The following is a 57,671-nucleotide window of genomic DNA, read 5'->3' as shown; positions in this document are numbered from 1 at the left end:
AGGCGACTTGATGCAAGTCAAACCGCCACCGGCGCCCGGCGCGATGATGTCAGGCAGGCACCATTGCCCGCTGCTATCCGCCGCTTACCCAAGGGAGATTGCCCATGTCCACTCAAGCCCGTTACTTGTTGCTGGTTTCACCATTGATGGAGCACAGTCCGGCCTTCGACAGGGCCGCGGCCCTGGCCAAGGCCGAAGGCGCCGCGCTGCACATCCTGGCCTTTGATTACCTGGAAGGCCTGGCCACCGCCGGCCTGGTCAATGAACAGGCGCTGGAACAGATGCGCCTGGGCTACGTCGAGCGTCATCATCAATGGCTGGAGGACCAGGCCCGGCCGTTACGCAATCTCGGGCTGACGGTCACCACCGAGGTGGCCTGGGTGGAACGCCCGCTGCAGGAGATATTGGTGCGCCTGCGGGAAGAGCCGATGGCCGTGGTAATCAAGGCGCTGGAGCATGAGTCGCTGCTGTCGCGGCTGATGTTCACGCCACTGGATGTGCACCTGATTCGCGAATGCCCGGTGCCACTGCATTTTGTCAGCGGTGCGCAACATGCCTTGCCGCGCAAGATCGTGGCCGCCGTGGACCCGTTCCATCGCAATGAGCACTATGACGACCTTAACGACCGCATCCTGCATGAAGCGGTCAAGTTGGCCACCGCCTGCGATGCCGAGGTGGAAGTGGTGTACGCCCATGACCTGTCCGACCTGGGCGCCCAGGAGTACGGGTTTGGCAGCGGCGCCGGCTTCTTCTCGTCGGTCGCCGCCAAGCGTTTGTTCGACGAACAGGGGCAGGCCTTCAATGACCTGGCCGCGCGCAACGGGATCCCGCCAGCACAGCGCCATATGATCCTGGGCAACCCGGCGAAAGTGCTGTCCAGCTACGCCGATGCCTACAATGTCGATGTGATTGTCATGGGGCGGGTCGGCCATCACGGGCTGTCGCGCTTACTGGGTAGTACCGCCGAATCGCTGTTGTACAAGATGCCGTGCAGCGTCTGGATGGTGAAGCCCGAAATCGTTGATTGATCACACGCACTTTGCTCGCCCCCGCGGCACTATTCGTCGCGGGGGTACTTCGCGCCAAAACAATTCATTTGGATGCCTCAGCCTGACGCCAGGCATTCGGAACCCTCCAGCCGTCTAAATATATAAGTCCGCACCTAGCTTTTTTCATCACGTGTTGTTTAGTGTTATCTAGACAACCGGCAAGTGTGCAAGAGGCTTTTTTAAAATGAAGTCGACACCAATACTTGTACAAACGCAAAATTTAAGGACAGCTTGCGCCAATTGCAGCGTTCTAGAGTTGTGTTTACCCATCGGTCTGAACGATAGCGAAGTGAGCCGCCTGGATACACTTATTCCCCAACGGGTCAAAGTTAAAAAGGGCGCCTCGCTGTATCGCACCGCAGACCCGCTGCGCTCGCTCTACGCCGTGCGAACCGGCTTTTTCAAGACCTGTATTGTCTCCCTGGACGGTCGCGAACAAGTCACCGGCTTCCAGATGGCCGGGGAAATGCTCGGCCTGGACGCCATCAGCGCCGAGCAGCATGCCTGCCATGCCGTGGCCCTGGAAGACAGCGAAGTGTGTCCGATTCACTTCCACCAACTTGAACGGCTGGCCAGCCAGATTCCATCGCTGCAACATAACTTGAACAAGATCATGAGCCGCGAAATAGTGCGTGATCACAGTATGTTATTACAAATGGGCAATATGAATGCCGATGAGCGACTGGCCGCGTTTGTATTGAATCTATCGGCGCGCATGAGTACGCGCGGTTATTCATCCCGCTCTTTTGTATTACGGATGAGACGCGAAGAAATCGGCTCTTACTTGGGCCTGCGCCTGGAGACGGTATGCCGCAGTATCGCGCAACTGCGCAAACTGGGCCTGGTGCATATCAGCGCTCGCAATGTCGACATTCTCGATATGCCGCAACTCAAGATGTTTATTGCCGGCTGTCATCGGCATGGGCCGGAGTGATGCTGATCTGATCCAGGTCAGCTTTAACGGTCGGTAAAGGCGTACAAACCAATGGAAAAGACGCTGTTTCAATCCCGTCCAACCTTCGGAGGTCATGCCATGCCCACCCTCGCAGAACACAACAGGCAAGCCGATGCCGCCTATAAGGAGGCAGCCCCCCACGAACACTGGATCGACGAACTCAAAGACGGCCGCCACGTGCTGATACGTCCGTTGACCGCCGCCGATCGAGAGCGCGAATACGATTTCATCAAGAACCTGTCCCCCGAGTCGCGGCACGCGCGCTTCCTGGGTGAAATCAACGAGCCCGGCAAGCGCCTCATGGATCAGTTGATGAATGTCGATAATCAGCACCGTATGGCCTTTATCGCCCTGGTGCACGACAACGGCAAGCTGATCGAAATCGGCGTGGCTCGCTACGCCGAAGCCAAGGAGCACGAATGCGAATGCGCGGTAACCGTGGCCGATAACTGGCAACAACAGGGCCTGGGGTACATCCTGATGCAGCACCTGATAAAAGCGGCGCGCGCCAACGGGTTCAAACGCATGTACACAATCGACGGGGCCACCAACTCCCGGCTGCGCGACCTGACCCGTGACTTGGGATTCCATAGCGTGATCGATCCGAATGACAGTACCCAGGTGATCAGCAGCATCGAACTCTGAACCGCATGGCCCGCTGACGGGGCGGTTTGCCGCCCCGTCTGCCAATACGCTCGTTGGAGGGCATTCGTTGTCTAAGGGTCCAGCACGCCGCCGCTGTAGCTGTCGGATAAGCGTGTGCCGGTGAATTTGGCCACCACCGCACCCTGGGCCACCAGGCGTTCACGATGGCGGGTGACCATTCGCCCGGTTTGTGCGGCATGCAGCGTTACCTCCGTATCCGGGTCACCAGGGCGCCCGATGATCCTGGCAAAACGCTCCCCCTCCTCGACCGGATCACCCAGGCTTTTTTCGAACACCAGCACACCGGCGCGAGGGGCGAGGACGGTTTCCATGCAGCCCATGTCCACTGCGTCGCCCTGCCATTCGCTGATCGCCGCCAGCTCGTCGACCACGCCATTGATGCACAGCCAGGCCCACAGCCCATCGGCATCCTGTTGTGCCAGGGCATCGCTGACATCCGCTTGCCCACGCAACTCGACGGTCGCGGCCAACTGCGGCGCGGCGTGGTTGATGAGGGTTTCTTCAAAGGAGCCATCACCGCCGTCCTCCCAGACGATCACCACGTCCACCTGCAACGCGGCCGCCAGTGCCAGGCCTTGCTCGGGCCAGAAGCTGCGGTGGATGTAGAGGTAGGGCAGTGCTTCGTCATCGGTGTGCAGGTCCAGCACCAGGTCGGCATCAGCGGCCAGTTGCACCAGGCTCTTTTGCCATTGCGCCAGGTTGCTCGCCGGGCGCTCCATGGCCAGGGAGTGGTCAAATGCGCGGTTGAAATTCTGCCCACTGGCTTCGTGAAAACGCCCCAATAATTTGCCCTGGCGAAACTGGCCGATGCCGAACGGGTTGGCCTGCGGTACCAGCGTCACGCAGCCCTTCAGGCGGCCTTGCTGCTGACAGCGTTGCAAGCGCGGCAGCAGGTGGTGCAGCACCAGCATCCCGGCGATTTCATCGGCGTGAACGCCGGCTTGCAAGTGGACCCTGGGTCCGCTGCCGTCGCCTTCGAAACGCCAGGCGTTGATAGACAGCAGGTTGCCAGCATCGCCGGGCACCTGCCACGAAAGATCGATTGCCATGCCTTGCCCTCCTCTTATCCAACACAAATAAACGACCGTATTTTTGTGGTCAGTGGGCTTGCCTGTGGCCAGTGGGCTTACCTGTGGCGAGCGGGCTTGCCCCGCGTTGGGCTGCGCAGCAGGCCCAAAACCAGGCACCGCGGTGTATCAGTTAAAAACACATCGCCTGTAATGGGGCTGCTGCGCAGCCCAACGCGGGGCAAGCCCTAATGCCGTTCAGTTAAGCGTACATCGCCTTCTGTAGGAGCGAGCTTGCTCGCGAAAAACGTCAACGATCACGCGTGTTTCCTGAATCAACGCGGCGCCTGTGAGTTCTTCGCGAGCAAGCTCGCTCCTACAAAAAAGCCTTAACTGAACGGCATTAGGGCAAGCCTGCTGGCCAGAACAAGCCTGCTCACCACAACAGCCAGTTTTAGCAGGACCTCTTATCACTTAACCGGTAGAGATTGAACGGCCGTTCAACTAACCTTGACACTCCGGTGTTTGATCAAAGGCCTTTCCATGACTGTCGTCCCTCCCAAACTGCGCCGTGCCGACCCCGATGAACGCCGCGACCTGCTGGTTGCCGCCACCCTCACCTGCCTCGCCCGCGACGGCCATGCCGGGATTTCGGTGCGGCGTATCGCGGCGCAGGCCGGGGTTTCCGTGGGCTTGCTCAATCATCATTTCGGCAGCATCGATGCACTGATCGCCGAGACCTACCACAAGCTGGCCAACGAGCTGACCACGGCCCTGTGGGCGCAAGTCGAAGCGGTCGAAGGCGCCGCCGCACGCCTGGACGCCTTTCTCAGCGCATCGTTTTCGCCACGGGTCATGGACCCCGATCTGCTCGGGGTGTGGGTGGTGTTCTGGAGCCTGATCCGTCATTCACCCCACGTAAACCAGTCCCACGAAAACAGCTACCGCGCCTACCTGGGCTTGATCCAGCGACTGCTGGATGATCTGGCGCGCAGCGAAAACCTGCAGATTCACGACACCCACCTGGCCGCTATTGGTCTATCGGCGATGCTTGACGGACTCTGGCTCGAGGGCTGCCTCAACCCCGGCACCTTCAGCCCCGCCAACGGGCTGCACATCTGCCGCTGCTGGGTACAAGGGTTGCGTCACGGCGCATTCGGCGCCAACCACGCCCTGTGACACCGGGCGCCGTGCGCTGAGCATGGCCAGGGTGCCGCTGACGGCGATCAGTACCGCGCCGATGATCAGCGAGACGTCCATCGACACGCCCCAGATCAGGCTCGACAGCAGGAACGCCCAAACCAGCCCGGTGTACTCGAACGGCGCGAGCAAGGTCGCGGTAGCACGACGGAAACTGGCAAACAGCAGGAACTGGCCGATACCGCCCACACACCCCGCCGCCAACATCCCCAGCCAGGCCGGCGTCGGTGACGGCGTATGGGTCCAGGGCAACGTCACGGCCATACAGATCACGAACACCACATTGGTGATCAGCATCTGCTCCAGCACCGAGGTGGTCAGGTCGACCTGGCGCAGTTGGATATAGGTGAACGCCCAGCATAGGGCCGCCGCCAGGGTCAGGGCGATCGGCAGCGGGTCGACCCTGTGGCTCGGGCGGCAGGCAATGACCACGCCGATAAAGCCGATGATCAACGAAACCCACTGGCCCCGGCTGGCGCGTTCCTTGAGGATCAGCGCCGCGAGCAAGGTCACCATGATCGGCGCGGAGAAATACAGGGTGGTCATTTCCGCCAGGGTCAGGTCCCTGGCGGCGGTGTAGTACAGCAACCAGGCAAGCAGCGACAACAGCCCACGAATGATCAACAGCCTACGGCTGAGCGAGCACCAGGCGCGGCGCAACAGCCCCATGCGCCCGGCGATCACACACGCGGCGACCACCACCAGGCTGCGCCAGAACAGGACAGTGAATACCGAATAATCAGCCACCAGCCATTTGATCGCAGCGTCCTGCAACCCCAGGAACGCGTAGGCCAGGGCGCACAGGGCAATCCCTTGCAGCGAGCGGTCCTGGCTCATCCGGCAGCCCTGCGCAGCGGCGTACCGCGTCGCTCGGCGATGGCGTACAGCGCTTCAATCAAAAAGGTCAGGCACAGGTAGACCCCGGCCACCAGCAGCAACGGCTGGTAGATCTGCAAGGTCTGCGCGCGCACCACGTTGGCCGCGCCCAGCAGGTCGACCACGGCAATGGTCGAGGCCAGCGCGGTGGACTTGAGCAACATCACCGTTTCCCCCGCCAACGTCGGCAACAGCAGGCGCATCGCCCTGGGCAGACGCACGCGCAACAGCGCCTGGCGCGGGGTCATGCCAAACGCCGAGGCCGCTTCCATCTCCCCCTTGGACACGGCCAGCAAGCCGCCGCGAATCACTTCCCCCACATAGGCGCCCACCGAGAGCACCAGGGCGAACACGATGTACCAGTAGCCGTCGCGCAAAAACGGCCAGAGGACACTGCCCCGGATCACCGGAAACTGGGCGAACAGGCTGCCCAGCCCATAGTAGAAGATGTAGATCTGGATCAGCAGCGGCGTACCGCGCAACACACTGGTGTAGGCCAATGCACTGCGCGCCAGCCACTTGCGCCGCGACAACCGTGCCAACGCCACCAGCACCGCCAGGGCAAACCCCAGCACCGCGCTGATCAGCAACAATGACAAACTGGTCTGCAAACCCTTGGCGATCAGCCCCGCGTAATAACTTATCCACTCAGGCATGTGGCCCTCACTCGACACTCGGCATCCAGCGACGAATACGTCGCTCCAGGCGCCCCGACAGGTGGTTGGAAGCCAGCGTCACCAGGTAATACAAGGCGGCGGCCGTGAGGTAGAACAGCAGGTATTGCCGGGTCGAGCCCGCCGCCTGCTTGGCGGTGTACAGCAACTCATTGGTACCGACCACGCTGATCAAGGCGCTGTCCTTGATCAGGTTGATCCAGAGGTTGGACATGCCCGCCAAGGCATACGGGGCCATGATCGGTAACGTCACCCGGCGAAACAGGCCCATGCCGCTCAAGCCAAAGGCCCGTGCCGCTTCGATCTGGCCGTGGGGAATCGCCAGGATCGCGGCGCGGAAAATCTCCGAGGCATAGGCGCCCTGCACCAGCCCCAGCACCAGGATCGCCACCAACGGCCCGCTGATATTGACCTGCGCGCCGCCCAGCCACAGCATCAGCGCATTCAGGCCCATGGACCCCGCGTAATACAACAGCAGGATCAGCAGCAGTTCCGGCACCGCGCGAAACACCGTGGTGTAACCGCGCATCAGCAGGGCAATCGGACGGGGTGCGCTGAGCTTGGCGCAGGCCACCAGCAGGCCGATCAACACGCCCACGGCAAAGGCCCCCGCGGAGATCTGCAGGGTCATCCATAACCCCTTGAGCAACGCCTGGCCCCACCCGTGTTCGCTGAAACTGAGAAGGTCGAACATTATTCAGACTTCTGGGCAACGGATGGGTACGGGCTGTCGCAGGTCTTGCTGACAAACGCCGGGGTATCGCCGCGCTTGCACGGGCTCACCGACAGGCCAAAGTAATGCTGGGACAGGTCGTCATAGTCCTGGCTGACCAACAGCTCGCCGATGGCCTTGTCCAAGCGCGCTTTCAACGCGGTGTCTTCCTTGCGTAGCCCGGCGCCGACACCCCGCCCGATAATCGGGTCGTACGACACGCTGGCGATATGTGCCAGGCCACTGGCTTCCGGGGTCTTGACCATCATCGCGATGGCCGTGTCGTCGGCCATCATGTAGTCGATGCGCCCGGCAATCAGGTCGGCATTCGCCGATTCCTGGGTGTCGTAGTACTTCAGGTCGGCGATATTTTCGTAGTACTTCTTCAGGTAGTTGGCACTGACGGTGGAGATCTGCACACCGATCAACTTGCCCTTGAGGCCCGCCGGGGAGATCTCCACTTCGCTGCCTTTGGGCCCGGCGACGCCCAGCAGGGAATCGTAGTAGGCGCGGCTGAAGGCGATTTGCTTTTCGCGCTCCTCGGTGACTGACATCGAGGAGAAGATCACGTCGATTTTCTTCGCCAACAGCGAAGGAATGATGCCATCCCACGCCACCTCCTGGATCTGGCACTCGGCTTTCATGCCTTGGCAAAGCTTGTGGATCAGGTCCACTTCAAAACCGGACCATTGGCCATTGCCGCCTTTTACGGTGAACGGCGGGTAAGGTTCGGCCGCGACCGCAAACACGATGGGTTTCTCTGCCGCCAGGGTAAAACCTGCGGCCACCATCAACACTGCACTGCTCAACCACCTTGCCATGGGTTTGAAAGTCATGATTTGCCCCGTCTTTTTGGAGTTAGCGCGTTTGGTGTGCGTTGACGAACTGTCGGCAACGTTCACTGCGTGGGTCGATGAACACCGAATCCGGCGAACCGGCTTCTTCGATCAAGCCTTGATGCAGAAAAGCCACTTTGGACGACACATCCCGGGCGAAAGCCATTTCATGGGTGACCAGGATCATGGTGCGGCCTTCTTCGGCCAGGGAGCGGATAACGCGCAGCACTTCGCCCACCAGCTCCGGGTCGAGGGCCGAGGTGGGTTCGTCGAACAACATCACTTTGGGGCGCATGGCCAGTGCGCGGGCAATCGCCACCCGTTGCTGCTGGCCACCGGAGAGAAACGCCGGGTACTCGTTGCGCTTGGCGGCCAGGCCGACGCGGTCGAGCAAGGCTTCGGCGCGTTCGATGGCCTCGGCACGGCTTTCACGCAGTACCTGGGTCGGGGCTTCGATCAGGTTCTCCAACACCGTGCGGTGCGGCCACAGGTTGAAGTTCTGGAAGACCATGCCCAGGGTCGAGCGGATGCGCACCAGTTGCCGGGCGTCGGCCACCAGCGGCGCACCGGGGCGGCCATAGTTGAGCTTGATGCTTTCACCGTCCACGTGAATGCTGCCCTGGTCCGGGACTTCAAGCATATTGATACAGCGCAGCAAGGTGCTCTTGCCCGAGCCGCTGGCGCCGATCAGCGAGATCACCTCGCCTTCGCGAGCGGTAAGGGAAATACCCTTGAGCACTTCGATATTGCCGAAGCGCTTATGCAGGTCAATCACTTCGATCATCTTTTTCGCCTGCGCAGGCTGCACCACTTCGACCCTGGGCGCCGCCGCGACACGCGGTTCGCCGGCCAGCTTGTCGACAAACTGCACGATGCGCCGGCAGGCTTCGGCCAGGCGCTCTTCACTTAAGGTGAAAGACAGGCGCACAAACCCTTGGGCGGGCTCGCCGAATGCTGCGGCGTCGAGCACCGATACACCCGCCTCGCGGAACAGCCGCCAGGCAAAGTCCAGCGAACTGAGGCCCGTGCCGCGCACATCGACCAGTACGAACATCCCGGCCTGCGGCGTCAGGACCTTGATCCCCGTGCATGCGCCGAGGCCCGCCACCACCAGGTCACGGCGCCGGCGATAGATGTCGCGCATGCCCACGGTGACTTCATCAAAGGCCAACACCGCTGCGGTCGCCGCCTCCATCACGAAGCCGGGCAGACCATAGAGCATGCTCAGCACCAGGGTTTGCGCGTGGGCGATCAGCGTGGGTTCGGCGACGATCCAGCCGATACGCCAGCCGGTCATTGCGTGGGACTTGGACAAGCTGCCAATCACCACGCAACGCTCGGCCATGCCCGGCAGCGCGGCCAGGCTGTGGTATTGGCCTTCGAACACCAGGCTTTCGTAGACCTCGTCGACCACCACCCACAGGTCATGGGCTATGGCCAGGTCGGCGATGGCTTGCAGTTCCTGCGGGTTGAGCACCACGCCGGTGGGGTTGTTCGGGTTGGAAAAAAACAACGCCCGGGTGCGTGGGGTAACTGCGGCGGCGAGCTGTTGTGCGTCGAGGCGAAAGCCTGACTCGGGTGAACACGCCACCCGCACCAATGTCGCGCCGCTGGCCTTGAGCGTGGCCTCGTAGGTGACGTACATCGGGTCGAGCACCAGCACTTCGTCCCCCGCCTGCAACAGGCACAGCGAGGTGACGAACAAGGCGTTCTGCGCGCCGGCCACGCTGATCACGTTGTGGGCGTTAACGGGCCGCGCCAGGGTCTTGCTGTAGCGTGCGGCGATTGCGTCACGCAGGGCCGGGCGACCGGGAATTTCCGTGTAGTGAGTGTCGCCTTGGCGCAGCGCGTCGATAGCCGCGTCGGTGATGAAGGACGGCGTGGCGAAATCGGGGTCGCCGACGCTGAGGATGATGATGTCTTCGCCCTGGCTGGCGGCCTGGTAGGCGGCGTGATGGATATCCCAGGCGGCGACGCCTTGCCCTGCAATACGCTCAACGAAGGGGGAAAACCGCATGCCAAAGCCTCTCGTTCAAGAAGAAACAGCGCAAACCCGCGGAGCCGCAAACGGGTGGATACGGTCAACATAGTTGAAACTGAACAGTCGTTCAATGGATGGGATTGGGCCGATGTCGTTTATCGGTCAAATGGGTCGCGAATGACCTGCGGCCAGTGGCGTCCTGACCATGGGCTGGTCGGCACCGGCAGCGAAGTGGCGGTGAACCTGACGGTGGCGGTGATCGCCCTAAGCCTCGTCATTCATGGCCTCGGCGGGTGTGGTATGAACGACGTGCCAGGGCGCAGGATCAGTCTTGAGGCTCTCTGTTCCCCCTATTCTCCGCTTCATCGACATGGCTCAGCGGCACTTCTGCATCATCCATCAGCGACCCTGGGTCCTCATTGCCCGGGTCATTGAGTTCTTCTTCCTCTTCATCTGCTTCTTCGCGTTCTTTGGACATGACCGTCTCCTCTAACCGCCTTGGGTGTCGATATCGGCATCGGTTTCAGGCTTGGGCTCGCGCTCGGGCTTGAAATCTGGACTGTAGTCGTTTTCCTTGGCCTTGGGGTCGACGGCAGGCGAAGTTCCAATGCCTTAAGAAACGGGATTATCGATCTGGATATAAAAGGCGTAGGCGCCGAGCAACACCCAGAACACCATGAACAGCCATGGCGCGCGCATGGAGAACAGCAGCGACTTGCGATAGCCCTTGTGGGAGGACTCCATCTCCGAGAACAGCGGCGATTCATCGTAGGCCATGCCCATCACCGGTTCGCTGCGCAGCAATTCGCTCTGCTTGTAGTGCCAGTGGTCGATGATCTCGTACGCGGCACGGATCCCCGGCCAGGCATTCAGGGAACTGAGGATGCCGAGGAAAGCCAGGAACACCGGCACCACCAGGGTGAACAACTTGCCCCACTCCGGGTTGAGGTTGCCCATGCCGGAGACGAAGGCAATGACCAGGAACGATTGCGCGGTGAGGTAGGCGTCGGTGCGGTTGGCCAGGATGCTGGTTTCGTACTGGATCTCGCGGCGGTAGAAATCCAGGCGGTCCTTGGGCGAGCCGAAGATCTTGGCGTTGTGTTCGCTGTGATCGATCAGGCTCGATTCGGGGGTGTCGGGTGAAATGATTCTGGGCACATCGGTGCTCCATGCCGGGGCTGACCCCCCTTAGAAGAAGGCAGTGAGGGTGAAGTTCAAGTTTGTTCATGCACCAATCCAGGGCGCCGCATGCCCTTGTGGCGAGCGGGCTCTGTTAAGCGATGCGCGCCGCTATAGTATTGTTACGACTATATTGTCTATGGATGTAGAAATTCCTGCGGAGTTCTTAATATAGACTTCCACAGTAAGCAATCCATCAACTAAAGGGCGACTTACGGTAAATTTCATATTCCTCCAGGTGGGTGAATATGGGAATGTAGGGCTCTCATAATAACCGCGACTGCGAAATATCATCACCCGAAAAATCGTATCGTTCGCTCCAACCTCATGTCTATAATCGCAAGATATTTCAATGGTCTTCATGCTTATATGGCTGAATTTGTTATATCGCTTTGAAAGCCTTGGGAATCCGCCTCCTACTTGTATGCTCCGCCAATATATATTTGCGCCCTCTTTTATAAGAGCTCCATCCTCATCAACGTTGACCCACTCATTCCAGTCATAGTTGCTGAAGTCAGTCCTATCTACTGCAGGCACCCTTTTTACCTTATAAGTAGTAGGCGCAAAACTAACCGCTCTCGCAACATGAGCACCGCCATCAAGTGTCACCTTCATTTCTACGGAGATGGGATCATCAGGCGGTATTTTTTGCAACCAATCACGTGACACTGGCTTGTTCGTCAGTCCGTTCAACTCCGATGAGAGAATTGGATAATTGGTCAATACCGGCAACGGTTCCTGTCTGCTGGAGTTGAGTGTTATCCACACGCGTTGTCCGGTGGCAATAAATGGCCACTTGAGCACGGCGGCCAAGGGGTTGCCGACGATAGTGTTCAAGTCCAGCAGGCCGTTATGGGGCACACGGTTGATGATCACCTGTGGCAAAGCCGACAGCGGTATCGGCTTCACCTTCACCGTCAGCTTCGCCGAGTGCTTCGTGTCGTCACCCCGGGTCACGGCATACGTGAAAACCACCGTGGTATCACGGTCCCGAATGTTGGCGCTAATCGCGTCCCGCGTAATATCGAACACCACCTCCTGCAACACCCGATTACCCGGCTTGGCCGGAATATCCGGCGAGCCGCCATCGCCCGTGCCCGCCATATAAGGCTTGATCCAATCATCGTCACGCATGCCCACATAACGCACCACCAACTGGGCGCCCTGCTGCACTCGCAGCGGCTCCAGGTCGGCGGTGTCGGGGCCGGTTATCTGCGCCTCAAGCAATGTCGGCGCCAGCAGTTCACCCAGGTTGCGGCTGATCAGCACCTCCGTGACTTGCGAATAACGCGGCAGCTCGTCGCCACGTGTCAAGGTGTAGAAGACCGCCACGGTTTCATTGAGGTTGTTATTGACATAGAACTCATCGATATGGTGCTCGGTGATGCTGTTATCGACCGCCACCTGCACCGGCACATTGGTGCGGACAAGCGGGCCGTTCCAGTACATGCGCACCCAGTCTCCACGCTTCGTATCGCCGGCCGGTGCAAACACCTTGGCGTAGCCCTCGATATCGTCCGGGTTCAACTGGCTTCCAATGACCTTTTCAATGATCGGCGCAGGCAGTGTGCGTTGAATCTCACCCACGAGGATTTTCAGCCGCAGCGACTCTTGGGGCCGCCCGCCTGGCCGTGTGTGCGCGTAAAACACTTCCACCAGGTGACCGTCGAAACGCTGCAGCTCGGCGGGGTACACCGTGAACAGCATGTCGCCTTCCGGTGTGGGGTCCACATCGTCGACCTCGCGGCCAACACGGTGCTCGATCGTGTTATCGGGGCTGCTGACGAGGAAGATAACCTCCAGATAACCATCGGGCGGCCAGCTCCCTTGCAGAGGAAACCGCACAGTCGCCTCTTTACTCGGCTCAATCTTGCCGCCCTTATCCTCGTCAATCGTGGGTGGCGGCCATCTTACGACCTTGCCGACGATCTCGAGGTAGAGTTTTTCCGAGGGCTGCTCCACCACGCCTTTCTGGAACAGCATATGCACGCTGACGGTCCCCTCGGCAATGGCAACGACCAGCGCGTTGGGGACCTCGAAGGAGTGCACCCCCGCTCTGTTCAACGGTTTGATCGGCGTATGGGGGAACGGGTTGCCCTCACTGTCGACACCGGCCCAGATCAAGCTTACGTAGTCATAGGCGGCGGCTTCCGCGTTAGTCACCCAGGTTTCGATTTCCACGTCCCAACCGCCCAGTTCGGCCAGGTCGACCACCCTGTCAGTGTCGGGGAACGCCAGCCACGGCGCCTCTGGCCGCACCTGGTGCAGATGCACATCGATCAGCGATACCGCCGACCAGCGCGCCCACTCATCCGGCAGAGTGCCGACGGCGTTCTTGACCTGGTAAGCCACGCGCGTCAGGGGGTTGTTGCCGGCGGCGCTGATCGTGGCGTAGTCAACGGTCAGGGTGATATCGCGCCCCACCTCCCCAGGCTGAACCCGATGCAGCACCTGCTGCGACCCCCAGGCCAGAATGATCAGGTCGTAAGCATGCATGTGCAGCCAATGGTGGATAAGAATCTTGATCCCGGCCAGCGCCCTGGTTTCGTTGACACCATCGAGCAACACTTCCGGCGGTACTACGTAGGACAGGCCCTGGTGCCCGGGGAGCGCGTCGTCGGGGTCGCGCCCTGCGGGGCGTGTCAGCATGACCCGGTACTTGCGCTCTTCGGTGAAGGTTTCATTACCGCTGGCGCGCCGCAGCTTGCCCAACACCGGGTTGGCCCAGAACTCGACGATCCGGTGCGCAGGCACCGTCAGCGGGATAAGGTCCAGGTTCTCCTCGCCTTCGCGAATAGGCGTAGACGCCACTGGCACATTCCGGTTCCCCCAGTAGAGCGAGGCGATGCTGCCGGCACTGACACCGTCTTTGGGATTGACGAGATACACCACCAGCGCCGATTCGGTGTGACGCAAGCCGATGCCGCCGTCGGCAGCGTCAATATCCCCGGCGATAGGTGGCTCCGTCAGCGGCACCACGATGGCAGGCAGGAGAGCAGCTTTCGACTTATCTTTTTTGGACATGGTGAGAGTCCTTGCAAGCAGGTGCGGTGGTTTGCCTCCATCAAACGCCCCCTGCGATGGCTTGCCTACTGTCAGAGTTAACAGGTGGCGACGGGCGGTCAATGATCGCTGATCGATTCATCGCAAACCGCCATGACGCTGACAGGACCATTGGTCGCTACCTGTCAACTCTGACAGTAGCGCATGCATTTATTCCGGTATCTGATGACGGCAAACGCACCGTTTGACGTGCAATCACGTGCACTGATGCCTATCAGGAGATCAATCATGCCCGCCAAGAAGACTCAGCCTGCAGCCGCACTCGAAGAAGCGCCAAGTGCGACTGAAAGTTTGCATAGCCGGTTGACGGAGTTTATTGACACGGTGAGGGAGTTGGCGCGGGCGATTCATAGTTCTTATCTGGAGGTCGTGTAAACGGTGGGAGGGGGCGTGCTCCCGATTGCGTCAGTTAAGCAAATCACCGTAAACACATCAGCTACATTCTGGACCAGGATCCGCTCGGTATTGGCGGTGCTACGCCGAGATCAATCTTGGTAGCTTGACACTCTGCTCCGCTTGAGGTCGGCAGCGAGAGAGAGTGGCAGGCGTTTTTACACATTCAGGGCTAAAAGCAGCGAGTACCTATCCGTTTGAGGCAGTGGATAGGTACTCGGTTATTTTGTTAACTCAGTCTGCTCCGGTTATTCCGCAATTATTCCGTCCCGGCTGTTTCGTTGTTAAGCGATACGCGCCGTTATAGTATTGTTACGACTATATTGTCTATGGATGTAGAAATTCCTGCGGAGTTCTTAATATAGACATCCACACTAAACCATCCATTAAATGAAGGACCACTTACGGTAAATTTCACATTCCTCCAAGTGGGTGAATATGGGAATGTAGGGCTCTCATAATCATCGGTACCGGGAAATGTTATCACCCGAAAAACCGTATCGTTCGCGCCAACCTCATGTCTATAATCGCAAGATATTTCAATGGTCTTTATGCTTATAGGGCTGAAATAGCCATATCGCTTTGAAAGCCTTGGGAATCCGTTTGTTACTTGTATGCTCCGCCAATATATATTTGCGCCCTCTTTTATAAGAGCTCCATCCTGACCAACGTTGTACCACTCATTCCAGTCATAGTTGCTGAAGTCAGTCCTATCTACTGTAGGCACCCTTTTTACCTTATAAGTAGTAGGCGCAAAACTAACCGCTCTCGAAACATCAGCGCTGCCATCAAGTGTCACCTTAATTTCTACGGAGATGGGATCATCAGGCGGTATTTTTTGCAACCAATCACGTGACACTGGCTTGTTCGTCAGTCCGTTCAACTCCGATGAGAGAATTGGATAATTGGTCAATACCGGCAACGGTTCATGTCTGCTGGACTTGAGTGTTATCCACACGCGTTGTCCGGTGGCAATAAATGGCCACTTAAGCACGGCGGCCAAGGGGTTGCCGGTGATAGTGTTCAAATCCAGCAGGCCGTTATGGGGCACACGGTTGATGATCACCTGTGGCAAAGCCGACACCGGTATCGGCGTCACCGCCACCGTTAATATCAGTGAGCTTCGCGTTTCCCCAGCACGAGTAACCTCATACTTAAGGGTAAACGTCTTGTTTGCATTACCGATGTTGGCGGCTATCGCTGTCTTGGGGATATCAAAAGTCACCACGCCGCTGGCCAAGCCATTTTTCTCGGCAATCACCGGCGAACCGAGTCCCGGTGTCCCGACCATCGTGACCTTGATCTTGTCGGTGGCATACATCGGTGAGAACGCTACCGATACCGTGCCGCCATTTTGCGCATTCAAGGCCGCAAGGCGCACCGGAGAACCACTACCAGTGGCCTGGGTCAGCGTGGGCAGCGGGAATTGAGCCGGCAGGTCGTTAATGGTGTAGATGATTGGCGCAAAGATAATGGCATCGGCATCAAGTTTGCTGGTGCCCAGCACTGCCTTGAACTGCAAGGTCAGTTTGGTGTTATGGCCCAGCTCACTGAAGTAAGTCGCCGCGACAGCCTGTTCATAATAACCATTGCTGTACCAATCTGCGGTTACAGCATTGGAGGCCAGGGTCCATACCGTACGATTATGTGCTGTGCCATTCCTGTTAAAACCGCTGAGCACCATGGCTACCGGTTGATAGGCGGCGATAAACGGCCACGACCCAACGCGCAGGGTTCCCCCGGAGGTTACTGCACTCAGGCCCAGGACTTTCGTGGTCTGGTTGGCCTGATTGATACGAATCACGGTCTTTGCCAGCTCGGCGGCCGGTATCGGCTTCACCGTCACCGTCAGCTTCGCCGAGTGCTTCGTGTCGTCACCCCGGGTCACGGCATACGTGAAAACCACCGTGGCATCACGGTCCCGAATGTTGGCGCTAATCGCGTCCCGCGTAATATCGAACACCACCTCCTGCAATACCCGATTACCCGGCTTGGCCGGAATATCCGGCGAGCCGCCATCGCCCTCGCCCTCCATATAAGGCTTGATCCAATCATCGTCACGCATGCCCACATAACGCACCACCAACTGGGCACCCTGCTGCACTCGCAGCGGCTCCAGGTCGGCGGTGTCGGGGCCGGTTATCTGCGCCTCAAGCAATGTCGGCGCCAGCAGTTCACCCAGGTTGCGGCTGATCAGCACCTCAGTGACTTGCGAATAACGCGGCAGCTCGTCGCCACGTGTCAAGGTGTAGAAGACCGCCACGGTTTCATTGAGGTTGTTATTGACATAGAACTCATCGATATCGTGCTCGGTGGTGCTGTTATCGACCGCCACCTGCACCGGCACATTGGTGCGGACAAGCGGGCCGTTCCAGTACATGCGCACCCAGTCTCCACGCTTCGTATCGCCGGCCGGTGCAAACACCTTGGCGTAGCCCTCGATATCGTCCGGGTTCAACTGGCTTCCAATGATCTTTTCAATGATCGGCGCAGGCAGTGTGCGTTGAATCTCACCCACGAGAATTTTCAGCCGCAGCGACTCTTGGGGCCGCCCGCCTGGCCGTGTGTGCGCGTAAAACACTTCCACCAGGTGACCGTCGAAACGCTGCAGCTCGGCGGGGTACACCGTGAACAGCATGTCGCCTTCCGGTGTGGGGTCCACATCGTCGACCTCGCGGCCAACACGGTGCTCGATCGTGTTATCGGGGCTGCTGACGAGGAAGATAACCTCCAGATAACCATCGGGCGGCCAGCTCCCTTGCAGAGGAAACCGCACAGTCGCCTCTTTACTCGGCTCAATCTTGCCGCCCTTATCCTCGTCAATCGTGGGCGGCGGCCATCTTACGACCTTGCCGACGATCTCGAGGTAGAGTTTTTCCGAGGGCTGCTCCACCACGCCTTTCTGGAACAGCATATGCACGCTGACGGTCCCATCGGCAATGGCGACGACCAGCGCGTTGGGGACCTCGAAGGAATGCACCCCCGCTCTGTTCAACGGTTTGATCGGCGTATGGGGGAACGGGTTGCCCTCACTGTCGACACCGGCCCAGATCAAGCTTACGTAGTCATAGGCGGCGGCTTCCGCGTTAGTCACCCAGGTTTCGATTTCCACGTCCCAACCGCCCAGTTCGGCCAGGTCGACCACCCTGTCAGTGTCGGGGAACGCCAGCCACGGCGCCTCTGGCCGCACCTGGTGCAGATGCACATCGATCAGCGATACCGCCGACCAGCGCGCCCACTCATCCGGCAGAGTGCCGACGGCGTTCTTGACCTGGTAAGCCACGCGCGTCAGGGGGTTGTTGCCGGCGGCGCTGATCGTGGCGTAGTCAACGGTCAGGGTGATATCGCGCCCCACCTCCCCAGGCTGGACCCGATGCAGCACCTGCTGCGACCCCCAGGCCAGAATGATCAGGTCGTAAGCATGCATGTGCAGCCAATGGTGGATAAGAATCTTGATCCCGGCCAGCGCCCTGGTTTCGTTGACACCATCGAGCAACACTTCCGGCGGTACTACGTAGGACAGGCCCTGGTGCCCGGGGAGCGCGTCGTCGGGGTCGCGCCCTGCGGGGCGTGTCAGCATGACCCGGTACTTGCGCTCTTCGGTGAAGGTTTCATTACCGCTGGCGCGCCGCAGCTTGCCCAACACCGGGTTGGCCCAGAACTCGACGATCCGGTGCGCAGGCACCGTCAGCGGGATAAGGTCCAGGTTCTCCTCGCCTTCGCGAATAGGCGTAGACGCCACTGGCACATTCCGGTTCCCCCAGTAGAGCGAGGCGATGCTGCCGGCACTGACACCGTCTTTGGGATTGACGAGATACACCACCAGCGCCGATTCGGTGTGACGCAAGCCGATGCCGCCGTCGGCAGCGTCAATATCCCCGGCGATAGGTGGCTCCGTCAGCGGCACCACGATGGCAGGCAGGAGAGCAGCTTTCGACTTATCTTTTTTGGACATGGTGAGAGTCCTTGCAAGCAGGTGCGGTGGTTTGCCTCCATCAAACGCCCCCTGCGATGGCTTGCCTACTGTCAGAGTTAACAGGTGGCGACGGGCGGTCAATGATCGCTGATCGATTCATCGCAAACCGCCATGACGCTGACAGGACCATTGGTCGCTACCTGTCAACTCTGACAGTAGCGCATGCATTTATTCCGGTATCTGATGACGGCAAACGCACCGTTTGACGTGCAATCACGTGCACTGATGCCTATCAGGAGATCAATCATGCCCGCCAAGAAGACTCAGCCTGCAGCCGCACTCGAAGAAGCGCCAAGTGCGACTGAAAACAACACCCTGACGCTGGAAAAAAAGGACAACCCGAAGCATCTGGATCGACTCAACGTCCCCGGCATGGTCGATCACGTCGATGGCGAGGACGCAGGTATCGCAGCATGGTTGTTTGAGTCCGGCCTGACCCTCGAGGTGCAACGCAATTGGATCGCGAGTCCCGGGGATGTCATCACCGTGGGCTATCTGATCGGCGAAACGAATGTGGTGATCCTGGGTACAAAGATCCTGGAGCCCGGCGAGGAAACCCGTAACAGTTACTTCTTTGCCGCCCAGCAAAAAGACCTGCCGGACGGTCGATATGCCCTGGTCTACCTCGTTAACTATAAGGGTGGCGCCGACTACGATATGTCCTATCCGCTGCTGACATTGGTCAAGACCGACCTCCCGGCCGGCGATGACAACAATCAAGTCGAACCGGGGCACTCAGAGCTGAAGGTCAGTCTGTCCGAGAAAGTGATCGTGCCAGGGAACGCCACGAAAGGGGTGGTGGTCACTCTTCAGCCCTACCCTAATCACCACCCGAAGGACACCGTCATTCTCCACTGGGGGAACGTCATCATCAGCCAGACAGCGGCTGGCCCCCTCCAGCCGACCGTGATCGATGTGACCTACCAGCACCTTGTCGACGCCGGCGACAGTCCCAATATGGCTGTGTGGCTTGAGGTCATTGACCTGGTGGGCAACATTTCTACACCAGGGTCAGCCACCATTCGCGTGTCGGTTGACCTGGACGCGAATGCACCTGATGGTCCGGTTTTTTCAGACGCTGGCCCAGTTGGCTATATCGATTTGGAACTGGTGGATGAAAAACCGGTGGAGCTGCAAATGCACACCCCGGCCAATGTCGGCCTGAAAGATGAAATATACGATGTCATGATTCGTATCTATCCTCCCAAAGGTGGGGTGAAGGTCATCCACAAGTTCGTCCCTATCACCAGGCCCGGACGAGTGCATTCGACCTTCATCGATTACGTTGACGTGCGCGCCGCCGCCGAGGGCCACATAGAAGTCAGTTTTGTCTTGAGGAAGTCCGTCCCCCCTTTCGAGGTCTACTCCAAGAAAAACACCGCCGAAGTCCGCGGGTACATTGCCCGGCTGGAAGCGCCCTCCGTAGAGGGCTACCCCAACGATCACATCGCGGATGACCCGGCGCATGTGATTGTGTCCATCCCCTATTATGCGTGGCGCCAGGCGACCGACCAGATTGCCGTGATCTTGCGTTATGTGCGGTCATTAAACGATGTGATCCTGCATATCGAAACAAAAGAGGTCGGGCTCTCCTGGCCTGCGGGCGCTCCCGTCAAACGCCTGATTTACCGCGAGCAGTTGCAGCAATTCAAAGGCTACCGTCCTGAGTTTTATTACGTGATATTGGCGACGGGGTTCACCCGCGCACGCGCGGTGAACCTGAACGAATCCCTTCGGCGGGTGTTGACCATCAGTTGAATGACGGTCAATCGGTGCGGTCGGCGGTTCAACTGACGGTACATTCCCCTGGCTCTGGGGCAAGGATCCTGTCCCGGACGCGTCGGTCAGTTATGCGGGCGCGCGTCTCTATCCTCTGAGCGGGGTAGAGACCGCCGTCCTATACGAACGCCCACCAGCGCGGCAATAACTGGCGCACCTGGGGTTGGCCAAACCGATCATCGATCAGCATCACCACGCCCCGGTCGTGTTCGCTGCGGATCACCCTGCCCGCCGCCTGCACGACTTTTTGAATGCCGGGGTACAGGTAGGTGTAGTCGTAACCCGCACCGAAAATCGCGCCCATCCTGAGCTTCATCTGTTCGTTGACCGGGTTCAGTTGCGGCAGCCCCAGGGTGGCAATAAAGGCGCCGATCAAACGGCTGCCGGGCAAGTCGATGCCTTCGCCAAACGCTCCCCCCAGCACCGCAAACCCGATGCCTTGGCTGTGTTGGGTGAACTGGTCGAGAAAGGCCTGGCGTTCAGCTTCGGCCATGCCTCGCGCCTGCAGCCACAGGGCAATCGCCGGGTGCCGTTGCGCCAGTAACTGAGCCACTTGTTGCAGGTAATCAAAGCTCGAAAAAAACGCCAGGTAGTTCCCCGGTTGTTGCGCGAACTGGCTCGCGATCAAATCGACGATGGGTTCCAGCGAGGCTTGGCGATGCACGAACCGAGTCGAGATTTCATCGACAATGCGCACCCGCAACTGCTCGGCCTTGAACGGTGATTCCACATCGACCCACGCCGTGTCTGCCGGCAGGCCCAGCAGGTCGGCGTAGTAGTGGCGTGGGCTGAGCGTGGCGGAAAACAGCACGCTGCTGCGTGCCGCCGTCAAGCGCGGCCGAATGAATTCGGCGGGCACCACATTGCGCAGGCACAAGGTCGAGCGGCTGCGTTTGCCGCCGAGCGAATGCTTGCTGATGTCGAAGATAAAGTGCTCGTTGAACAGCTCTGCCACTTTGGCAAATTGCAGCGCTTCGAAGTAGAAGGCTTGCAGCTCGCCCGCCAGGGATTCGGGGTGGTCATTGAAGTGGTCGCCCATGGCGCTGATGCACAGGCTCAGGGCCTGGAGCAGTTTGTCGGGCCGGGTCGCATAGGCCTGGTACGGTGCGACCTGTTCCTTGTGCAACGCATTCCACTCGCGGTTGAGGCGCTGCAAGGGTTTCTTCAGTGGCTCTGGGGCGCTGTCGCGCAGGGCCTGGAGACTGAACTGGCTGAGGCTTGCGCTGTACATCGAGCGGGCGCGTTCCACCAGGTTGTGGGCTTCATCCACCAGCACCGCCGCGCGCCATTGGTTGAGCTGGGCGAGGCCGAACAGCATGGCGCCGAAGTCGAAATAGTAGTTGTAGTCGGCCACGACCAGGTCGGCCCAGCGCGCCATTTCCTGGCTCAGGTAATACGGACACACATGGTGGGCCAGGGCGACTTCGCGCAGGTTGCGCTGGTCCAGCAGACGCACGCTTGATGCCGCCTCACGGGCGGCGGGCAGGCGATCGTAAAACCCCTTGGCCAGCGGGCACGAATCGCCGTGGCAGGCTTTGTCCAGGTGTTCGCAGGCTTTGTCCCGCGCGACCAGTTCAAGGACGCGCAGGGGCAAATCGCTGCTGGCGTGCAGCAGCTTGGCCGCATCCAGGGCAAGTTTGCGGCCGGGGGTCTTGGCGGTGAGGAAGAACACCTTGTCCAACTGCTGCGGCGCCAGGGCCTTGAGCAGCGGGAAGATCGTGCCCACGGTCTTGCCGATACCGGTGGGCGCCTGGGCCATCAGGCAGCGGCCAGTGCTGACGGCCTTGTACACCGACTCCGCGAGGATTCGCTGGCCGGGGCGGAACTCGGCATGGGGGAACCCCAGGGTTTGTGCGGCGTGGTTGCGCGCTTCGCGGTGCTGCATTTCCTGATGGGCCCACTCCAGGAACCGCGCGCATTGCTGGTTGAAGAACGCTTCCAGGTCCGCCGCCTGGAAGCGTTGATTGAGCAGGGTCTCACCCTCGCCGACGATGTCGAAATACACCAGCGCCAGGTCGATCTGCGTCAACCCGAGCTTCTGGCACATCAACCAGCCGTAGACTTTGGCCTGGGCCCAATGCAGTTGCCGATGGTTGGCAGGCTGGGCGTCGAGGTCGCCGCGATAGGTCTTCACCTCTTCCAGGCGGTTGTTGTCCGGGTCGTAGCCGTCCGCCCTGCCCCGCACCTTGAGCTGCTGGTATTCGCCCTCCAGCGCCACTTCGCTCTGGTAGTGCGCACTGCGCCGCGCGGCAACGGTGCGGTGCCCGGCAATGCCTTCCTGGGCGCTGGGCGAGGGGGTGAAACGCAGGTCCAGGTCGCCGACCTTGGCGGTGAACTCACACAGCGCCCGCACGGCCACGCTGTAGCTCAAGGGGTTGGCTCCGCCCAGCGCACGTAGCAAACCGTGACTGGCATCTGGTATTGGCCACAGAACTCCAGCCAACGCAGCTGGTTGTCTTGCAAGCGGTCGCCGGGGCCTTTGACTTCGATCATGCGGTAGGTTTTTTCGGCGGGCCAGAACTGGATCAGGTCCGGCATCCCCGCACGGTTGGCGCGGATATCCAGCAGCAGCCGCTCGAACCAGTGCCGCAGGTGTTCAGCGGGTAAGCAGGCCAGGGCCTGTTCGAGCAATGCCTCGCTGAGCAGGTTCCAGAACACGAACGGCGACTGGATCCCCCACTTGTCCACGTAGCGCTGGCGAATGGTTGCCTTGTAGCGCTCATCCTGCAATTGCGCGAAGGCAGCCGCAAACAGCGGCGCACGCCGTGAATGGAAATCCTCGCTGTGCAGGTCCGCCGGCCCGCGCTGGAACGGGTGGAAAAACGCCCCCGGCAACGGTGCGAAGATCGCGTCCCAGCACAACAGGCCGAACAGTGAATTGATCAGGCCGTTCTCGACGTAATGCACGGGTGCATCGGGTTCGCTCAGGTGCGCCTGGACGCAGTACTCCACCGACATCAAGGGTTCCGGCGGGGCCAGTGCCAGGTCCAGGCGCGGGACGTCGCGCGGCTTGGCCTTGGGCAAGCGCGGTTGCCCCAGCTTACGTTGCAGGCGCGGCAAGACGCGCAACAGGTGTTGCTGTTCGGCGGCACTTTCCGGCGCCTGTTGGGCGGCGCAGGCCAGCGCCAGCGCTTGAGCATAAGCCTCCTGGCGCTCCAGCACGCGGATCAGTCGCGCGCGTGCGCCGGGGTAGGCACACGCGCGGTAGATCTGCTCGGCCATGGCCAACTCGGCATTGCGTTCGCAATACTGGCCGACTTGGAACAGCAATTTGGCCCGGCGCTTTTGCAGCCAAGGGTTGTCGGTGTGCAGCGTGGCGACCTGCGCCAGTAGCGTGTCCAGCGCCTCGCCGGCTTCAAATGCCTGTTGGCACTGGTGCAGGAACAGAAAACCGAGCACATCGTCGCGCGTGCGCAAACCACGGGACTCGGCGCAGAACTCGACCTTCTCATAGGTGTAGATGCCCAGGTCCGCCAGCACGAATTCCGACCAGTCCTGGTGCAGGTTGCCGAAGAACATCAGGCGCAGGCGGTCACACAGGTCCATCACGGTCAGGCTGTACAACCTGTCGGCGAGCCCGGGGCACCAGTGGGCGAAGCTGCGGCTTTCGGTGAATTGCGCCGCCAGGGGTTCAAGCCAGTCGGCCTTGTTGCCTTTGGGCTGGTCGATCCACGCCTGGAACACCGCGAGCATTTCGCTTTTTTGCAGCAACGCAAACAACTCGTGGAAGGCCAGCGCGCACCGGTCGTCGACCCAACCCAGTTCCAGCAAGGGGCGTACAGCGGCATGGGGGCAGCCGATCTCCTGGTAGGTGAGCTTGCCCGCGCGAAAATGCACACCCTTGCGCATCACCATGCGCACCAACAACGCCTGGGACGCCTGGGGCAACCTGTCAAATTGCTGAATGAAATGCTGTTCATCCGTGTCGAGTAAATCGGCGTAGCGATGCCCCAGCCAATCCAGCACTTGGCGGAAGTTATGCAGGTAATACAGGGGATCGTCGAGGGGATTGGCCATGGCGCGCAGTGATCAAATACTGGTTATGCATACAGAGTGCCGTCGCAAACGCGTTGTTGCAATCGGTAATAGATAAATGGCCCACGCAACTTTTTGCATAAAAGTGATCAGATGGAGAAGTTGATGGCGTACCATTTATTGCCCGCAGCCACAGGCGCGGGACTTTTTCAGGGTTAAGGTAAGGGTTATGAACATGAAGAATTTGAGTCTGCCACTGGTTGCACTCACTTTTCTGGTATTGGCCGGTTGCGCGACGCAAACCGTAGTGACGCTGCAAAATGGCACACAGTATTTGACCAAGGACATTCCAAAAACCAAGACCGCCGACGGGTTTTATGAGTTCACCGATATTGCCGGCAAGCACATCCGCGTCAAGGCCGACGATGTGGCAACGGTGCGCAAGGAAGACTGATTTCCAGCGCCAACACTGATCAAATATGGGAGGTCCTTAGCGCTGTCGCACAGCAAACTGGCCGCCCTGTGGCGAGTGGGCCTGCTGTGCTGAGCAGGCTTGTGTGGTGAGCAGGCCTGTTGTGGCGAGCGGGCTTGCCCCGCGTTGGGGCGCGAAGCGGCCCTAACCCCAGGCACCGCGGTTTTTCAGAAAGAACAAAGAACTTGGCGACTTTGTTGGGGGCTGCTTCGCAGCCCAACGCGGGGCAAGCCCGCTCGCCACAACAGCCCCCTCCCACAGTTTCAAGCGATAACAATCCCCTCCCCCGACAGCCCGACCACCCCCACCAACGTCACCGAATCCGCGCCAAAACTGATCACCGTATCCGCGCCTACCACCTTGGCGTGATCACGATAATCCGCACTGCCCTGCACATCCGTGAACACCAGCTTGTCGGTGGCTTGATAGCCGATAATCCGGTCCTGGCCGAAATGCCCGTTGAACAGAAACGTGTTGTGGCCGCTGCTGTCGCGGATCGTGTCATTGCCCTTGCCGCCTTCGATAAAGTCCGCGCCCTTGCCGCCCTGGATCAGGTCATTGCCGTCGCTGCCAATAATGAATGTGTTGCCCTTGTGCGCCTCGGCATTGCGGTTAAGGTCCTGCACCCAGGTGTTGGCCCGCGCCGGGTCGGACAGGTTGGCGACGATGATCGTCGAATCGCGGCTCATCTGCGCATAGAAACCCGATTCCACGATGCGCGTCATCCCATCGCCATACCCCGTGGGCAAATGCGAGATCCAAGTCGGCAGGTTGGTGATGGAAAACGGCAGCACATTCCATAGCGTCGAGGCGTAGTGGTCGTTGAAGCTGACGATATTGTCGGTGGTCGATTCATGGGGTTGGTCATGCACGCCCAACGACGACCAATTGAAGGAGGAGCCGTCCAGCGCACGGAATACCGGGTCGTTTTCATAACCGATATTGAGCACCTTGTCGCCGGCGCTCTGGGTCGGCGAGGCGTAGGCCACGTAGTTGGCGTCCTGGTAGAAACCCGCCCATTTGCCGCTGCTCAAGTCGGCCATGCTGTTGACCGCCAGGCCGCCCAGGCTGTGGCCGCTGACCACCACGTCGTGGCCGCTGAGGCCGTGGGCGCTGGCATAGTCGGCGACGTTCTTGAGCAGGCCGCCAAAGGCTTCGCCGGCATAGTTCTTCGCGTAATCCTTGGGGCCCAGAGCGGCGAGCAGATCGCTGACCAGATCCCCTATGGAGTCGCTGATCAACGTTTCCCGAGGGCCTGAAGTACCGCGAAAACCGATACCGATTTCCAGCAACTTGCCGGCGTCATCGTACTTGCCCAGTACCTCGACCTGGGCCGTGGTGTAGCCGGCCTTTTCGCCGAAGAACGTGCCTCGGGCGTCGACCTTGCCGGTATAGCCCAGGGCGCTCGCGCTGATGGGCGTCCAACCGGCCTGTTGCACAGCGTCCAGGGCGGCTTTTTCCGTGTCCGGGTTCCAGGGAATGCCGGGAATCACGCCCTGGGAATCCGTACTGCCCAGCAGGGCACCGACCAGCGTGGCCGGCAAGCCGAGCCCCAGGCCGTTGTGCTGGTAGCCCACGGCAAAGCCGTTATCCAGGTTGTGGTAGGTATACAGCGTGATCGCCATGGCATCGGCGAACAACGCTTTGGAGCCTTCGGCCCCGAGGTTTTTATAGTCAAACACGCCCATGGTCTTGCCTCTCTGTTGTTGGAATTGTCGAGAAAGTCAATTACTGCGGTGCCGGCCCGAACGCCTCATCCACCTTGGCCAGGTCGGTGTCGCGCAGGTTGCCGGCGTAGTAATGCAATTTGGTCCAGGCCATCAGGTAGTCATAACGCGCCTGGGCCAAGTCGCGCCGCGTGCTGTAGAGCTGTTGCTCAGCGTTCAACGCATCGAGGTTGACCCGCTCGCCACCGAGGATGCTTTGCCGGGTCGACACCACCAGCGCTTGCGCCGAGGTCAGGGCCTTTTGGTAAGCGCGCAGTTTGCTGACACCGGACAGGCAGGCACTGAACTGCCGACGCAGCTCGATCAGGGTTTCGCGGGTCTTGCCTTCCAGTTCGTACTCGGCCTGCTCCATGGCGCGGCTGGCCTGGCGGGTGGACGCCGAAATACCGCCCCCGGCGTACAACGGCAGGCTGACTTCGACGCCGATGGTGTTGGTGTCGTAGCGCTGGTTGTAGGTGTTGCCGCTGTCGGACTCCTGCTGGCGCGAGCTGGCATACGCCATGACCTTCGGCAAATGCCCGGCGCGGTTGCGCTCCACTTCGTAACGCGCCACTTCCAGGGCCTGGCGCTGGGACGCGAGTGTGGGGTTGTTGCTCACCGCCAGTTCATGCCAGCTGTCGTAGTTGGCCGGCGTCAGCGTGAAGGCGGCGAAGCTTGGGTTCAGGGGCGCCAAATCGGTGATATTGACGCTCTGTACGCCGATCAAGGCGCCCAGCTCTCTCAACGAGGCGTCCTGCTCATCCAGCGCCTGGATTTCTTCAGCGGTGGCCAGTTCATAGCGCGATTCGGCTTCGAGGATATCGGTCCGCGTGCCTTCGCCTTGCTGGAACAGGTGCCGGTTCTGCTGGAACTGCTGCTCGAAGGCTTTTTTCTTGGCGCGGGCGATATCGATCTGGTCCTGGGCAAACAGTGCCTGGGTGTAATAACTCAGCACCCGCACCAGCAGCGCCTGGCTCTTGTCGCGAAAACTCTCATCGGCAAACAACGCTTGGGCCACGCCCTTGCGGTAGTTGGCGTAAGCCTCGTAGTCGAACAACGGCTGTTGCAGGCTGAACGTGGAGCCGTAACTGTTGTAGTTGCGGTCATCGTGATAATTGCCGCCACGCCCATCGGGCAAGGTGGCCTGGGAGTTGTTGCGGCCCTTGTTGTAGGTGTACGACAGCTTGGGCAGCAGGCCGGCGCGACCGATGGTGCGGTTTTCCAGGCCGGCATCGCGCTCCTTGATGGCGCCGAGAAACACCGGATCGTTGCGCAGCGCCTGTTCATACACATCGAACGGGCCCATGGCGGCCTGGGCATTGGCGCAGGCCAGCAGCAAGGTGATGAACACTGGCTTCATGCTCATTCCTCGGTCAACGCGGAGCCGGCGCGATCGAGCAACGGCTTGAACAGGTAATTGAGCAACGAGCGTTCGCCAGTGCGCACGAACATCTCGGCAGGCATGCCCGGCTTGATCACCAGGCCGTGGAGTTTCTCCAGGGCCGCCTCGCTGACGACTGTGCGCAGCACGTAATACGGGGCGCCGGTTTTTTCGTCGAGCATCTGGTCGGCGGAAATCAGGCTCACTTCCCCCGGCACACGTGGGGTGCGGCTCTGGTTGAAGGCGGTGAACAGGATATCGACCGGCAAGTGGGTGCCGACCTTGTCCACCAGGTGCACCGGCAAATGCCCTTCGACTTCCAGGCGCGTGCCCTGGGGCACGATTTCCAGCAGGGTTTCACCGGCACGCACCACGGCGCCCTCGGTGTGCACGCTGAGGTTGACCGCGATGCCGTCGGCCGGTGCGTTGATCTCGCTGTGTTGCAGATCGAAGCCGGCGGAGGTGAGTTGCTGCTCCAGGGTCAGGCTGCGCAACTGTGCGTCGGCCAGTTGGCTGCGGACTTCCTTCTGGTATTCCTCGCTGTGCTGCTGCAGCTTAAGGCGCGATTCAAGGATGCCCTGCTCCACCCGGCCGCTTTCGCCGGTGTTCTGCGCCAGGTCCTGTTGCACCTGGGACAACTGGCGCTGGTACTCCATCAAGCGGTTGCGCGGGATATAACCGTTGTCGGCCAAGGGTTGCAGGTTGCTCAGTTGGTCGCGCAGGGACTGGGCCTGGGCGGTCAGGTCGCTGCGCGCACGGCGCATGCCGTTCAGTTGCGCGCTGGCACCCTCGATATTCGCGCGAATGCCCGCCTGTTCACGGGCAAAGGCTTCGCGCCGGCTGCTGAACAATTGGCGCTGGCCTTCCAGGACCAGCGCCAGTGCCGGGTCGGGGCTGTTGCTCAGCTCAGCGGGAAAGGTGATGGCCGATTGATTGTCGCGTTCGCTCTGCCACCGCGCGACGCTGGCCCAGGCCATGCGGTACTGGGCTTGCAGGGACTGCACGTCGGCCTGGTGCTGGGTCTGGTCGAGACGGAACAGCGGCTGGCCTTGCTTCACCCACTGCCCTTCCTTCACCAGAATCCGACTGACCACGCCGGGGCTGAAGGTTTGCACCGCCTTGCGTTTGCCCGACACCACCACCGTGCCCTGCACCGGGATGCCCTGGTCCAGGGGCGCCAGGCTGGCCCAGAGGAAAAAGCCACCGGCACCGACCACGCTCAGCAGCCAGCCCATGCGCGCGAAGAACCGGGCGTCGCGTTGTTCATGAATCATGCTGACATCCTTACTGCTTGACGCAAAACCTGTAGGCGCGAGCTTGCTCGCGAAAAACTCACCGTTACCGCGTGTATCCAATCAGGGCGCGTCATCGTTAACGCCCTTCGCGAGCAAGCTCGCTCCTACCTTGGGGCGGGTGCTCCCTGTGGCCGGACAACGCCCGCAGTACTTCCTGGCTTGGCCCGAATGCCTGCAAACGCCCTTCGTTAAGCACCAGCAACTTGTCAGCCTGGGCCAGCGCCGAGGACCGATGGGTGACCAGGATCACACTGCTGCCCTGGGCCTTCATCTGCACGATGGCGCTGGCCAGGGCGGCTTCGCCGACGGTGTCGAGGTTGGAGTTGGGTTCATCGAGCACAATCAGGCGCGGCTCGCCATACAGTGCACGGGCCAGGGCCACCCGTTGTTTCTGGCCACCGGACAGGCCGCCGCCGTTGTCGCCCAGGACCGTGTCATACCCGTGGGGCAAGCGCAGGATCAATTCATGCACACCGGCTTGTTGCGCAGCCTTCACCACACGCTCGGGGTCGGCATCGCGAAAGCGCGCGATGTTGTCGGCAATGCTGCCGCTGAATAGCTCAATGTCCTGGGGCAAATAGCCGATATGCGGGCCCAGGTCGCCACGGTCCCAGCGATGGATATCCGCACCATCCAGGCGCACCGTACCGGCCAGGGTCGGCCACACGCCCACCAGCACGCGGGCCAGGGTCGACTTGCCAGAGCCCGAGGCGCCGAGCACCCCCAGCACGTCACCGGCGCCCAGGTTGAAACTGACTTGATGCAAGGTGGCGATGCGTCGCCCTGGCGGCCCAGCACTGACCTGCTCAAAACTCAGCTGGCCCTTGGGCGCGGGCAACGCCATGTGCTCGACTTCAGGCGGGAACTCGCGCAGCAATTCATCCAGGCGCTGATAGGCCAGCTTGGCCGAACTCCATTGCTTCCACACCGCAATCAGTTGGTCGATGGGGCTGAGCACGCGGCCCATCAGGATAGAACCGGCGATCATCATCCCGGCGGTCATATCCCCGCGGATCACCAGCAGCGCACCCAGGCCCAGCACCAGGGATTGCAGGCACAGGCGCAGGGATTTGCTCACTGAGGTGACCACCGAGCCGGTGTCACTGGCCTGGTTCTGCAAGCCGAGGAACTGCGAGTGCACGGCAAACCAGCGCTGGCGCAGGGCGCCGAGCATGCCCATGGCCTGGATGGTCTCGGCGTTGTGTAAATGGCTGGTGGCCAGTTGGGTGGATTGCTGGGAGAAACCACTGGCCTCCCCCAGCGGCTTTTTGGTCAGGTATTCGTTAAGGCACGCTAATGCAATCAGCAACACTGCGCCGGCCGTCGCCAAGACGCCCAACCACACGTTGAACAGGAAGATCACAAACAGGTAGATGGGAAACCACGGCGCATCGAAAAAAGCGAACAGCGCCGGCCCGGTAATGAATTGGCGGATATGGGTCAGGTCGCCCAGGGCCTGCCCGGCATGCCCTTGGCCACGTTGCAGGTTGCGTTCGAACGCGGCTTTATAAACGCGTAAGTTAAAACGTCGCTCCAACTGGCTGCCGATGCGGATCACGATAAAACTGCGGATGACTTCCAGCGTGCCAATAAACGCAAAGAACCCCACGACCATCAGCGTCAACATCACCAGGGTTGTTTCATTCTGGGAAGACAGCACGCGGTCATACACTTGCAGCATATAAATGGACGGCACCAGCATCAGCAGGTTAATCAAGGCGGTAAAACAACCCACGCTGATCAATATGCTCTTGTATTCACCCAGCGCCTTGAATAAGGGCGCAACGCCTTGGGGTTTGGCCATATCTCTTGCTCTTCCCTGAATCAAATTACGCGCATAAGTTGCCCGAGCCCCTGGTCGGGGCCAGCCAACTAATAACATCGAGTGATCGCGTTATAACCAATAACTAAGGGGCGCGTTGCAATACCACTTCCGTTCCGGAGGGTGTGCGGCCTTTGTATTCGCCATCCTTCTGGCGATTCAAATGGGTGATCCCGGTGCCTTCGGCATTCATCAGCCAGATACCGTCGGGCGTCGGCGACCAGCTCAGGGGTTTGTCACCCAGCCATTGCGTCACACAAGCCACATCACCGCCCAGGGCATTGGCCGGTTCCAGCAGGTCGAGGGCACACACCTGGTCCTGCTGGTGCAACTGCCAATGCCCGGCCAATTGGGCGCTCGTGGGTAAAACAAGACTGCTCGCCATTGCGTGGGCTCCTGCCGACATGACCATCGCCTGCAACACGCAGGCGATCAAGTTGAAAAAACGCTGCATCTTCACGCTCCATCCAACAGGCGCGGCGCCGAAACGCCGCGCCCTTGTATCACGCGACGATATCGCTGACCGCTGCCTGGCCGACCGTGGTGACGAGGAAGTCCGCCACGCCGTGCCCGGAGAAGTCCACCGCCAAGGTACCCAGATTGGTGCCCGAGGCATAGGTCAATACCGCATCGCCGGCATGCCCGGTGAACGCGTTGACGAAGGTCAGGCCCGCGCCTTTGGTGATGCCGGACAGGTCGATCTTGTCCGAACCCGAGGTGAAGTCAAAGATCTTGTCCGCCGCCCCAGGCTTGGAATCGGAACTGGCACCGAACACAAACGTGTCGTTGCCGGCGCCGCCCCACAGTTGGTCGGCACCGCCGCCGCCGTAGATGAGGTCGTTGCCGGCCCCGCCCTTGATCACGTTGGCGGCGTTGTTGCCGATGATCAGGTCGTTGCCCGCGCCACCGAAGGCGTTCTCGATGGTCACGCCCTTGGCGATCGAAACGTTACCCACCAGGCCGCCCACATCGGAGAACGAGGCTTCATTGAGGTTGATCTTCTGGTTCTGGGTAAAACCGGAGAAATCCAGGGTGTCGTTGCCACCACCGTCCCATACCGAAAACACCAGTTTGTCGGCGTTGGAGGTGGCGCTGAGGAAGTCACGCCCGGTGTTGGAGTTGAACCCGTAGGTGGTGTCGCCGGCGCGGGTGTTGTAGTTGGCACCGTAGAGCTTCTGGATCGCGGCGATGTCGTCGATCAGCGGGCCGGAGGCATAGGCTTCAACCCCGCCTTTACTGAAGTTCTGGTTGGTGTTGCTTTCGCTCCAGTAGCTCATGAGGCTGTAGCCGCGCGTGTCCTGTCCATAGGTCGCGTCGTTGTAGGTCGGGTTGCCGTTCCCGGCGTTGTAGTCGCCAGGGTGCGCCAGGCCCAGGGTGTGGCCGATCTCGTGGGTCAGGGTCTGCCGGCCGTAGTTGTTCAGGTCCGGGGTCTTGTTCGGCGTGTAGCTGTTGTTGGTCAGGTACCACGACGTGCCGTCATAGCCCGCACCGGTGCCAGGCAGGTAGGCAAAGGCTGCCGCGCCGTCCTGGCCGCTGCTGTAGTTGCCGAACGTCATATGAGCGTCACCGCCGCTGGCCTTCTCGGTGAAGGTCACGTTGGCCACGTCCGACCAGGATTGCATGGCCAGGGCGGCCTGGGCTTTCTGCTGGGCGTTGAACTGGCTGAAGCCCGAGATACCGTGTTTGTTCAGGGTGCTCGAGGAGGCCGAGGTCAGGAAGGTGTAGGTCAGGTCGATCTTGCCGTTGCCGTCAACGTCCCGGTACGCGGCGCCGTCGCGCAGCAATTGGGTGGCTGCCTGGTCAACGGTATAGGAGGGTTTGCCATTGATCGTGAGGTTGCCGCCACGGTCATACAAATGGCTGAAGCTATCGATTTGCGAGTAAGCGGTGCTGGCTTGCGCCGCCGACACAATAGCCTTGTCTTTTACTTTTGACATAAACGTACTTCCTTGTTTGCAAGTGCATCAGTTTTTATCGATAGGAACCCCGCGGGCGAGATCGTCCTATCACTCGCCTCTTTTGAAGGCGTATCGAAACTGACACAATTTGAAAACTTTCGTCTACCTCTATTTACACAGTGGAAAAATCATAGAGGAGCAACTTAGAGAAGTCATAAGCCGTGTTTGTTGGGGGCCGATTGCTTTTGTCCGACAAAATAACCAGGGCTGTTATTTAAATATTAAATACGGGTAAAGCCGCTCAAGTAGAGCGGCAAACCCCATTAAGGGATCCACTGTATTGTCACGGTGTCATTGGCACTATTCATCTAGCCCGTTATTACACTTACATCATTAAGTACATGCCCCCTATTACCGGGACACACTCCAGCCGGCTTTGCCCAATGCCTGTAACAGTGTTTCGCCGTTCAAGCCCGGCACTTGCACACCGTCGTCCGTCGTCATGTCTTCGCCAGCCAGCATGGCGTTGATGATCGCCTCCTCCACTGCCTCCGCCGCCGCGAGGAACAACGGTGAAATATGGTCGTTATTGACCATCTGCAACGCGGTGCTGAACGGCAGGCCCTTGCGCCCGTAATCCGCGGGCGGCAAATCCTGGTTGCCAGTGGCGAAGGCCAGGAACAGGTCGCCGCTGGAGTCCTCGGTACCCCCGCCGGTACGGGCGATGCCAATGGAGGCGCGCTGTGCCAGGCGCTGGCATTGATGCGGCAACAACGGCGCATCGGTGGCCAGGATCACCACAATCGAGCCCATGCCCGGCGTGCCACGCTCGGCAAACGGTGACGGGATGTCCATCAAATGGCGGCCTGCCGGGTAGCCGTCGACCCGCAGTTCCTGGCGCTTGCCGTGGTTAGCCTGCACCAGCACGCCGACGGTCCAGCCGCCCTGCTCCGCTGGCAAGCGGCGCGACGCCGTGCCGATGCCACCCTTGAACTCATGGCAGATCATCCCGGTGCCGCCGCCCACAGCGCCCTCCTGTACCGGGCCCGGTTCGGCGTTGTTCACCGCCTCGCGCACATGCGCAGGCTTGATGTGCTGGCCCCAGATATCGTTGAGCAGGCCGTCATAGGTTTCCATCACCACCGGCATGCACCAATACACCGCCGGGTCCGCCAGGCGTTCGCGCTCCAGGGCGATCAACGTATCGCGCACGATGCCGATGCTGTGGGTGTTGGTGATCGCCAGCGGCGTCGTCAACAGGCCGGCTTCGTTGATCCATTCCAGGCCGGTGGCGTCACCGTTGCCGTTTAGCACGTGGTAACCGGCAAAACACGGCTGTTGCCGCGCCTCCCCGGCGCGCGGCTGGATAACGCTGACACCGGTGCGCACCTGCTTGCCGTCGATGCGGGTCTTGAGCGTACTGTGGCCGACGCGAACGCCGGGAACATCGGTGATGGCATTCAATTCGCCGGGCGTGCCCAGCCCCAACGTAATGCCCAATTGACGTGCACGCATACCCACTCCTTACAATTTCTGAAACGCCGGACTCAGCCGGCCACTGATGCAATACAGGATCACCGACACCGCCAGCAAACCGATGATGATCATGATGTCGCGAACCGAGGAAGCCACCAGCAAGGTCACAAGCAGGTACCCCGCGCCCAGCACCGCGAGCAACGCCGGCAGCGGCCACAAAGGCATGCGATAGGGATGCTCGCGGTCGCGCAGCAGCACCCGGCTCATCAGCGCGCTCAAGGCCACCACCAGGTACACCAGCATGATCAGCAGCACGCTGAACGACGTGAGGTCCGCCAGGTTGGAGCTGAAACTCAACAACGCCGAGGGGATCGCCAGGAACAGCGTAGCCAACCACGGCGAGTCCCAGCGTGGATGGATGCGCGTGAACAACTGGTTGATGCGCGGCGTCCACAGCGCATCGCGACCACTGCTGAAGACCACGCGGCCGATCTGGATGACGATGGCGACAATGGCGTTGAACACCGACAGGAAGATCCCCGCACTGACCAGGCGTGACAGGGTTTCATTGCCGTGGCTGGTGAGCAGGTAGCCGATGGGGTCAGGGCTGCTGATCATCGCGCTCAGGGACGGTGCGCCAATCAACAGCGCGGTGATCGGCACAATCTCGATCACCACCACCAGCCCGAGGGACCACAGCACAGCCTTGTGCACGCCCTTGCCGCCGCATTTCATGTCTTCGGCGAGCAACACCGCCGGGCCATAGCCATTGAACGAGAACAGGCCAATGCCCACCGCACCGATCACCAGGGCCCAGGGCGCCAGATGCAACACACCGTTTTCGACGATCTGCGGCTGGAACAACACACTGACCGGTTGCACCGGGTGGCCGAAGCCGATAAACACGATGACCAGCAAGGCCGCCACTTCCAACAGCAGGCAGGTGCCGGTGATCCAGGCGTTGAGCTTGATATTGAGGATGCCCAGGGCGTAGCTGCCGACCACGATGACCAGGGCGACGGTTTGCGCGTCGAATTTCGTGCCCAGGGCGTTGTTGAGGTAAGTCGCTGCACCGGTGGCCAGCACCGGCGGAATAAACAGCAACATCACCAGCACCGTCAGAAACGTCGCGTAGCCGGCCATGCCACCGAATACGCGCTTGGCGTACACGTACTCACCGCCGGCACTGTTGTGCGCCCGACCCAGTTCGGCGTAACAGAAGGCGAACATCAGCGCGAGCAAACCGGCCATCACAAACGCCAGGAACACACCACTGCCCGCCTGCTGGATGGCAAACGGCGCGATGACAAATACGGAACTGGCCGGGGTCACCGCCGAAACGGTGATGGCAACCACATCGAAGACGCTCAGGGTGGGTTTGAGCACGCCGTCTGGCGCGGGAGAAGTACTCATATCGTTATCCTCTGTCGTTGTTTTTGGTGTGAGGCAGAAACGAAAAATGATGATCGTCCGGGATATGTTCCCCGTTGACTGATGGCGACGTTATCGGCTGAGGGCTTGTCGGCCAATTCCCCTATTGGCGTACTCCCCTTGACGACACCCGGTAAAAAGCCGAACCCTTGGCCGATCTTTTGATGGCGGGAGCCTGACTCATGAGCCTGTTCAGGGAAATCGGCATGCATGCGGGGCTGGGGCGCACGCTGGCACACATCGGCACCGAGCGCTTCTGGAAACAGCTGGTGCTGTTGCTGCACCAATGCCTGCCCTTCGATAACGCCCTGGCGATTTTCTACCCACTGGAGGGCCCGCCCCAGGCGCTGGAGGAATACGACGCACAGCCCAGCAGCAAGCCGGCGTCGATGCTGGTGTACCTCAATGGCCTGTACCTGCTCGATCCGTTCTTCCAGGCCTGTCGCGAAGGCTACGCCAGCGGGGTGTATCGCCTGGAAGAGGTGGCGCCGGATCACTTTCGCCAGAGTGAATACTTCCTCAATTACTTCCACGACAACGTGCTGGAAGACGAGGTGCAATTTATTCTGCAACTGCCCGGTGCGGGAACGTTGTCGCTGTCGTTGGGCATGCAGCGGCGGTTCAGTGGTGACGAAACCGGGCTGATGACCACCCTGGCGGCATGGGTATTGCCATTGATGCAGCAGCATTGGCAGCAAAGCACCCAGCGTGCGCCGGCGATGGACAGCCAGATCAGGGATGCATTGAGCCAGTTCGGCTGCGGCGTGCTCTCGGACCGCGAACTGGAAATCGCCCGCCTGGTGCTGCGTGGGTTCTCCTCCAAGGCCATGGCCGAGCGCCTGAATATCTCGCCGGATACGGTGAAAGTGCACCGTCGGCATTTGTACGCGAAGCTGGACATCTCGTCACAGCCGGAGCTGTTCTCGTTGTTTATCCAGTCGTTGGGGCATGACCTGGAAAACCCGTGAGACCGAGGTTGTACTCAATCCAAATGTGGGGGGGCCTCAGATAGCTGTGGGTCAGTTGCAGATGCATCAACTGACACGCCCTCATCGGGGGCAAGCCCCCTCCCACATTTTTAATCGAGTACACCAGCACAACTCCCGTTGGTTCCAAGACCGCAAAAGCCAACTGAGGCCTACCTGATGGATGCAGATCAAACTGTGGGAGGGGGCTTGCCCCCGATGGCGGTGGGTCAGCCACAAATGCATCAACTGACACCCCCTCATCGGGGGCAAATCGAATCGTCGCACCGCCCCTCCCACATTAGTTCTTCAGCGACCCGTGCGAATGGTGTTCCACACCCGCGTGCGAATCCGGTCGATATTCAGTGGCATGGCCTCCAGCGCGAATAACTTGCCCATCATTTCGTCGCTCGGGTAGGTCTTGGTGTCCGCCTTGATCTCAGGGTCTACCAGGCTATCCGCTGCGCTGTTGCCGTTGGCGTAGTGCACCGAGTTGGTGATGTCCGCCATTACCTGGGGTTCCAACAGGTAATTCATGAAGGCGTAGCCGGCTTTTTCATCGGGCGCATCGGCGGGCATGGCCACCATGTCGAACCAGATCGCCGCGCCTTCCTTGGGAATCTGATAACCGATATTCACGCCATTCTTGGCTTCCTTGGCCCGGCTTTCGGCTTGCAGCACGTCGCCGGAGAAGCCCACTGCGACGCAGATGTCGCCATTGGCCAGGTCGCCGGTGTACTTCGAAGAGTGGAAATACGCCACATAGGGCCGCACTTTCATCAGCAGCGCCTCGGCTTTCTTATAGTCCTCAGGGTTCTTGCTGTGCGGCGCCAGCCCCAGGTAATTGAGGGCGATCGGCAACAGTTCCGGGCCGTTATCCAGGATTGCCACCCCGCACTTGCTGAGTTTCTCCATGTATTCGGGCTTGAAGATCAGGTCCCAGGAGTTCACCGGCGCGTTGTCACCGAGCACGGCCTTGACCTTGTCGATGTTGTAGCCAATGCCAGTGCTGCCCCACAGGTACGGAAAACCGTGGGCGTTGCCGGGGTCGTTGTTTTCCAGGGCCTTGAGCAGTACCGGGTTGAGGTTCTTCCAGTTCGGCAACTGGCTCCTGTCGAGCTTTTTCAACGCGCCACCCTGGATCTGCCGCGCCATGAAGTGGTTGGACGGGAACACCACGTCGTAGCCGGAATTACCCGTCATCAACTTGCCATCGAGGGTCTCGTTGCTGTCATACACGTCGTAGCTGAAACCGATGCCGGTTTGTTTCTGGAAGTTCTTCGTGGTGTCCGGCGCGATGTAGCTCGACCAGTTGTAGATCTTCACCGTTTCGGCGGCCTGGCTGATAGAGGCCACCAACATCAAGGGCAACAGGGCAATGGCTTTCATGGTTCGATTTCCTGGCGGTTTTAGGGCTGTTTTTATGGCAGGCGATCAAGGATCAAAGCGTTACAGGATCAATACGTAGGTTTTGCGCACGGTTTCCTGGATATCCCAGACTCCGGTGCTGTTGGCCGGCAACATCAGTGCATCGCCGGCTTCTATATGCAGGACTTCACCGTCGTCCGGGGTGAAGGTGCAGCGGCCCTGGATAAAGTGACAAAACTCCTGGGATTTGATCTGGCGGCGCCAGCGGCCCGGGGTGCAGGCCCAGATGCCGGTTTCGACGCCATCGCTGCGTTCCACGCTCAAGGTCGACGCCACCGCGATGGGCTCCCCCAGGGGTACGGCGACCGGTGACGAGTCCGGCAGGTGGGTGTTCAGCGCGTCTTTGAATTGAGTAATGCTCATGGGTGTACCTGTGTGAGTGAAACGGCTCAGTGCATGAAACCTTCCATGAAGCCCGCCACGCCGGTCGCCAGCTTGCGGCGCCAGGGCGCGGTATTGGGGTTGGCCAATACCTGGTCTTCATGGACAAAACTACGAATGATCGCGTTGTAGCCCAGCCACCGGCACGGTTCGGGCTCCCAGGCCCTGAGCGCCTCCAGGCCACGGTCGCGGATCACCCAGGGTTGATGGGTCAGCGGGGTGTCGCGGCCCAGGATCAAGTCGGCCAGGGTGCGACCACCCAGGTTGGTGGCGCCGACGCCCTCCCCGCCATAACCGCCGGACAGCGCGATACCGGTCTTGTGATCGCACAGCATGTGCGGCTGAAAACGTCGCGACATGCCGAGGTTGCCGCCCCAGGAATGGGTAATCCGCACATTCTTCAACTGCGGGAACAGTTCACCGAACAGATAGCGACGCAGCTCGACTTCGCTGTCGGTCAAATCGAAGTTGTGGCGCAATTTGCCAGCAAACTGATAACCGCCGCGCGCGCCGAACACCAGGCGGTTGTCGGCCGAACGCTGGCCGTAGGTAACCTGCCGGCTGCTCTCGCCGAAGGCCTGGCCGTGATTCAGGCCGATCTCATCCCAGGTGCTGGCGGGCAACGGTTCGGTCGCGACGATCAGGCTTTGCACCGGCAGCTGATAACGCCCCAGGGGTGGCAACGTCGGCGCATAGCCCTCGATGGCCGGCACCACCCAGCCGGCGCGCACGCTGGCTTGGGCCGTGCGCAGGCTGCCGGACTGCCAATGGGTCACCGGGCTGTTTTCATAGAGGGTCACCCCGAGGCTTTCAACGACGCGCGCAAGGCCACGTACCAGCTTGGCCGGGTTGATCGTCGCGACATGGGGAGCGTAGATGCCGCCATAGGGCTTGGCGATGCGTATCTGCTCGGCCAGCTGTTGCGGGTTCAGCCAACGGTAATCGGCTTCGGTTAGGCCTTGGGCGTAGAGCTTTTCCAGGTAGCGGCGCAGGCTGCCTTCCTGCTCCGGGTAACGCGCCGCGCAATACAGCGCACCGCCCTTGCGGTAGTCACACTCGATGCCTTCGCGGGCCACTACCTGGGCCACTTCATCGGGGATGCCATGCAACAGGTCAAACGCGGCGCGGCGTTGCTGCGGCGCCAGGCCCGCCAGCAGGCGGTCTTCGCCCAACAGGTTGCCCATCAGCCAGCCGCCATTGCGCCCGGACGCACCGAAACCGGCGGTTTGCGCCTCGATGATCGCAATTTTCAGCTCGGGCGCCTGGCGCTTCAGGTAATAGGCGGTCCACAGGCCGGTGTAACCGGCGCCGATGATGGCAACGTTGACGTCCAGGTCATGGACCAGGGGCGGCCGCGCCTGCAGCGGGTCGTCCAGTTGATCCATCCATAAACTGATATTGCGCCATGCCGGCATGCCAGGTTCCCCTACCTCGTTTCGATAGGCTGGATCCTAGAGCGCGGTGTCAGGGGCTGTCTTGCGCGCGTGCACGCAGGGAAATTTGTTTGACGTAGGCCTTCGGCGATTGGCCCGTGTGCTGGCGAAAAGCACTGTAGAACGCCGAGAGCGAATTGAAGCCGGCGGCAAACGCCAGGTCATCCACTTTGATCGGCGGCGCGGCCTGTTCCAGCGCGACGAGCAAATGCTGGAGCCGCGCCTGGTTGACGTAGCGATAGAAGCTTTGCCCCAGCACCTGGTTCAACAGGTAGGAAATCTGATTGCGGCTATAGCCACATTCCTTGGCGACCCGTTGCAGGTCCAGCTCGGGGTCCAGGTAGGGTTGCTGCTGCTGGAAGTATTGCTGCAGGTCATTGGCCATATGCCCCAGTTGCTGAGGTGACAGGCCCAGGCGGCTGACGGTTGGGCGCGTGGCTTGGGGCGTCTGTTCGTGGACCAGCGAAGCGTACTCATTGACCCGCCAGATCAGCCCATCGCGCACGGTGATCGCCTCGCTGGTACGAAACGACACCAGGCCCTGGCCGCCGCGCAAGGTAATTCGGTACTGGATAAACGCGGTATCGCCATCGGCGCGAATACGGTCCATGTGCTCAATGGCTTCATCCGGGCCGCGGGGCATGCTGGCTTGCAGGTACTCACGCAACTGCGCGTAATCGACGACACGGTTCTGGAAGAAATCGTGGTACTGGATGTGCGGGTGATAGTAGGACATCACCCCGTCCAGGTCCCGATGGCGCCAGCATAGGTGGTGACGCAGCACTAACGCCCTCGTGGCTTGGGTGTGCTGGCAATCATCGTCAGGGGCGTTGTCGGGCATGAACGGCTCTGTGGCGGGAAAACCGTGGAGATTGCCGAATTTCGGCACAGCCTTCAATGGGCAGCCGTCACTTCAGACTAATGGCCTTTTGCCCAGATTCAAGTACGACATGACCCACGTCAAACAATGGGAAAAGAACCGCCGAACGGATCGAAAAAACTCACATTGTGGGTGTGAACGGATGCTACTTTTAAGCTCTCACGTGCCATGACCAGTGACGGTCCTGGCCCTTGCCGCGAGCTAAAGGAAGCGCTCAATGAACAAGGTGCGCAACATGAGCAAAGTGACGTTCCCCAACGCTTGCCAGCTGATGCGCTGGCATTTTCATCCAATGGGCTTCGAGGGCAGCATGGACGCGCCCGGCAGCATGGTCGCGCGCCTGTTCGATCGGGCCAGCGGCGAGACGTTGATCGCCATCGCCGGCATCCCCTGTGCCACGGTGATGAATGCCGCCGATGTCGAACGCATCATCGAGGCGGTGGAAGATGAGCTGGCCTCGTTTGTGCCGCCGCAGTCGCTGAGGGCCTGAGGCCGATCCAGCACACGGCAACCCCCTGTGGGAGGGAGCCTGTCCCCCCCACATCTGAGGTGCATTTACCGGCTAATTGCGTTGATCATCGAAAAACGCTTTCTTGCCATCCACCCGCTCCGACGCCTTGGGCACATTCACCGCTTGGCCCTCGGGCTGTTCCACGTACCAGTAGCAGTGGCTCACCGCCCGGGTGATGCCCACATAGGCCAGGCGCAGTACCTCATCCTTTTGTGCCGTGTCATAGGGCTCGCTGTCACCGTCCTTGCCCAGGCCCGCCATGCGATACACCTGGTTCTTGTAGGGCGAGCTGGTCACGTGCTGGCAATCGCCAAGCAGGAAAACCGTATCCGCCTGCAACCCCTTGGCACTGTGATACGTCAGTTGCTTGAGGCGTCGCGCGGCGGGCGGCAAGCTGGAATCCAGATTAACTACAGACTGAATATGCTCTTGAATCAGTAGCTTATCGCTGCTTTTTCGATACAGTATTAATACCGATTCACCCTTCTCATAATGCGCCTGCAACTGGCGTCCGAGTGCGGCATCATCCCGCGCCAGCACGGTGACCGGCACCAACGCCCTCGGCGCCCCGCTGGCCTTGGCCTTCTTGCCCGGAATGGCCGGCGCGGCCCGCACGATATGTTCAGCCGCATCAATGATGTGCTGGTGACTGCGGAAGTTCTCGCCGAGCATCACGCGGGTGGTACTCGGTGACGGGAATTCCTGGTTGAACGCCATGAAGTACTTGGGCGAACTGCCGCGCCAGCCGTAGATCGATTGCCAGTCATCGCCCACGCATAGCAGCGAAGAATGCTGAGCCGCGCGCCCCACGTGCATGGCCGGTCCACGGCTGCGGATTTCTCGCAGGCTGGCACGGATCCAGGACACGATCTGCGGCGATACGTCCTGGAACTCGTCGATCATCAGGTGCGACAACGGCCGCAACAGCGGATCACTCAGCAGCATGAGGTTTTCCGGGGTGTTTTCGCCGAACAGCGAGAACATCCGGTTATAGGTCATGATCGGCGGCGTCTGGTCCAGCAGATGATCTTCCAGGGCTTTCCAGAAGATGCTCAAGGCCTCGAAAAACAAGCGGTCCGGATCGTCCTTGGCGAAACTCATCTGGCCGACAGCGGTGGGCACGTCCAGACCGAGGTTCTCGATAAAGCCCGCCGCCATGACAAAACTGTCCAGCAGCGGTGCCGAGGACAACTCACCTTTGACCTTGTAATCAAAGCCGGGCCCGGCGCTGGCATCACCGGCGAGGCTACTCAGAAGCCGCTCGGATGATTGGTAACTATCTATCCATATCAATGGCTTACGGAAGAAAGCTTGAAACAGTGTGCGCTTCACTGCCCACTCTGCGCGTACCGACAGCTTGGCATTGGGGCGGCTGACCTGAGCGTTTTCCCGCGCGTCGAAGCCCAGCACCACCCAGGCATCCAGCTGGGGGATATAGCCATGGCAATGAAACTGCGCACCATTGATCTCAACGGTCTGACGGTTGGGTTCAATGCCTTTGATCGGCCAGGCGCCCGCGCGAAACCACAGGTCCTCGATCACATCGCACAGCTCTTCATCGCGCTTGGCTGCCAGTTCGGTCACCGCCATACGCTTTTGTACATCCGGGTGATCGCGCTCCAGCTCCTTGAGCTGCAAACCATGGCGCGCCAGCGGTGCGATCAGCTCGCGGAAACGTGGATGCCGCCCCTGCAACTGGTGATAACAGGCGTTCAACTGATGGCGCTGTGCTGGGTTGATGCGCAGGTCGAACGGGTTACTGTCGGCGTCCTCGACGCTGGCCCCGAGGTTCTCGAATGCCTGCAGCCGCTCGAAGCCCGGCAGGCTGCGCACCATGGGTAGGATGCGCGAATGAAAGGTACGCACCACCGCTTGGGCTTCTTTCATTTCAATAGGTTGGCCCCATAAGCTGAGAATCTCCATCAGCTTTTGAATGAAGTCCTTGCGCGACTCACGGGTAAAGGTCACCACGGTCATCGAGCTCAATTCATAGCCCAGGTAATGGGTGAGCAACAGGATACGCAGCACCAACGAGGTGGATTTTCCCGCGCCGGCGCCGGCAATCACCGAGGTGGACGGCGTGTCGCTGAAGATCATCTTCCACTGGGCAGTGCTGGGTTGGGCATGGGCCGACAGCAATCGCGCCACGTCGGCCTTGATGCGCTTCTTCAACTCGGCGGTGAGGGGCAGGCGCCAATCGTCGAACAGGTTGTCATCCACGCCGGGGGCACGGTGTTCGTCCGGGCGGAAATCACGGATCAACAGGACCTGGCGGCCTTCCTCAAGGCCATCGGCCTTACCCTCGCGATACCCATACTCCACACCCGCCTCATGCCCGCTGCGAAAGCCATCGGCCTGCCCATGCAACCAGGAAAACCGGTGCTGCGCGCGCAGGCGCGTCAAACCGTGGCCGAATAAACGGGCCGCCAGGCGTTTCAGCAGCGGCATTTCAGCCAAAGGGCGAAGTTCTGGGGGCAGTTCAGGCTGTTGTTGCGGCACGCGGACTCCTGGGGTGAGCTTGGCTTTGACGAGTGCGCCATGGTCGCCGGAATCGGCGCGCAGTTCCAGCCAATTGCTTTGCGCTCATGCAGTTAGGCGATGAAGTGAAAGTCAAAACGCCACTAATCAATCGGATTTACAGATAGGAATAAGGCAGTTTTTACGCTTTTTATCGATCATGTGCTCAGGGAAGATAGGCTCATCAATAGGAGACCGTCATGCTTGAACTTCGACCTTTCAACACTCTGGGTGGCGCCCATCATGGTTGGCTTGACGCCCATCATCACTTTTCCTTCGCCGAGTACCACGACCCCAAGCGCATGCACTGGGGCAACCTGCGGGTGTGGAACGATGACATCATCGCCCCAGGTACCGGTTTCCCGCAGCACCCGCACCGCGATATGGAAATCATCACCTATGTGCGTGAGGGGGCCATCAGCCATGCAGACAACCTCGGCAACAAGGGCCGTACCGAAGCCGGCGACGTACAGGTCATGAGCGCGGGCACCGGGATCGCTCACAGCGAATACAACCTGGAAGCCACGCCGACCAAGATTTTCCAAATCTGGATTATCCCGAACGAGGCCGGATTGCCGCCGTCATGGGGGGCCAAACCGTTTCCCAAGGGCGATCGCGAGGGGTTTGTCACGTTGGCCAGCGGCAAGGCCGGTGACAGCGAAAGCCTGCGTATTCGGGCTGATGCACGGCTGGTGGCGGCGACCCTGAAGGCTGGGGAAAGTGCCGAATACCGGCTGGACAGCGGGCGTCGCGCCTACCTGGTACCGGCAACGGGAGTGATTGAGATCAATGGCTTGCGGGCGCAAGCTCGAGATGGTGTAGCGGTAGAGGATGAGCAGGTATTGCGCGTGACCGCGATAGAAGACAGCGAAATCGTGCTGGTCGACCTGGCCTGATCTGACGCCCCGCCTGAATCAAACCTGGGGGGCAAGCCCCAATGCCCGTCAGTCAAGAGATAGAACGGGCAAATGGCGAGCCTGATTGTTGTGGCAAGCAGGCTTGTTGTGGCGAGCGGGCTTGTTGTGGCGAGCGGGCTTGTTGTGGCGAGCGGGCTTGCCCCGCGTTGGGGCGCGAAGCGGCCCCAAAACCAGCCAATGAGTTCTGCCTGAAGGAACGCGGCGCCTGGGTCAGGGCTGCTACGCAGCCCAACGCGGGGCAAGCCCTAATGCCGTTCAGTTAAGCGTACATCGCCTTCTGTAGGAGCGAGGGGGACGCCTAGTTCTTGCTCGCGAAAAACGTCAACGATAACGCGTGTTTCCTGAATCAACGCGGCGCCTGTAAGTTTTTCGCGAGCAAGCTCGCTCCTACAAAAAAGCCTTAACTGAACGGCATTAGGGCAAGCCCGCTCGCCACAGTTACAGCGTGCCGCCTTGACTGGCTGGCATTGGGGCTTGCCCCCTCCCACCTGGCGTTATTGAGTAATGGCGCCGTCGACCAGCACCTGCGCCTCTTCCACCAGTTGCTTGAGGTGATCTTCGCCAATGAAACTCTCGGCGTAGATCTTGTAGATGTCCTCGGTGCCCGATGGGCGCGCGGCGAACCAGCCGTTTTCGGTCATGACCTTCAAGCCGCCAATCGCCTGGTTGTTGCCGGGTGCATGGCTGAGGATCTGCTGGATGCTTTCCCCGGCCAACTGGGTAGAGGTCACTTGCTGCGGCGACAGTTTGCCCAGCAGGGCTTTCTGCGCCGGCGTGGCCTTGGCGTCGACGCGGATGGCGAAGGGTTCGTCCAGGGCGTCCGTCAGGCCACGGTAGATCTGGCTTGGGTCCTGGCCTTTGCGCGAGGTCATTTCTGCCGCGAGCAACGCTGGGATCAGGCCGTCCTTGTCGGTGCTCCACACCGTGCCGTCCTTGCGCAGGAACGACGCGCCGGCGCTTTCTTCGCCGCCAAAGCCCAGCGAGCCGTCGAACAGGCCGTCGGCAAACCACTTGAAGCCCACCGGCACTTCGTACAGGCGACGGCCGATGCGTGCGGCCACGCGATCAATCAAGCCGCTGCTGACCACGGTCTTACCCACGGCGGCGTCGGCGCGCCAGTCAGGCCGATTCTGGAACAGGTAGTCGATGGACACCGCCAGGTAATTGTTCGGCGCCAACAGCCCACCGGATGGGGTGACGATGCCATGGCGATCGTGGTCCGGGTCACACGCGAAGGCCACGTCGAAACGCTCCTTCAGGCCGATCAGGCCCTGCATGGCGTAGCTGGAGGACGGGTCCATGCGAATCTGGCCGTCCCAGTCGACGCTCATGAAGCGGAACGTGGCATCGACCTCGGTGTTCACCACGTCCAGGTTCAGGCGGTAATGCTCGGCGATGGCCGACCAGTAGCGCACCCCTGCTCCGCCCAACGGATCGACACCCAGACGCAGATCGGCACTGCGAATCGCGTGCATGTCGATCACGTTGATCAGGTCGGCCACATAGCTGTTGAGGTAGTCATGGCGATGGGTGGTGTCGGCCTTGAGCGCCTGGGCGTGGGTGATGCGCTTGACCCCGGCCAGTTTGGCGGCCAGCAGTTCGTTGGCCTTGGCTTCGATCCACTTGGTGACGTGGGTATCGGCCGGGCCACCGTTGGGCGGGTTGTACTTGTAGCCACCACTTTGTGGCGGGTTGTGGGACGGGGTAATGACAATCCCGTCTGCCAGGCCATGGGTGCGGCCCCGGTTGTAGCAGATGATCGCGTGGGAAATCGCCGGGGTTGGCGTGTATTCATCGCCTTCGGCCAGCATCACATGGACGCCGTTGGCAGCCAGCACTTCCAGGGCGCTGGCACCCGCGGGCGTCGACAGCGCATGGGTGTCCAGGCCGACAAACAGCGGGCCGTCGATACCTTGGGCTTCGCGGTACAGGCAAATGGCCTGGCTGATGGCGAGTACATGCCATTCGTTGAAGCTCAGGTCGAACGAGCTGCCACGGTGACCGGAAGTGCCAAAGGCCACGCGCTGGGTGGAGATCGCTGCATCAGGCTGACCGGTGTAATAGGCCGTGACCAGTCGCGGGATATCCACCAGCAACTGGGCTGGCGCCGGCTTGCCCGCAAAAGGACTGATTGTCATGCATAAACCTCAGAGAGATGGATTCGGAAAAAATGACAGTTTACTGAGAGTTGGACTACTGCGCGACGGTATCGATCCTACAAGCCTAAGAGAATTTTTTAACATCCTAGCCGGTCTGTGCCTGCAACAGCGCCTGCGCCAGGGTATCCAGGGCAATGTCCAGGTTGGGCTGCCCATTGAACGTGTGGCTCAGTCGCAGATGCTGGTGATGCAGGCCACTGAGGCTGAACAATTCACCAGGGGCGATCACGACCTGCTGGGCTACTGCACGCTGGAATACCTGGCGCATGTCCACCGCCGCCACCGACTGCAACCAGAAACTGGCCCCGGCGATGGGCATTCGATAGGTCACGCGCCCTTCCAGGCGCATATCCAGGCGTTCACTCATGGCCGCGGCCTGTTCCCGCAAGCGTTGACGCAATGCCCCCAGGTGCTGGTCCAGCCGCCCGCTTTGGTACAGGCGCGCAATCGCATGCTGGCGCATCGACGACAGGCGAAACGCGCGCAACAGGAACTGGCGCTGCAACTCGCTGGCCAGATGACGAGACAGCACATACCCGAAGGGCGCCTCCGGGCCGAGCATTTTCTCGAACGACGAGAACACGATCAGCCGCTCAGGGTTGATCAGGTCACGCATTGCTCTCTGGCGTGGCGCGAAGCACAGCTCACCAAAACAATCATTCTCCAGCAACCAACAGCCAGATTGGTCCAACAGGCTCGCCAGTCGTAGCTGATCATAGGCAGGCAGGGCGTGGCCCGAAGGCATGCTGACCACCGACGACAGCAGCACCAGGTGCACCGATTCGTGGCGCAGCCAGTGCTCGAACAACGCCAGGTCCGGGCTGCCATCGGCCTGCCAGGGCCATTCGACGACCCGTACGCCAGCAGCCTGCAACAAGCGCAGGATCAAGTAATCGCAGGGGGATTCGACCACGACCGTCTTACCCTTCAGGCCCAGCACCTCGATCAGGATCTCCAGTACCCCGCGCAGGTCCGCACCGATATAGACGTCATCCGCCTGCCAGCAGCGCGTCGGCGACGAGGTATAACGGGCCGCCAGCGCCGCGCGCAGCTCCCACACCCCGCACGGTTGCGACCAGGGTTGCAGGTGGCGCGGATGCAGGCGCACCAGTTGGCGCTCGAGCGTCAGCAAGACGCTATCCAGCGAGCCCAGCAGCGTCGGCTCATCGCCGCTGAGCACGCTCATCCCGGGTCGCCGCGCGGCGGCATATAAGCGCTCGAGCAGGTCGCCTCCCACCGCCATCAGCGGGTTAGCCGTTACGGGCCAGGCGAAATAGCCCGATTTGGCCACCGAGTAGACCCGGCCCTCCTTTTCCAGCAGCGAGTAGGCGTACTGGATCGTCGAGATCGACACATTCAGGCGCGTCGACAATTGCCGCAGGGACGGCAGTTTGGCCGGGGTATCCAGGCTGACTTCGTTGATAAGGTTGATCATGTAGCGGTATACCGCCTGGTAGGCAAAGTCCGCCTGCCGCTCACCACGCAGGGTCATTGCCACGCACCCGGACCAATACGCCAGCGCACGGACTCAACGCCCGGAGAACTGAAAGGCTTGCGCCTCGGCATGCGTACCGCGCCGCCCCCGCGCATGCCCGGCCTCCAGGGGCCGCTTGCGGTACAGATGCTGCAACAAGGACAACGGCAAGCCACTGGCGTCAATGACCCACTGCAACAGCATATCGGCGACGGGTTTGCCTTGAAGCGCCTTGTGCAATTCGGGGAGCGCCACCAGCATGCCCGGATGGCATTGGCGCAGGTAACCTTCCAATCGCTCGCCATGGTGAATGAAGGGCGAAAACAGCAGGCAGGTCAATTGGCTCTCATCCAGGCCAAAGAACGCCTGGGCATAGGCCGTTGACAGGGCACGACCGTCCCCCGTCGGCGCTTGCGCGATCAAGTGTTCGGGAATCTGCCGGCTACACATGTAATCCTGCGCCTGCCGGAGAAACGCCTCCACCCCATCCTCATAGGCAAGATCGCGCAGACACTCGGCCTGCAAACCTCGCAGATGGGCCATCAGCAAAGGGTTCGGGTAAGTGGGATGGCTGAAGTGGACACCGAATGGATCAGGCCTATAGCTCAAAAACTCGGTAAGCAACGGCGCTGTGGCCGGGTTCATGCCATTGAGCAAGTCGGCAATCCCGATATACGCCAGATGGCGGTGCCCGCCCCGACCGGGACTTTCCGGGGGCGTGTATTGGTCGCCGTAGAGATCCTGGTAACAGCCGTTGCTCCACTCTTCCATGCAGGCAAACAGACGGTTGAGCGACGAGGGGCTGCCGGGGGGAATGACGACACCCGCCGCCAGCGCATTCTTTTTCAGCCAGGCCAGGTACTGGCCCTGCTTGCGCGGGGAGTCGCCGCTGACCAAGGCATGCACGCCTGCGTTCCAACTGGTGACGCGCGGGTAGAAATCCGCCAGGGCCAGGTAAGTGTCATTGCACAGCGTGGCGCGAACATCCCCGGAGGTCATGTGCCCCACCATCACCCTATTGCGCTGACTTACGGCGGTGCCAGCACTGGAGGGCGGGCGTTGGTGGTTGAAAGGCAGCACTTCCTGATTTTCCACCATCAACAACTCCACCCGGGGGTCGTCATGGAAAAACAACATGCCGTAGCCATGATGCAAGGTATCGAGCGTGGCCTGGGTCATGCCCGTATGCCGCAAGGTGGCAACCCGTAGCTGGAACGTCCCGGGGGCGCGAACGGCGATACTCAGTTGCGCCGCACGCAACAGCGCCAGGGTGTAGCTGCTGACCTCGCCACCCCCATGGGCCACCATGATCTTGTATTGCCCCACTTGCTCCATGCCGCCGGCCGCCACGACGATTCGCTGAATAAGCAATTGAAGTGCTGTACGTTCGGCACGCGTAAAGTGCCCGATTAAACGTTGCAGAACTTGATGATAAACATAGTTCATGGCTTGTTCGTGAATAGAGCTCATCGTTCTACTACCTGAGTTGAAGTATCAGTTTCAAGCAACTATTGAGCATATTTGCTCGACTTATTACATATGTAGACGCGTGGTCCATCGCGCGGTATGACGTTGGATAAACTTTAGCACGCTGCAACAAAGTCCCAGGGCTTGCCAATTACGCACCCGTCGCGCCCTTCTTCCCTGAAACCCTTGCACCAAGGCCCTGATTAGGCCCTAGGAACGCTCTGACAGCGTCCTACACTGGCTTATCCGGAAAACTAAAGAAGTTTCCGACAACTATAATTTATCCGACTAAATGAATTGTTCTTGAAAGAGCGGGGATCGCCTGCCGGGACACCCACGATCTTCCTCATCGGTAAACGTCGAGAAGTTCCAGCTTCATACATTTGATGCGCAAATGTCAGATATTCAATCATTGCTCAATCCTTGAGATGACAGTGAAGACACAATTATCAGTGCTGGAATAATGATTAACAGATACAGAACAGGACGAGAAATCCGTTCAGATGGTAAATGGGTACGGCGAAGCTGACGCAAACGTAAAGATGCCGCACTGGGATTCAGGGCGGCATTCGGGAGAAAGGTCGGGTTTTGCGGGACGATGTGCCTGAACGATGGCTCAACCCTCGCGCGGGTTAAGCCCTGACAAATGGCACATTTGCCTCATTCATCCAGACGACCGAGCATTCATTTGCGAATACTCCTACAGCTCAAACAGCTTAAACCTGCAATGCAACACGCTCTCGGCACGGGCATTCGTCCATATAGCGGTGCGCTTCGACGAACTGGTTGAATGGAAACACCGTGGTTTTGAGGGGCACCAGCACACGGTCGGCGGTCAACTGGTTGATATCACGCAATGCTCGTTGCAGCGCAACCTGGTCCTGGATGATGCCCAGCTCCGGTTTACCCGTGAAGTTGCCGATGCAATGTACAAAGAACTGAATGTTCTTCTGGAACGCGGCACACGCTGGGAAGGGTGTCTGGTTGCCACCTTGCAAGCCGTACAGCACCAGGCTGCCACGCGGAGCCAGTACATCGCCGAGCAGCGACATTTGTGGGCCACCCAAGCCATCGAACACAACGTCGACACCGCGGTTGTCGGTGATCTTGTTGACCTGCATGAGCAGGTCCTGTTCTTCGGTGACGATGACCTTTTCGGCGCCAAGGGACAGCAGGTACTCGCGCTCAGCGCTGTCCTTGGTCGCGGCAATCACCCGAACACCCAAGGCTTTGCCCAGTTGCACGAAGGACGGACCGGCACAGTGGCTGGCGTCAGTCACCAGTGCAAACTGGCCGGGTTTGACCCGCGCCAGGTCGACATAGGCAAAGTAGGCAATCAACAGCGGCGTGTAGTGCACGCTGGCTTCGATCGGGCTCAAGACATCCGGATAACGGGTCAGGGCGGTGCGTGGCAAGACGATCTGTTCGCCATACACCGGATAATCATTGGGGCTCTCGGCCGGAAAACTGGCCACCTTATCGCCCACGGCCAAATCATCCACGCCGTCACCGAGCGCCACCACAACACCCGCCATTTCATGGCCAAGGCCAGACGGCAGGCGTGCATGGGAGGATGCCAGGTTCTGGCGCCACAAAATGTCATACCAACTGATGCCAATCGCCTCGACACGCACCTGCACTTCGCCCGGTGCAGGCTGCGCGGCTGCATGCTCTTCGCATTTGAGCACCTCGGCCGGACCAAACTTGTGAAAACGGATCGTGCGGGACATCGCAAACCTCGTCAAAGTAACCTCTATTGCCACGAACTCTATCTGGGCTTTCCGGGTAAGACCACCGGTCGCCGTTAATAGTCGACATGTCTGCCATTGATTCCGCATCTGAGGAATAACCCTCAAGTATCGTAGGAAAACTCAATTAGCCGATGCAGAGTACCAGCCTTTCCCCGTAAGATTCATGCCGGTCATGCTTCCAAATAGAACCCAAGGGCTCTATATGGCCGCTCTCGTCAAGTTTGCTGACTCTTCCAGGACACAAGATGAACCGTAACGACCTGCGTCGTGTCGACCTGAACCTCTTGATCGTATTCGAAACCTTGATGCACGAGCGCAGTGTGACCCGCGCGGCCGAGAAATTGTTCCTGGGCCAACCGGCCATCAGCGCAGCATTATCGCGCCTGCGCGGCCTGTTCGACGACCCGCTGTTCGTGCGTACCGGGCGCAGCATGGAGCCATCGGCCCGCGCCGTGGAAATCTTCGCCCTGCTCTCCCCGGCCCTGGACTCTATTTCCACCGCCGTCAGCCGCGCCGCCGAGTTCGACCCGGCCACCAGCACCGCCGTGTTCCGCATCGGCCTGTCCGACGACGTCGAGTTCGCCCTGCTTCCGCAATTGCTCAAGCGCCTGCGTGCCGAAGCCCCTGGCATCGTGCTGGTGGTACGCCGCGTCAACTACATCCTGATGCCAGGCCTGCTGGCTTCCGGAGAAATCTCCATCGGCGTCAGCTACACCGCCGACTTGCCGGCCAACGCCAAGCGCAAGGTGCTGCGCCGCAGCCTGCCCAAACTGCTGCGCGCTGACAGCGTACCCGGCGCCCTCAGCCTGGACGACTTCTGCGCCCGCCCCCATGCGCTGGTGTCGTTTGCCGGCGACTTGAGCGGGTTTATCGATGAAGAGCTGGAGAAGCTCGATCGCAAACGCCATGTGGTGCTGGCCGTACCGCAGTTCAATGGCTTGGGTACGTTGCTGGCGGGGACCGATATTGTCGCCATCGTGCCGGACTACGCCGCCGAAGCACTGACCGCCGCGGGCGGCTTGCGGGCTGAGGAACCGCCGTTGCCGGTGCGCTCGTTTGAGTTGCATATGGCCTGGCGGGGATCGCAGGACAATGATCCGGGGGAGCGGTGGTTGCGGTCGAGGATTCAGATGTTTTTTGGCGACCCTGAGAGTCTTTAGGCGTCGTCGGGCAGGCTGTTCATCTGATCATTTTTGCCTTTCCACAAACCATGGAGCTCCATTCACTTCCGGTGGATTGCTACATTGGGGGCACATCTGAGGGCATGCTTTGGATGGTTTGAAAAGGATGCCCCCACTGCCCGCAATCCTGCCTAAGCATCAGTGTGTCGCTAAGCGCCAAGAGAACTTTAGCGACATCATCGGTGCACTATTTCCGGCTGGAGCACCCCCGCTACAGGCATGCGCACTACCCAAGGGAATCGTTTGGGATCGGCCTGTTCGTACTGATTGACCTCCAGGCGAGGGAGATTCCGCTTGTCATACAGCATGCCTAGCCGCAATGCCAGGCTTGCAGGGGCAGCCAGAAACAAAGTTATTTCTGTAACGCCTTTTCGAACCAAGGAAATCACTGTATCGAGAAACAGCTGAGCGAGTTGTTGTTTCAACTCGGACCAATGCGTGTCGGTACCACGGCCTTCCAGATCCATCCGGATAATGGGCGTTACTGCCTCAGTGATCTGCACATCAACATCCAAAACATCGTACGAAGCGGACACACAGAGCGCCACGCGGGTCGCCCCTGCTTGCAAGGTATCCAAGCCTGCCACCACAAAGCGTTTACCGTCATCATCAACGGTCAACCCACGCCTGGCACGCAGTAGCCGATCCCAGTCCATGATGACCGTGTTTGACTCGTCGACGACGATCACTCCGAGGAGAAAAAGCAATGGCACCGGTGCAAGCCCACCGAGCACAAACGATATATCGGATCGATCCAACCCATCGCAACGTCGTGCAATGTCATCAGGCAGGCTTGAAATTCGACGTACTGCAGCCTCTGGGCTCACGATCTGTCCGTCTACAATTCCTTGCCTCAAGTCGATGATCACCTGCTCACGGCGACCGAGTATTGATGAGGGAACTGCTGAAGCCAGAGGTTGACCTTGCCAATCTCTCAACCCTCTGGCCTTGATCACGATGACCTTCTTACGGCTCTCTCGGCGGATATCACGAACGACCAGCCATCCACCTAGCAATACAATCACACAAGCTCTCGCGAACACACCCCAACTCAATGCACCGGAGCTTCCAGAGGTATCCCAGCTAAAGTTAAACGGCACCTGGGAAGTTGGAATCGTAATGCCGACTGTCAGTCCTACGAGCACCAGACCAAAGAGGGGCACGCCTACTCGAATCAGTGTGACGCCCGGCAAACATCGCCTGAAGACCCAATCGATAAGCGATTTAATGAAGTAATTTATCACTATCTATGCTCCAGAATGACAACCGGTGATGGGCTAAAATGGCGACGAAACAAGGTGCAAGAACATGAGATCTTCCGCCACCATTGCAGCCGAACGATCAGCAGTACCGCAAAATCGATACCGCGCTCACCGTTGACAAGATCGACCATAGACTCAACGTCCTGAGCACTAGGCGTCACCGGGAATCGAGGGTGCGAATGCCACTCACCCAAGTAGTTGAAGCGATCATATTGATGCCCGGTTTCGCAGAAGAACGCATTCATGCCTCGGCATGGGCTTCCGAGCTCCGGACGAAATGCGCTTGCCCTCCCGTCTGGCTGTCAATCATCAAGTCAACAACTCGGAAATGACCGGGCTCAATCTGCTCCCCCATCAACACACTGCCAATCTCTCGACTACCCGCCGCTCTGAGCGCCTTTCGCAACTGCTCCTTGACGCTATCCGCAAATTCAACTTGCATCGTTGGCTTTTGGTAGAAGGTCTGCGAAGAATTCCTTGAAGGCCTCAACGTCGCCATCATGTACCTCCATGCTCCGACCATCGGTTGGGCCAAGATCGATCGGCCTAACATCGAATGGCGCCGTAAAGAGCCATCTTCCAGACAGGCCAATCAAATAAGCGGAGTATGGGAAGATCGTCGCTTCGGGACGAGCAAGTAGGTCAGTGGCAAAGCGAGACGGGTGCGCAGCAATCACAGTGACGTCTTCTTGGACTTCTAAGGCCGGGATGGAGATGGTCTGGACCTTAGAGCATCTTATGATTGTTCGCCGAAATGGCTTTCTGCCACTTCTCTTTTCCCCTAATTGCTAAGATTATGGGCGGCGTGGCGATATGCCATCCGATTTAACGCTGCCAGCATCCAGAGGACGGACGATGAAAATCATATTCGTGCACGGCACGGGCGTTCGTTTGCCCGCATTCGAAGCCACCTTCAATACGGTCAAGGCTCATGTGGCGCACTTTCTGCCCGCTGCATCCGTGACGGGTTGTTATTGGGGCGACCATGGCAGTGATATCGGCAAGGGCTTGTCGGTGCCGCTGTATGACCAGGCCAGGGCCATCAACCAGCAAACGCCCGAAGACGAAGCCCTCGCCGAATGGGCACTGTTGTACGACGATCCGCTGGTCGAGTTGCGGTTGCTGGCCGCCAGGACGAGTGGTGACATAGCCTTCGACGGCTTCGGCGACAGCCCGGTGATTAAAGTGCGCAAGGCACTGGCCGAACTGCGGAATGCAATCGACACTGGCACCTGGCCCCCCGTGCCCGGCAAGGTCGACGGTAGCGCCGTCGCTGCGATAGAAGCGATCGATAACTTACCGGAACTCGATAGCGCAATCGCCGAGGGCGTCCAGTTCGGCAAGAACAGCGGCAAGGGGCTCGACCCTCTCATCGAGTTGCTGGCCCGGGCCGTGACAGCAGGTTGGGTGCAGGCGCAAATGACTACGGGGTCACCCGTGGTTCCGTCCACCACCCGCGACGCGCTGCAACTGGCGGCCTTCCACCTCATGGGAGGAAGCGGCGCTCAGGTCAGAGGAGTGGTCGGCGATATCGTCAGCTTCGTGACCAAGCCGTTACGCACCTTCCTTGGCGCAGTTGTTGCCGACCCGGTGCTTCAGGTCGCCGCTTGGGGCGGACGGACCTATCGCCACAGCATCGCCAATGCAGCGACGCCTGCCGTTGGCGACATCCTGCTCTACCAGGCCCGGGGCGAAACAATTCGCTCGATCATCGCCAAGGCGGTTGCAGACGCGGGTGAGACGCCAGTGGTGCTGCTAGCCCACAGCCTGGGTGGCATCGCTTGCATCGATCTGTTGATCTCGTCGCCGCCACCTCAGGTCAAGGCCGTGATCACCGCCGGCTCCCAAGCACCGTTTCTGTACGAGATCGGCGCGTTAACCCAACTCCAGCAACCCGCCGCATTGCCGGGCCATATGCCCAGTTGGCTGAACATCTACGATCGTGACGACCTGCTGTCCTTCAAGGCAGAGGCCATCTTGGGCAACGGCGCCAGGGTCAGTGACTGCGAAATCCGCAGCCATCAACCCTTCCCTGCATCGCATAGCACCTACTGGGACAACGTCGAGGTCTGGAAGCGGATCGCCGGATTCCTGGAAACCCTTGGCACATGAAGCTCGGCTCGGCAGCGAATACCTACGCTATCGTGGTCGGTATCGAGTGCTACCGACAAGCCGGCTGGACGCTCAACGGCCCGGCGATGGATGCGCTGCGCATGGCCAACTGGCTGCTGGAAAAAGGCGTCCTCCCAGGCAACATGAAGGTCTTGATCAACGAGGACACCGACATCAGCGAAGCGCTGGGCGAGCAACGCGAGCAGTTGAAGGCCTGTTTGCGCGACGCAGGCGTCGAACTGCGACAGAACCCCACACGCCAAGAACTGGACGACATCCTGGAGCCCCAGAACCTGCTCACACCGGACGGTGTCGGCGTGAAAACCTTGGTCCTTTACCTGGGCGGTCATGGCCTGTGGGAAGGTGGAGAAGCACCAAAGCGCTACCTGGTTACTGCCGATGCCTCCGAGCGCCAATGCCACGTGGTGAACCTGACAGGGATTGCCAACCGGTTCGCCTACTACACCGGCGCGAACCGCTTCCACCGCCAGTGGATCATCCAGGACATCTGCGCGACCCTGCCGGGAGGCCTCCCCCTGAAATGCCTGGCCATTCAAGATTCACCAAGGACGGTGCCTGATAGCCATCAATATATCTTCAACGCCGCACGTCCCGGCCAATCGGCCGGCAACGATCAAGTACGACAGACCGGGGGGTTTTCCTCCGCCCTCATGAAGGCCCTTGCAGGCCAGGACACATTGGAAGGGCTGAATATCGAAGAGGTGCGCAAGGCGATGGACGCCTCTCCCTGGGCTCTCAACAACCGGATGTCCGTCTCCTATCGCGATCACAACATGGAGGAGCAGTCGCAAGTCTTGGGTTCCCTCGCCACCGACCAAGGCGCTCTGGCGGAACTGGAACGGATACTCGGCACAAGCCAAGGGATGACCACGGATTTTATCCAGGCCATCTCCCGACGGTTCCGGCGCGGAACATCAGAGCGCCCGACCCGCCCCCTGTCGCTGCTGCAGTTGCTGGACGGACTGGTCGCCCCCGAGGATTGCGGGCTGACGAACATTGAACAGTTCGCGATCCACCTGCATTCGGTGATGGTCCAGCTCAAGGAGAACTGCGGCAGCACGAATTGGGACGCCGACATCGAGAAGGTCTTTAACTGGATCCTCAAATGGCCCGGCGCTCACGACAGGCCCGCTGTAAACCAGTTGAAGGGCCATTTCGAGAACGAGGCGATGGCAAGAGCAGACCTCATCATCATCGACCTGCGCGGTAGCCAAAACCCAAACGAAACTCGGGTGTGGACGTACTCTAATGACGAGCCCACCGACATGGAGCCCTTCACGACGCCTCAGTCCAGCCTGACCGAACGCCTGCGTAGTGTGCTGGAGCAACTCTGCGCCAGTCCATGCGTGTATCGCACCACCCTGTTCGAAGTCGTGGTGCCGGCGGCGGATCTTTTCCAGCCCTATACCG

At 60.1% G+C, this 57,671-nt stretch carries 44 protein-coding genes and 2 pseudogenes (1 of these 46 cut by a window edge); 14 read left to right on the top strand and 32 right to left on the bottom strand.

Features of this window, described 5'->3' with window-relative positions:
- Positions 1-104: 104 nt before the first annotated feature.
- The 3 genes from QU606_RS18660 (at position 105) to QU606_RS18650 (ending at position 2,649) form a co-directional block, all read left to right on the top strand.
- On the top strand, positions 105-1,028 hold the full coding sequence (locus tag QU606_RS18660) for a universal stress protein (protein WP_069076119.1): 924 nt from the start codon (positions 105-107) through the stop codon (positions 1,026-1,028).
- A gap of 205 nt (positions 1,029-1,233) precedes the next feature.
- Positions 1,234-1,983, top strand: a complete 750-nt coding sequence (fnr, locus tag QU606_RS18655; RefSeq protein ID WP_150294481.1) for a fumarate/nitrate reduction transcriptional regulator Fnr — start codon at positions 1,234-1,236, stop codon at positions 1,981-1,983.
- Positions 1,984-2,082: 99 nt separating this feature from the next.
- On the top strand, positions 2,083-2,649 hold the full coding sequence (locus QU606_RS18650) for a GNAT family N-acetyltransferase (protein WP_168232705.1): 567 nt from the start codon (positions 2,083-2,085) through the stop codon (positions 2,647-2,649).
- 71 nt (positions 2,650-2,720) lie between these two features.
- Here the strand turns inward: QU606_RS18650 and QU606_RS18645 are convergent, their stop codons facing one another.
- Positions 2,721-3,719, bottom strand: a complete 999-nt coding sequence (locus QU606_RS18645) for a succinylglutamate desuccinylase/aspartoacylase family protein (protein ID WP_168232706.1) — start codon at positions 3,717-3,719, stop codon at positions 2,721-2,723.
- A gap of 501 nt (positions 3,720-4,220) precedes the next feature.
- On the opposite strand from QU606_RS18645, the pseudogene QU606_RS18640 reads away from it, so the two are divergent.
- Positions 4,221-4,760 (top strand): annotated as a pseudogene (locus tag QU606_RS18640) (TetR/AcrR family transcriptional regulator); the annotation flags it as partial.
- Here the strand turns inward: QU606_RS18640 and QU606_RS18635 are convergent.
- The 5 genes from QU606_RS18635 to QU606_RS18615 are packed head-to-tail and all read right to left on the bottom strand — an operon-like array spanning position 4,716 to position 9,992.
- On the bottom strand, positions 4,716-5,714 hold the full coding sequence (locus QU606_RS18635) for a DMT family transporter (protein WP_304997315.1): 999 nt from the start codon (positions 5,712-5,714) through the stop codon (positions 4,716-4,718). The pseudogene QU606_RS18640 and the gene QU606_RS18635 overlap by 45 nt on opposite strands.
- The gene (locus QU606_RS18630; RefSeq protein ID WP_304997314.1) at positions 5,711-6,409 is read right to left on the bottom strand and encodes an ABC transporter permease; all 699 of its coding nucleotides are present in this window, start codon (positions 6,407-6,409) and stop codon (positions 5,711-5,713) included. The genes QU606_RS18635 and QU606_RS18630 overlap by 4 nt, the downstream gene beginning before the upstream one ends.
- A 7-nt stretch (positions 6,410-6,416) precedes the next feature.
- The gene (locus QU606_RS18625) at positions 6,417-7,121 is read right to left on the bottom strand and encodes an ABC transporter permease (RefSeq protein WP_168232709.1); all 705 of its coding nucleotides are present in this window, start codon (positions 7,119-7,121) and stop codon (positions 6,417-6,419) included.
- Complete coding sequence (locus QU606_RS18620; RefSeq protein WP_370531122.1) at positions 7,121-7,960, bottom strand: transporter substrate-binding domain-containing protein; 840 nt, start codon at positions 7,958-7,960, stop codon at positions 7,121-7,123. The genes QU606_RS18625 and QU606_RS18620 overlap by 1 nt, the downstream gene beginning before the upstream one ends.
- Positions 7,961-7,997: 37 nt before the next feature.
- A complete protein-coding gene (locus tag QU606_RS18615; RefSeq protein ID WP_304997312.1) occupies positions 7,998-9,992 on the bottom strand; it encodes an aminotransferase class I/II-fold pyridoxal phosphate-dependent enzyme in 1,995 nt (664 codons plus the stop codon).
- Positions 9,993-10,157: 165 nt separating this feature from the next.
- Between QU606_RS18615 and QU606_RS18610 the strand changes: the two are divergent.
- Positions 10,158-10,291 (top strand): annotated as a pseudogene (locus QU606_RS18610) (transporter); the annotation flags it as partial.
- On the opposite strand, the gene QU606_RS18605 reads toward QU606_RS18610, so the two are convergent.
- The 3 genes from QU606_RS18605 to QU606_RS18595 form a co-directional block, all read right to left on the bottom strand.
- On the bottom strand, positions 10,282-10,434 hold the full coding sequence (locus tag QU606_RS18605) for a hypothetical protein (RefSeq protein ID WP_168232711.1): 153 nt from the start codon (positions 10,432-10,434) through the stop codon (positions 10,282-10,284). The pseudogene QU606_RS18610 and the gene QU606_RS18605 sit on opposite strands and share 10 nt — an antisense overlap.
- Positions 10,435-10,568: 134 nt before the next feature.
- Entirely contained in the window at positions 10,569-11,114 is a 546-nt protein-coding gene (locus tag QU606_RS18600; RefSeq protein ID WP_024075569.1) for a hypothetical protein, read from the bottom strand.
- Between the two features lie 132 nt (positions 11,115-11,246).
- Positions 11,247-14,159 carry a hypothetical protein gene (locus QU606_RS18595; protein ID WP_304997311.1) on the bottom strand — a complete coding sequence of 971 codons (2,913 nt, stop codon included), beginning with the start codon at positions 14,157-14,159 and terminating at the stop codon, positions 11,247-11,249.
- A 267-nt stretch (positions 14,160-14,426) separates the two neighbouring features.
- Here QU606_RS18595 and QU606_RS18590 point away from each other — a divergent pair, with 267 nt between their 5' ends.
- The gene (locus QU606_RS18590; protein ID WP_024075573.1) at positions 14,427-14,573 is read left to right on the top strand and encodes a hypothetical protein; all 147 of its coding nucleotides are present in this window, start codon (positions 14,427-14,429) and stop codon (positions 14,571-14,573) included.
- Between the two features lie 319 nt (positions 14,574-14,892).
- On the opposite strand, the gene QU606_RS18585 is transcribed toward QU606_RS18590, so the two are convergent.
- Positions 14,893-18,546 (bottom strand): hypothetical protein, encoded by a 3,654-nt coding sequence (locus tag QU606_RS18585; RefSeq protein WP_304997310.1) that lies wholly within the window; start codon positions 18,544-18,546, stop codon positions 14,893-14,895.
- A gap of 267 nt (positions 18,547-18,813) precedes the next feature.
- Here QU606_RS18585 and QU606_RS18580 point away from each other — a divergent pair, with 267 nt between their 5' ends.
- Positions 18,814-20,325, top strand: coding sequence for a hypothetical protein (locus QU606_RS18580; protein ID WP_304997309.1), 1,512 nt, complete (start codon positions 18,814-18,816; stop codon positions 20,323-20,325).
- A 139-nt stretch (positions 20,326-20,464) separates the two neighbouring features.
- On the opposite strand, the gene QU606_RS18575 is transcribed toward QU606_RS18580, so the two are convergent.
- Both QU606_RS18575 and QU606_RS18570 read right to left on the bottom strand, forming a co-directional pair.
- Positions 20,465-22,717: an ATP-dependent DNA helicase gene (locus QU606_RS18575; RefSeq protein ID WP_304997308.1), complete on the bottom strand. Its 2,253-nt coding sequence runs from the start codon at positions 22,715-22,717 to the stop codon at positions 20,465-20,467.
- Positions 22,714-24,363 carry a VRR-NUC domain-containing protein gene (locus tag QU606_RS18570; protein WP_304997307.1) on the bottom strand — a complete coding sequence of 550 codons (1,650 nt, stop codon included), beginning with the start codon at positions 24,361-24,363 and terminating at the stop codon, positions 22,714-22,716. Before QU606_RS18570 ends, QU606_RS18575 begins: the two co-directional genes overlap by 4 nt.
- A gap of 187 nt (positions 24,364-24,550) precedes the next feature.
- Between QU606_RS18570 and QU606_RS18565 the strand changes: the two genes are divergently transcribed.
- Positions 24,551-24,775 carry a YgdI/YgdR family lipoprotein gene (locus tag QU606_RS18565; RefSeq protein WP_024075578.1) on the top strand — a complete coding sequence of 75 codons (225 nt, stop codon included), beginning with the start codon at positions 24,551-24,553 and terminating at the stop codon, positions 24,773-24,775.
- 281 nt (positions 24,776-25,056) lie between these two features.
- On the opposite strand, the gene QU606_RS18560 is transcribed toward QU606_RS18565, so the two are convergent.
- The 8 genes from QU606_RS18560 to QU606_RS18525 form a co-directional block, all read right to left on the bottom strand.
- Positions 25,057-26,481 carry a lipase gene (locus tag QU606_RS18560; protein ID WP_304997306.1) on the bottom strand — a complete coding sequence of 475 codons (1,425 nt, stop codon included), beginning with the start codon at positions 26,479-26,481 and terminating at the stop codon, positions 25,057-25,059.
- Between the two features lie 40 nt (positions 26,482-26,521).
- Positions 26,522-27,859, bottom strand: coding sequence for a TolC family outer membrane protein (locus QU606_RS18555; protein ID WP_069076144.1), 1,338 nt, complete (start codon positions 27,857-27,859; stop codon positions 26,522-26,524).
- 2 nt (positions 27,860-27,861) lie between these two features.
- On the bottom strand, positions 27,862-29,154 hold the full coding sequence (locus tag QU606_RS18550) for an HlyD family type I secretion periplasmic adaptor subunit (RefSeq protein WP_304997305.1): 1,293 nt from the start codon (positions 29,152-29,154) through the stop codon (positions 27,862-27,864).
- 97 nt (positions 29,155-29,251) lie between these two features.
- Positions 29,252-30,979 (bottom strand): type I secretion system permease/ATPase, encoded by a 1,728-nt coding sequence (locus QU606_RS18545; protein ID WP_024075583.1) that lies wholly within the window; start codon positions 30,977-30,979, stop codon positions 29,252-29,254.
- Between the two features lie 103 nt (positions 30,980-31,082).
- On the bottom strand, positions 31,083-31,451 hold the full coding sequence (locus QU606_RS18540) for a protease inhibitor Inh/omp19 family protein (protein WP_069076143.1): 369 nt from the start codon (positions 31,449-31,451) through the stop codon (positions 31,083-31,085).
- Positions 31,452-31,500: 49 nt separating this feature from the next.
- A complete protein-coding gene (locus QU606_RS18535) occupies positions 31,501-32,934 on the bottom strand; it encodes a serralysin family metalloprotease (protein WP_024075585.1) in 1,434 nt (477 codons plus the stop codon).
- A gap of 372 nt (positions 32,935-33,306) precedes the next feature.
- The gene (locus QU606_RS18530; RefSeq protein WP_304997304.1) at positions 33,307-34,410 is read right to left on the bottom strand and encodes a P1 family peptidase; all 1,104 of its coding nucleotides are present in this window, start codon (positions 34,408-34,410) and stop codon (positions 33,307-33,309) included.
- A gap of 9 nt (positions 34,411-34,419) precedes the next feature.
- Positions 34,420-35,784 (bottom strand): APC family permease, encoded by a 1,365-nt coding sequence (locus QU606_RS18525; RefSeq protein ID WP_304997303.1) that lies wholly within the window; start codon positions 35,782-35,784, stop codon positions 34,420-34,422.
- A 200-nt stretch (positions 35,785-35,984) separates the two neighbouring features.
- Between QU606_RS18525 and QU606_RS18520 the strand changes: the two genes are divergently transcribed.
- Entirely contained in the window at positions 35,985-36,770 is a 786-nt protein-coding gene (locus tag QU606_RS18520; protein WP_069076140.1) for a helix-turn-helix transcriptional regulator, read from the top strand.
- 306 nt (positions 36,771-37,076) lie between these two features.
- Here the strand turns inward: QU606_RS18520 and QU606_RS18515 are convergent, their stop codons facing one another.
- The 4 genes from QU606_RS18515 to QU606_RS18500 are packed head-to-tail and all read right to left on the bottom strand — an operon-like array spanning position 37,077 to position 40,850.
- Positions 37,077-38,156, bottom strand: coding sequence for a polyamine ABC transporter substrate-binding protein (locus QU606_RS18515; RefSeq protein WP_304997302.1), 1,080 nt, complete (start codon positions 38,154-38,156; stop codon positions 37,077-37,079).
- A gap of 60 nt (positions 38,157-38,216) precedes the next feature.
- Positions 38,217-38,558 (bottom strand): cupin domain-containing protein, encoded by a 342-nt coding sequence (locus tag QU606_RS18510; protein WP_193689287.1) that lies wholly within the window; start codon positions 38,556-38,558, stop codon positions 38,217-38,219.
- A 26-nt stretch (positions 38,559-38,584) separates the two neighbouring features.
- Positions 38,585-39,991, bottom strand: a complete 1,407-nt coding sequence (locus tag QU606_RS18505; RefSeq protein WP_024075591.1) for an FAD-binding oxidoreductase — start codon at positions 39,989-39,991, stop codon at positions 38,585-38,587.
- A 49-nt stretch (positions 39,992-40,040) separates the two neighbouring features.
- Positions 40,041-40,850, bottom strand: a complete 810-nt coding sequence (locus QU606_RS18500; RefSeq protein ID WP_024075592.1) for an AraC family transcriptional regulator — start codon at positions 40,848-40,850, stop codon at positions 40,041-40,043.
- A gap of 256 nt (positions 40,851-41,106) precedes the next feature.
- Between QU606_RS18500 and QU606_RS18495 the strand changes: the two genes are divergently transcribed.
- Positions 41,107-41,379 (top strand): DUF1652 domain-containing protein, encoded by a 273-nt coding sequence (locus QU606_RS18495; protein WP_024075593.1) that lies wholly within the window; start codon positions 41,107-41,109, stop codon positions 41,377-41,379.
- Between the two features lie 72 nt (positions 41,380-41,451).
- On the opposite strand, the gene QU606_RS18490 is transcribed toward QU606_RS18495, so the two are convergent.
- Positions 41,452-43,899, bottom strand: a complete 2,448-nt coding sequence (locus QU606_RS18490) for a UvrD-helicase domain-containing protein (protein ID WP_304997301.1) — start codon at positions 43,897-43,899, stop codon at positions 41,452-41,454.
- A 218-nt stretch (positions 43,900-44,117) separates the two neighbouring features.
- Here QU606_RS18490 and QU606_RS18485 point away from each other — a divergent pair, with 218 nt between their 5' ends.
- Positions 44,118-44,813, top strand: a complete 696-nt coding sequence (locus tag QU606_RS18485; protein ID WP_069076137.1) for a pirin family protein — start codon at positions 44,118-44,120, stop codon at positions 44,811-44,813.
- 515 nt (positions 44,814-45,328) lie between these two features.
- Here QU606_RS18485 and pgm read toward each other — a convergent pair.
- The 4 genes from pgm to QU606_RS18465 all read right to left on the bottom strand — a co-directional run bounded on the left by pgm (position 45,329) and on the right by QU606_RS18465 (position 51,664).
- A complete protein-coding gene (gene pgm / locus QU606_RS18480) occupies positions 45,329-46,972 on the bottom strand; it encodes a phosphoglucomutase (alpha-D-glucose-1,6-bisphosphate-dependent) (RefSeq protein ID WP_304997300.1) in 1,644 nt (547 codons plus the stop codon).
- Positions 46,973-47,078: 106 nt separating this feature from the next.
- Positions 47,079-48,485 (bottom strand): PLP-dependent aminotransferase family protein, encoded by a 1,407-nt coding sequence (locus QU606_RS18475; RefSeq protein ID WP_304997299.1) that lies wholly within the window; start codon positions 48,483-48,485, stop codon positions 47,079-47,081.
- A 36-nt stretch (positions 48,486-48,521) separates the two neighbouring features.
- Entirely contained in the window at positions 48,522-49,937 is a 1,416-nt protein-coding gene (locus QU606_RS18470; protein ID WP_304997298.1) for a hypothetical protein, read from the bottom strand.
- Between the two features lie 713 nt (positions 49,938-50,650).
- Entirely contained in the window at positions 50,651-51,664 is a 1,014-nt protein-coding gene (locus QU606_RS18465; protein WP_024075599.1) for a zinc-dependent alcohol dehydrogenase family protein, read from the bottom strand.
- A gap of 266 nt (positions 51,665-51,930) precedes the next feature.
- Here QU606_RS18465 and QU606_RS18460 point away from each other — a divergent pair, with 266 nt between their 5' ends.
- On the top strand, positions 51,931-52,845 hold the full coding sequence (locus QU606_RS18460) for a LysR substrate-binding domain-containing protein (protein ID WP_024075600.1): 915 nt from the start codon (positions 51,931-51,933) through the stop codon (positions 52,843-52,845).
- Positions 52,846-53,042: 197 nt separating this feature from the next.
- Here QU606_RS18460 and QU606_RS18455 read toward each other — a convergent pair whose 3' ends face one another.
- From QU606_RS18455 to QU606_RS18445, 3 genes are read right to left on the bottom strand one after another with little or no spacing between them, the layout of a single operon-like run.
- Positions 53,043-54,110, bottom strand: a complete 1,068-nt coding sequence (locus tag QU606_RS18455) for an SAVED domain-containing protein (RefSeq protein WP_024075601.1) — start codon at positions 54,108-54,110, stop codon at positions 53,043-53,045.
- Positions 54,110-54,373, bottom strand: a complete 264-nt coding sequence (locus QU606_RS18450) for a Mov34/MPN/PAD-1 family protein (protein ID WP_227496797.1) — start codon at positions 54,371-54,373, stop codon at positions 54,110-54,112. The genes QU606_RS18455 and QU606_RS18450 overlap by 1 nt, the downstream gene beginning before the upstream one ends.
- The gene (locus tag QU606_RS18445) at positions 54,370-54,630 is read right to left on the bottom strand and encodes a hypothetical protein (protein WP_236645983.1); all 261 of its coding nucleotides are present in this window, start codon (positions 54,628-54,630) and stop codon (positions 54,370-54,372) included. The genes QU606_RS18450 and QU606_RS18445 overlap by 4 nt, the downstream gene beginning before the upstream one ends.
- A 353-nt stretch (positions 54,631-54,983) precedes the next feature.
- On the opposite strand from QU606_RS18445, the gene QU606_RS18440 reads away from it, so the two are divergent.
- Both QU606_RS18440 and QU606_RS18435 read left to right on the top strand, forming a co-directional pair.
- Positions 54,984-56,240 (top strand): hypothetical protein, encoded by a 1,257-nt coding sequence (locus QU606_RS18440; RefSeq protein WP_017530618.1) that lies wholly within the window; start codon positions 54,984-54,986, stop codon positions 56,238-56,240.
- A protein-coding gene (locus tag QU606_RS18435) for a caspase family protein (protein ID WP_017530617.1) crosses the window boundary here: on the top strand, positions 56,237-57,671 show its 5' portion. 482 nt of this gene lie beyond the right edge of the window; 1,435 of the gene's 1,917 nt are visible here — the first part of the coding sequence; it begins with the start codon at positions 56,237-56,239; its stop codon lies beyond the right edge, outside the window. The genes QU606_RS18440 and QU606_RS18435 overlap by 4 nt, the downstream gene beginning before the upstream one ends.

It is taken from the genome of Pseudomonas sp. OVF7 (genome assembly GCF_030644265.1).
GTDB lineage: Bacteria > Pseudomonadota > Gammaproteobacteria > Pseudomonadales > Pseudomonadaceae > Aquipseudomonas > Aquipseudomonas gorinensis.
The sequence above is the reverse complement of the archived record's forward strand: the minus strand, read 5'-3'. Positions and strand labels throughout refer to the sequence as shown.

What these genes read in the sequence shown, in the direction of transcription:
- QU606_RS18475 (WP_304997299.1), bottom strand. Translation starts at nt 48,485, where the DNA reads ATGACCCTGCGTGGTGAGCGGCAGGCGGACTTTGCCTACCAGGCGGTA.
- QU606_RS18525 (WP_304997303.1), bottom strand. Translation starts at nt 35,784, where the DNA reads ATGAGTACTTCTCCCGCGCCAGACGGCGTGCTCAAACCCACCCTGAGC.
- QU606_RS18535 (WP_024075585.1), bottom strand. Translation starts at nt 32,934, where the DNA reads ATGTCAAAAGTAAAAGACAAGGCTATTGTGTCGGCGGCGCAAGCCAGC.
- QU606_RS18520 (WP_069076140.1), top strand. Translation starts at nt 35,985, where the DNA reads ATGAGCCTGTTCAGGGAAATCGGCATGCATGCGGGGCTGGGGCGCACG.
- QU606_RS18650 (WP_168232705.1), top strand. Translation starts at nt 2,083, where the DNA reads ATGCCCACCCTCGCAGAACACAACAGGCAAGCCGATGCCGCCTATAAG.
- QU606_RS18545 (WP_024075583.1), bottom strand. Translation starts at nt 30,979, where the DNA reads ATGGCCAAACCCCAAGGCGTTGCGCCCTTATTCAAGGCGCTGGGTGAA.
- QU606_RS18570 (WP_304997307.1), bottom strand. Translation starts at nt 24,363, where the DNA reads ATGGCCAATCCCCTCGACGATCCCCTGTATTACCTGCATAACTTCCGC.
- QU606_RS18450 (WP_227496797.1), bottom strand. Translation starts at nt 54,373, where the DNA reads ATGAATGCGTTCTTCTGCGAAACCGGGCATCAATATGATCGCTTCAAC.
- QU606_RS18660 (WP_069076119.1), top strand. Translation starts at nt 105, where the DNA reads ATGTCCACTCAAGCCCGTTACTTGTTGCTGGTTTCACCATTGATGGAG.
- pgm (WP_304997300.1), bottom strand. Translation starts at nt 46,972, where the DNA reads ATGACAATCAGTCCTTTTGCGGGCAAGCCGGCGCCAGCCCAGTTGCTG.
- QU606_RS18470 (WP_304997298.1), bottom strand. Translation starts at nt 49,937, where the DNA reads ATGAGCTCTATTCACGAACAAGCCATGAACTATGTTTATCATCAAGTT.
- QU606_RS18530 (WP_304997304.1), bottom strand. Translation starts at nt 34,410, where the DNA reads ATGCGTGCACGTCAATTGGGCATTACGTTGGGGCTGGGCACGCCCGGC.
- QU606_RS18505 (WP_024075591.1), bottom strand. Translation starts at nt 39,991, where the DNA reads ATGCCGGCATGGCGCAATATCAGTTTATGGATGGATCAACTGGACGAC.
- QU606_RS18485 (WP_069076137.1), top strand. Translation starts at nt 44,118, where the DNA reads ATGCTTGAACTTCGACCTTTCAACACTCTGGGTGGCGCCCATCATGGT.
- QU606_RS18510 (WP_193689287.1), bottom strand. Translation starts at nt 38,558, where the DNA reads ATGAGCATTACTCAATTCAAAGACGCGCTGAACACCCACCTGCCGGAC.
- QU606_RS18460 (WP_024075600.1), top strand. Translation starts at nt 51,931, where the DNA reads ATGAACCGTAACGACCTGCGTCGTGTCGACCTGAACCTCTTGATCGTA.
- QU606_RS18580 (WP_304997309.1), top strand. Translation starts at nt 18,814, where the DNA reads ATGCCCGCCAAGAAGACTCAGCCTGCAGCCGCACTCGAAGAAGCGCCA.
- QU606_RS18550 (WP_304997305.1), bottom strand. Translation starts at nt 29,154, where the DNA reads ATGATTCATGAACAACGCGACGCCCGGTTCTTCGCGCGCATGGGCTGG.
- QU606_RS18540 (WP_069076143.1), bottom strand. Translation starts at nt 31,451, where the DNA reads ATGCAGCGTTTTTTCAACTTGATCGCCTGCGTGTTGCAGGCGATGGTC.
- QU606_RS18560 (WP_304997306.1), bottom strand. Translation starts at nt 26,481, where the DNA reads ATGGGCGTGTTTGACTATAAAAACCTCGGGGCCGAAGGCTCCAAAGCG.
- QU606_RS18465 (WP_024075599.1), bottom strand. Translation starts at nt 51,664, where the DNA reads ATGTCCCGCACGATCCGTTTTCACAAGTTTGGTCCGGCCGAGGTGCTC.
- QU606_RS18635 (WP_304997315.1), bottom strand. Translation starts at nt 5,714, where the DNA reads ATGAGCCAGGACCGCTCGCTGCAAGGGATTGCCCTGTGCGCCCTGGCC.
- QU606_RS18585 (WP_304997310.1), bottom strand. Translation starts at nt 18,546, where the DNA reads ATGTCCAAAAAAGATAAGTCGAAAGCTGCTCTCCTGCCTGCCATCGTG.
- QU606_RS18445 (WP_236645983.1), bottom strand. Translation starts at nt 54,630, where the DNA reads ATGATGGCGACGTTGAGGCCTTCAAGGAATTCTTCGCAGACCTTCTAC.
- QU606_RS18555 (WP_069076144.1), bottom strand. Translation starts at nt 27,859, where the DNA reads ATGAAGCCAGTGTTCATCACCTTGCTGCTGGCCTGCGCCAATGCCCAG.
- QU606_RS18515 (WP_304997302.1), bottom strand. Translation starts at nt 38,156, where the DNA reads ATGAAAGCCATTGCCCTGTTGCCCTTGATGTTGGTGGCCTCTATCAGC.
- QU606_RS18500 (WP_024075592.1), bottom strand. Translation starts at nt 40,850, where the DNA reads ATGCCCGACAACGCCCCTGACGATGATTGCCAGCACACCCAAGCCACG.
- QU606_RS18595 (WP_304997311.1), bottom strand. Translation starts at nt 14,159, where the DNA reads ATGTCCAAAAAAGATAAGTCGAAAGCTGCTCTCCTGCCTGCCATCGTG.
- fnr (WP_150294481.1), top strand. Translation starts at nt 1,234, where the DNA reads ATGAAGTCGACACCAATACTTGTACAAACGCAAAATTTAAGGACAGCT.
- QU606_RS18630 (WP_304997314.1), bottom strand. Translation starts at nt 6,409, where the DNA reads ATGCCTGAGTGGATAAGTTATTACGCGGGGCTGATCGCCAAGGGTTTG.
- QU606_RS18605 (WP_168232711.1), bottom strand. Translation starts at nt 10,434, where the DNA reads ATGTCCAAAGAACGCGAAGAAGCAGATGAAGAGGAAGAAGAACTCAAT.
- QU606_RS18615 (WP_304997312.1), bottom strand. Translation starts at nt 9,992, where the DNA reads ATGCGGTTTTCCCCCTTCGTTGAGCGTATTGCAGGGCAAGGCGTCGCC.
- QU606_RS18565 (WP_024075578.1), top strand. Translation starts at nt 24,551, where the DNA reads ATGAACATGAAGAATTTGAGTCTGCCACTGGTTGCACTCACTTTTCTG.
- QU606_RS18645 (WP_168232706.1), bottom strand. Translation starts at nt 3,719, where the DNA reads ATGGCAATCGATCTTTCGTGGCAGGTGCCCGGCGATGCTGGCAACCTG.
- QU606_RS18625 (WP_168232709.1), bottom strand. Translation starts at nt 7,121, where the DNA reads ATGTTCGACCTTCTCAGTTTCAGCGAACACGGGTGGGGCCAGGCGTTG.
- QU606_RS18620 (WP_370531122.1), bottom strand. Translation starts at nt 7,960, where the DNA reads ATGGCAAGGTGGTTGAGCAGTGCAGTGTTGATGGTGGCCGCAGGTTTT.
- QU606_RS18440 (WP_017530618.1), top strand. Translation starts at nt 54,984, where the DNA reads ATGAAAATCATATTCGTGCACGGCACGGGCGTTCGTTTGCCCGCATTC.
- QU606_RS18590 (WP_024075573.1), top strand. Translation starts at nt 14,427, where the DNA reads ATGCCCGCCAAGAAGACTCAGCCTGCAGCCGCACTCGAAGAAGCGCCA.
- QU606_RS18495 (WP_024075593.1), top strand. Translation starts at nt 41,107, where the DNA reads ATGAACAAGGTGCGCAACATGAGCAAAGTGACGTTCCCCAACGCTTGC.